This is a genomic window from Streptomyces sp. NPDC048484, from assembly GCF_040651415.1.
GTDB lineage: Bacteria > Actinomycetota > Actinomycetes > Streptomycetales > Streptomycetaceae > Streptomyces.
In genome coordinates, this window is the sequence record NZ_JBEZJY010000047.1 from 1 (window position 1) to 56,221 (window position 56,221).

Genomic DNA, 56,221 nt, shown 5'->3' on the forward strand with positions numbered 1-56,221 from the left:
CCAGCCTCTGTTGGACACGATTGATCTGGAGAGCACCGTGCTGACCGGTGACGCCCTGCACACCCAGCACAGCCACGGCGCCTTCCTCATCGAGCGCGGAGCCCACTACCTGGCCGTCATCAAGAAGAACCACCCCGGCCTGTATGTGCAGGTCAGGAAGCTGCCCTGGGCCGAGATCCCGCTGGACCACCACACCCGCGACCGGGCTCACCACCGCGATGAGATCCGCCGTCCCAAGGTCGCCGCGTTCCGCCACATCGACTACCCCGGCGCCCGCCAGGCGATCCAAGTCGTGCGACGGCGCCGCGACCTCACCACCGGGAAGCTGACGATCGAGCGCGTCTACCTGATCACCAGCCTGGATGTCTTCGACGCCACCCCGGCCGAGCTCGCCGCCTGGATCAGGGGCCACTGGGGCATCGAGGTGCGCCATGAGGCGCTTTGTTTCCGGACGGGGGTGAGAGACCCCCGGCACCTGGCTGTCGCAGCAGCCGGGTGAAGCAGAGGGCAGCCGTCATGCCGTAGGAAGCGTGGGTATGGCGGTGGCAAGCGGCCCTGACACCGTCGGAACGTGCGGGTACTACCAGACCGTGCGGGTCCGGCCAGCGATTCACGAAGGGATACGAAAGGAACCGGTGCTTGACGCCTCGTTAGCCAGAACCGCTCTCAAACCTGGTGGATATGGGGCGGGAGTGCGGTGCGAGCCGGGCTGTTTCGACAAGCAGGCTCCCGTCCGTTGCGGCAACCGGCCGCGGCGGACAGGTCGTCACGTGTGTCTGCGGGCGTGACGAAGACCGCCGGGGTATAGCCGGGTCCCTCCCGTGAGAACCGGAACAAAGTGAACATGGGAACCATGCAGGGTCTGCCCTCCCCGCTCCCCAGCCAGGGGACGGGGGGCAGGCGCGCTGTCCGCTGTCGGGCCCTGTGTGGGGCGGAGCGGTCGTAGTACTCCGAGGGCGGTAACGCCGTCCACATGGGGAAGGACCGCAGCGAGTCACGTAGATGAGGAGAGGAAATGGCAGGAGATACGCCGGGGAACCCCGGCGTTCCCGAGGCCGCCGCGTATGCGGCAGCCTCGCGGGTACTGCGGATTCAGTCCAAGTTGCACGATCGGGCAGTGGCCGACCCTGGCCGTGTGTTCGACGATCTGTTCAACCTTGTGACGGACCCGGCGTTCCTGCTTGAAGCATGGCGCCGGGTCAGGACGAACAAGGGAGCGCGGACAGCCGGGATCGACGGCTGGACCGCTCCGGGGATCGAGGCGTCCGAGCGCGGTGTGCTCGGGTTCCTCGACCAGATCCGCGCGGACTTGAAGGCGCGGGCGTTCGTCCCCCCTGCCCGTGGCCGAACGCATGATCCCGAAATCCAACGGGAAGATGCGCCGCCTGGGTATCCCGACCGCGCGAGACCGCGTGGTGCAGGCCAGCCTGAAACTGGTGCTCGAACCGATCTTCGAGCCCGGATTCAGCTCGTCCAGTTATGGGTTCAGGCCCGGCAGACGAGCGCAGGACGCGATCGAGGACATCATCCACCACGCCCGCTCGGGCTATGTGTGGGTGTTCGAGACCGACATCGCCGCCTGCTTCGACGAGATCGACCACACGGCTCTCATGGACCGGGTGCGTCAGCGTATCGGCGACAGGCGAGTCCTACGGCTGGTCAAGTCCTTCCTGCATGCAGGGATCCTGACCGGGGAGGGCACCATGCGCGAGACCGTGTCGGGCACGCCGCAAGGCGGGATCCTGTCCCCGTTGCTCGCGAACATTGCTCTGAGCGTGATCGACGAGCACTTCGACGCGAAGCGACGAAGCCTTTCCAAGGAATGGCACCGGCGCCGCCACCGCCGCGAAGGGGGAGCGACTTACCGGCTGGTCCGGTACGCCGACGACCTCGCAGTGATGGTGTTCGGCACCCGGGAGCACGCTGAAGCACTCCGCGACGAAGTCGCAGGCGCTGCCGCCGCCATCGGGCTGCGTCTGGCCGAGGACAAGACCCGAACCGTCCATATCGACGAGGGATTCGACTTCCTGGGCTGGCACATCCAGCGCCACACCCAGCGAGGCTCGAACCGTCGCATGGTCTACACCTATCCCAGCGACAAGGCCGTCATGTCGGTCAGGTCCCGGGTCAAGGAACTGACCGGACGACAGACGATGAACATGGACCCCGGCACAGTCTTCACCCTGCTGGGGCAGAGACTCCGGGGCTGGACCACCTACTTCCGCCACGGCGCGTCCAAGATCACTTTCAGTGAGCTGGAACACTACCTGTGGCACCGTGTGTGGAAGTGGCTCCGTCGGCGCCACCGGCGCCGGCAGTGGAGATGGATCACCCGCACCTACGGCAGTCCCCACAACCGGTGGGGCTTCACCGCCGACGGTGTCGAACTGTTCAACCCCGCAAAGGTACCCATCCGGCGATACCGCTACCGGGGCAACACCATCCCCACCCCGTGGTCCGCGCGACCAGTCCACACCATCGCCTGAGGGACTCGTGGAGAGCCCGGTGCCGGGAAACTGGCACGCCGGGTTCGGACGAGCGGCCAGGGGAAACGCCCGCCAGAAACGACGGAAACGCGCCCCTGGCCGACTCGTACAACCTCCTGCACCACGTCCGGGACCGGACCTTCCGCGAGGACGACTCCAAGGTCCGCACCGGCACCCTGCCCCGCACCATGGCCAGCCTGCGCAACCTCGCCATCAGCGTCTTCCGCCAGGACGGCCACACCAACATCGCCGCCGCCCTCCGCCACACCAGCCACGACTACCTCCGACCACTGTCGGCTCTCGGCCTCAAGTGATCAACCCGGACAGATCTCGATCATGCAATGACCCTGGGGCCTGCCGATCAATAACTCTTCGGTTTTCGTGGGCTGTTGGGTCGTAGGATGCGGGGGTGTCGGAGGGGACGAAGGCAGAGCTGGTGGATGCGTTGGGGCTGTTGTTGCCGCATCTCGATGAGCGCCAGCAGCGCCTGACGCTGGGCGCCGCGGCCCGAGTTCTGGGCCACGGCGGGATCCGCATGGCGGCTCAGGCGGCCGGAGTGGCGGAGTCCACGGTGTCGCGCGGGAAGCGGGAGCTGGAGCACACGGAGGAGCCCGCCGGCCGGGTTCGGGCGCCGGGCGCCGGCCGGAAGTCCTTGCGGGAGGTGGATTCGGGGCTGGTGCCCGCATTGCTGGCACTGGTCGAGCCGGACCAGCGGGGTGACCCGGAATCTCCGCTGCTGTGGACGGTGAAGTCCACCCGGAATCTGGCGGCCGAGCTGACGCGCCAGGGGCACCGGGTCGCTTCGGACACGGTGGCCACGCTGTTGAAGGCGGAGGGCTTCTCCCTGCAGGGCACCTCGAGGACCACCGAGGGGGCCCGGCATCCGGACCGGGACGCCCAGTTCCGCTACATCAACGAGCAGGTCACGACATACCTCGCCGACGCGCAGCCGGTCATCAGCGTGGATGCCAAGAAGAAGGAGACGCTGGGCAACTACGCGGTCGTCGGACGCGAGTGGCATCGCGCCGGGCAGCCGGTGCAGGTCCGCGCGCACGACTTCCCCGAGAAGGGCGCGCAGAAGGCGGTGCCGTACGGGATCTACGACGTCGGCGCGGATGCGGGCTGGGTGTCGGTGGGCTGCGACGGGGATACCTCTGCCTTCGCGGTGGCCACTTTGCGCCGCTGGTGGAACGGTGAGGGGCGCCGCCGCTACCCGCACGCCTCCCGCCTGCTGGTCACCGCCGACGCAGGAGGCTCCAACGGCTACCGGGTGCGTGCCTGGAAGAAGGAACTCGCCGATTTCGCCTACGAGTCGGGCCTTGACGTGACGGTATGTCACTTTCCACCGGGAACATCGAAGTGGAACAAGATAGAGCACCGGCTGTTCTCACAGATCAGCATCAACTGGCGCGGCAGGCCCCTGACCAGCCACGAAGTCGTCGTCAGTACCATCGGAGCGACCACGACACGCAGCGGGCTGTCCGTCCACGCCGAGCTCGACCCCGGCGCCTACCCCACCGGTGTCACCGTCCCCGACACCGTCATGGAACGCCTGCCCCTGACGCCGCACGAGTGGCACGGCACGTGGAACTACACGTTGCGCCCCGAACCACTCGCTCCCGAACCACCCCCGCCCAGCGCCGGGTTCGGGCGCTTCCCCACCGGGGACAAGCTCCCCGCCTGGCTGCGGCACCCCAGCCTCACCGGACTCGAGCCCGCCGCCTTTGACGATCTCGCCACCCGTTACCAAGCCTGGTGTGCCGGGCACCCGCCGATCTTCCTGCCCGGCAAACGACCCGACGGCGGCCCCGGCGCCGGCAGCAGACGGCTCTCCGTCTCCGACCAGCTTGTCGTCTTCCTCCTCACGAAGCGCTGGTCCATGGCCCAGACGCCACTCGCCGAGGCAACCGGCCTGGCCAAGAGCCGGATCGGCGCGACCCTCCAGGAGGCCACCCCCGTGCTCACCGCGCTCGGGTACACGGTCCCGGTCGGCGCCCTCACCGTGACCACGGCACAACAACTCGCCGCGATCGCCGGGCACGACCCCACCCTCCCGTAGCCCCCACCAAGATTGAGGAGTTATTGATCGGCAGGCCCCTGGGCACGCAGCGTCCGCAACTTTGCGCCGCACGACCAACACGTTCACCACCCGTACCCTGAAGTTCCCCCCGGGTCAGCGAGCGGTGCTTGCGCCGGGTGACGCCCCGGATGTCGCGCTCGCGCATCACGCGGGCAACGCTTTTTCGGTTCACCCGCCCTCCCAGACGCCGCAGTTCGGCATGGATGCGCGGAACACCATAGGTCTTCCGGGAGGGGCATCCCGGCCTTGGCATACCCCACCACTCGGTTCGGTCCTGTCCTCTCGGTGACCGCATCACTGCCACTGCCCGCCGTCGTGGTCGATGCAGCCCTAGGCAACTGTGCCCCCGTTGGCAAGCGGGGGCACCATCGCCCGCGGGTGCAGTTCCTTTTGAGGGAAGGCGTGCTGAGCAGGGGCTTTGTCCATCGACAAGCGGTCTGGTGTGGTCGAGGATCTGCTTGTGACTGATGACGATCTCATCTTGGCTGTGCGCGAGCAGGTGGCCGGCCGGGAGTTGCCGGAGCCTGCCGCCGAGGACGATGTACGGGCGGTGGAACAGATGGTGGGGCACCCGATGCCCCCACTCCTGCGACGGCTGTATCTCGAAGTGGCCAATGGTGGGTTCGGGGCGTGGGGTGTGGTGTCTTTGACGGATACCGGTGACTGGTTCAGCGATTGCGCGGATATCGCGGAGGCGTACCGGGACTTCGCCGATCCCGAGAGCCCTCTTCCGCCGGGGGTCGCTCCGATCATGGACCGGGGCTGCGCGATGTGGGCTCTGATCGACTTCAGGACGGCCGACGGTCGGATGTGGGACTGGGACCCCAACCTCTGCTGCATGGAGCATGCCCTGGCCCCGCTTGGGCAGTCGCTGGCCGAGTGGCTCAGCGACTGGCTGAACGGTGTCATGCCGGACGGGCCCTACCCGCACCGCGAGTTGGCCGCCAAGGACTGTTCCGCGCGCTGACGCGGCAGGCGCGGGTGGAAGCTCTCAGCTGTCGTCTCTACCGTGACGGTGGAAGAGGTGAACACCGATGGGCTCATTGTTCGAGGAACTGGAGGTCCGGGAGGCCGCGGCCCGGGAGCGGGTGGACGGCCTTGAGGACCAACTGGCCGAAGTGACCGGCCGGTTGGAAGAGGCTCGGGAGACTCTGGAGCGGCTACGGATCGCCCGGGAGACGGTTTCTGAGGTGCAGGATCATCTCGACCTGCGCGCCCGCCGCGAGCGGGACGCGGTCCAAGCCGGCGCACACCCACCGGTGACCGGCCCGCCCGGTGCCCCGCCCGGCGACCCGCACGTTCGGCAGCCCGCGGGCCGCGTGCAACACGATCTGCTCGCGCACCCGCAGCCGGTGCTCGGTCCTTTGTCTCCAGGCTGCCTTCCTCAACCGGTGCCGCTCGGTGGCGGTCGGGGCTATCGGGCGGGCGGCGGCAATGGGCATGGCAGTCAAGCTGACTTCCGGAGCTGACCAGTTAGCCTCGCAGGTCAGACAAGTCCTCATCACTGAGACTGAGATCAATCGCCGCGAGGTTCTCCTCCAGATGATTGAGAGAACCGGTGCCCGGAATCGCCAGCACCGACGGCGACTTCGCCAACAGCGAGGCGATCGCGACCTGCGCGGTGGTCGCGCCCAGGCGTGCCGCGACCTTGCCGAGCCGTTCGACGTCGAGCGGGCCGCTGCCGACGCCGCCGCCGAGCGGAAAGTACGGCACATACGCGATGCCCGCTTCCTCACACTCGGGCAACAACCCCGTGTCGCCTGTATGCCGGTTTTGCACCGCCGCGACCGGCGCGATCCGCCGGGCCTCCGCCAGCTGGGCGGCATCGACGTTACTGATACCCAGGTTTCGGATCACTCCCTCCGCGCGGAGCTCGGCCAGGACCGCGAACCGTTCGGCGATCGACTCGTCACCCGGTCCGGTCATCCCGCCGACCCGCAGATAGACCAGGTCGAGCCGGTCGAGACCCAGAGAGCGCAGATCCGCCTCGACCAGACCACGCAGTTGGTCAGCCGTCGCCTGCCCGCTCGGCACACCGTTCGGTCCGGGCAACGGCCCCACCTTCGTCGCGATCACCAGGTCGTCACGGTAAGGGGTCAATGCCGTACGGACCAGCTCGTTGGCCCACACCGCGTCCCTGCCGTAGAAGCCAGCCGTGTCGATGTGGTTCACGCCCAGCTCCACGGCCCTGCGGAGCACCGCCATGCCCGTCTCGGGATCTCGCGCCGGACCGGCGAAGGTGCCCATCGCCAGGCGCATCGCGCCGAAGCCGAGCCGGTTGATCGTCAGCTCTCCGCCGAGGGAGAAAGTCTTGATCGTCATGACGCTCATGGTGTCCGCCGCCACGACGCCCAGCGAGCTCGTGGCAGCTTGCTGTCAGACTGGCGGGATGCGGAACGAAGAGGTGTTTTCAGTGCGAGGAGACGCAGAGCTGACGGCGCGCGCAGGTCATCTCTTCGAGTCCGTGCGGACCGAGTTCCTGTGCGCCGCCCGGGATCTCAAAACCTGGTCGCGACAGGGGGCCAGGGTTGCGGTCCGCAATCGGATGCGCGCTGCGGATCCCGCTGACTTCACCCCTCGCAAGCTGCTCAGCCCGGCGGCACTCGCCGACGAGGAGGCCCGCGCACACCTGCGGCTGGTGCGGAGCAAGGGCGCTCTCGTTCGGATCAGCCATTCGCCGCTGCCGCACGAGACCATCCTCATCGACCGGCGGGTGATGATCCTTGCCGGCCAGGAGACACCCACCGGCCGCGAGTACACCGTGACGACGTCGCAGATCCTGGTCGACGGAGTTCACTCGCTGTTCCGGGCGATCTGGGACACCGCTGTCGATCTCGAAACCTATCTGCGCAGCGACGTCCCGCACCTCGATGCCGACGGCCGCATGATCCTCAAAGCCCTCAGTTCGGGCCTCACCGACGAATCGGCGGCAAAACGGCTCGGCATCTCACTGCGCACCTACCGGCGGCGTGTGGCCGATCTGATGGCCAAACTCGAGGCCGACTCCCGCTTCCAGGCCGGGCAGCGTGCAGGTGAGCTGGGGCTACCCCACTAAAACCATAGTGATCGCGGCCCCTTCAGCAGTCTGCACGCCTGAGCACCCCGGGCCACATAACCTACAGTCACGTCAACCCCCGAAGAACTTCCAGCGGCGACCACTAAGGGTCCGTAAAGAATCAACACGTTGGTTTGGTCTCTGTCGTGAGGGTCGCGCCGTGTGCGGTGGCGTGGACGAGGAGTCCTGCCAGGGTGTTGAGGTGTGCTGCTGGTGGCTGGGGTGTGTGTGCGTGTTGGTCCATCAGGCGCCGGATCTCGCTGGTGGTGTGGCGGATGGTGTCCTTGCTGATGGCGAAGAGGTGGGCCAGCACGGTGGGCGGCAGGGCGAGGTTCTGTTGCAGCACGGTGACCAGGACCCGGTCGGCCAGGTCGAGCTTGGCTTTGCGGCCGCCGCCCGGGGCCCGGCGTCGTTCACCACCGTCGCGTCGTGTGGTGGCGTCCTGTTTCTGCAGCGTCTGCCAGTCGGCGGTCAGGGTTTCGGTGAGCTCGGTCAGTGCGGTGCGGGTCATGCCGGTCAGTGCGGGGTGCGACAGAGCATGGCGGTCGAAGACCGCCGCCGGCTCGGACGTTGGCCCGGTGGGGCCTGCCGGGCCGACGGGGTGGGGGTGGACGGTGTAGTTCCATTCGCCGTGGAAGGCATGTCCGGTGACCGGCACTGCGTTCAGCTCGGCATCGCTAACCTTCACACCGGTGGGATAGGCGCCAGTGTCGAGTTCCGCGTGGACGGTGAGACCGGTGCGGGTGGTGGTCGCGGCGATGGACTGCACGACGACCTCATGGCTGTTCAGGGGCCTGCCGCGCCAGTTCATCGTGATCGCGGAGAACAGCCGGTGCTCCACCTTGTTCCACTTCGATGTGCCCGGCGGCATGTGGCAGACCGTGACGGTCAGGCCGGTCTCGGCGGCCAGCGCGGCGAGTCCGGTCTTGAAGGCGCGGGTGCGGTAGCCGTTGGAGCCGCCGGCGTCCGCGGTGATCAGTAGCCGTCTGGCCTGTGGGTAGTCGAGGCGTCCTCGCCCGTTCCACCAGCGGCGGATCGATTCGACCGCGAAGGCCGCGGTGTCGTGATCTGTACCGACGTTCACCCAGCCAGTGTCCTCCGCCAGGTCGTAGATGCCGTAGGGCAGCGCCTTGCCCAGTGCGTCACCGGGGAAGTCATGGACGTCGACCCGCACCGGCTCGCCGGCCGGCCGCCATTGACGTCCCGCATTCTTGAACTCCCCGACGACTTCCTTCTTCTTCGTATCCACACTGACCACGGGCTGACCATCCGCCTGATAGTCCTTGACCTGGTCGTTGATGTACCGGAACTGCACGTCCCGGTCGGGGTGTTGAGCGCCCTCAAGGGTCTTGGCGTTGGCCTGCAGACTGAAACCGTTGTCCCGCAACAGCCTGCCCACGGTCGGAGCTGACGCGCCATGGCCCTGCCGCGTCAGCTCCCCGGCCAGAGACCGCAGCGACTTGGTCGTCCAGCGCAGCGGCGACATCGGATCGCCCCGCTCATCCGGCTCGACCAGCGCCAGCAACGCCGGAACGAGCAGCGGGTCAAGCTCCTCGGCACTCTTGCGACCGCCGCCGCACCGGCGGACCCGGCCATCGGGCAGTGGACCCTCACCGCCCTCCAACTCGAAGACGCCCTTGCGTACCGTCGTCTCGCTCACCCCTGCGGCACGCGCGACGGCCCGGACCCCGCCGTGCCCCAGCAGCCGGGCCTCGGCCGCCAGCGCCAGTCGCTGCTGCCGCTCATTGAGATGAGGGAACAACACCCCGAATCTCAGGGCAAGTTGGCCATGCACCTCGCTCGGTATGCGCATACCACACCAACGACAGGGAGACCGTGAAGCAACGTGTTGATTCTTTACGGACCCTAAGGACTGGGATCAGAATGAGGTGATCGCCGCTCGGGAATGACGGGATGTCAGTTGGCGTTGTTAGCCGCCAGAGAGGGGGCGGCCGAGACGCGTGGTGGGAGCAAGCCGTGGCTGGTCGAGGACGGGCTGTGGGAGCGAATCGAACCGCTGCTGCCGGTGGTCGAGCGGCGTTTCCGGTATCCGGGGCGTCGACGGATCGATGAACGCCGGGTGCTGTGCGGGATCTTGTTCGTGTTGTACACCGGCATCCCGTGGCGGCATCTACCGCAAGAGCTCGGCTTCGGCTCGGGGATGACCTGCTGGCGACGGCTGCGGGACTGGAACGAGGCCGGGGTCTGGCAACGCCTGCACGAGCTGCTGCTCGCCGAACTGCGGGCGGCCGGGATGCTGGACTTCTCCCGCACCGCTGTCGACTCTTCGCACGTGCGCGCGATGAAGGGCGGCCCGGGCACCGGACGCTCCCCGGTAGACCGAGGCAAGACTGGCAGCAAGCACCACGTGATTGTCGAGGCGCACGGCCTCCCTCTGGCGGTGACCCTGACCGGTGGAAACCGCAATGACGTCACCGAACTGATCCCGCTGATCCAGGCCGTTCCGCCGATCCGTGGCAGGAGCGGCCAACCGCTGCGCCGCCCGAAACGCGTCTACGCCCACCGCGTCTACGACCACGACGTCTACCGTGACCGGGTCCGCAGGCTCGAGATCACCCCAGTCATTGCCCGACGCGGCACCGAACACGGCTCTGGTCTCGGGGTCTACCGCTGGGTCGTGGAGGGTGCGATCGCGCTGCTGCACTGGTTCCGGCGCCTGCGCATTCGCTGGGAGATCCGCGACGACATCCACCAAGCCTTCGTCACCTTGGGCTGCGCCGTCATCTGCTGGCGCCGACTGAAGACCTCGTTCTGATCCTATTCATGGGGCGGGGCGTCGTTGTCGCCGCCGAAGTCGGGTATATCGGTGGATAGCAGGTGTTCGGCGCCGTGTTCGAGGGCCTTGGCTGTCTCGGTGGAGCGGGGGAGCATGGTCTTTTCGTAGGTGCGGATGGCGTCGTCGATGGTGGCGGAGTCGGCGAGGGCGAGGGCGAGTTCGCTGGCATCGAGCATGGCGAGGTTGACGCCGACGCCGAGCGGGGGCATGAGGTGGGCTGCGTCGCCGAGCAGGGTCACCGTCGCATTGTGTTCCCAGGTGTGCGGGACCGGAAGGGCGAGGATCGGGCGGTCGATGTAGGAGCCGTCGTTTTCGGTGATCATCTGGCGCACGCGGGGCGACCAGTGGGCGTACTCGTCGCGTAGCACGGCGCGGATGCCGTCGGTGTCCTCGGCGGTCAGCCCGTGGGTGCTGATCCAGTCGACCGGGACTCGTTGGATGATGTAGACGCGGATGTGGTTTCCGCTGTTGCGCTGGGCGAACAGGCCGCGCTCGCCGTCGGCCGCGTGGGCGCCGCCCGAACCGACCAACTCGGCAATCTCGGGGTGTCGGCTGTCGACGTCGGAGAACCATGCTTCCAGGAAGCTGACCCCGGTGTACTCAGGGACGGCGGGAGACACGGCCGGGCGTACCCGGGAGAAGGCGCCGTCGGCGCCGATGACCAGATCGGTCTCGATGCTCGTGCCGTCGGCGAAGTGCAATTGTCGCGGCCCGTCGGCGGGTCCGCTGATCGTGTCGAGGGCGCGGCCCCAGCGTACGGTTCCCGACTGCACGGAGTCGAGCAGCAGGTTGCGCAGCTGGCCGCGATCGATTTCCGGCTTGAAGAGTTCGTCGGGCGCCGGGACTTGATGGGACGTGATCGTGCCGGTCGGGTCCATCAGGCGCATTTCCTGCCCTTCGGGACGCGCGAGGGCGAAGAAGTCGTCGAGCAGGCCGGCTTCGCGCAGGGCGACCTGGCCGTTGTCGGCGTGCAGGTCGAGGGTGCCGCCCTGGTTGCGGGCGTCGGGGCCCGGGTCGCGGTCGTAGACGGTGACCGCAATGCCGCGCTGCTGGAGGATGCGGGCGCAGGTCAGTCCGCCGGGTCCGGCGCCGATGATGCTGATGCTGGCATTGGCGGGCTCTGGGGAGTTCATGGTTGTTCCTTCGAGTCGGCGAAGAGGAGTCGTCGGGCGAACAGAGCGGGGCGGGGCACTCCGGCGTCGGTTTCGGTCATGGACGTGCCTCGAGCGTCCCCTTAACGGACAGGACGGCGACGGGCGGCGCGGTGCAGACGATGACCATGCCGGCAAGGATGTGCCGCTCAGGTGCCCACAGCCTCATAAAATCAGAACGAGCAAAAAAGCGCAACGACTCTACTTAGCGATTGATTCGACTATCGGATACGCTCTAGCCATGACCGTGCACCCCGTCAGCCGCCGCGACCGCAAGAAGGCGGCCACCCGGCAGGCAATCGCCGACGCCGCACTGCAGCTCTTTCTGGAGCGTGGCTACGACCAAGTAGGCATCCGTGACATCGCCGACGCCGCCGACGTATCGACCGCTACGGTCTTCAAGCACTTCAGCGGCAAGGAAGCGCTGGTATTCGACCAGGACCAGGACCGGGAGTCAGAACTGATCGCCGCGGTGCGGGAGCGACCCACCGGTCAGAGCATCCTCAACGCTCTCCGACAGCACGTCCTCGACACCTGGCCCTCGATCGAGGCCCATCCCCAGGCGGCCGAGTTCACCCACCTGGTGAACTCCACGCCAGTGCTGCGCGCGTACGCCGAACGCATGTGGACCAGGTACACCGACAGCCTCAGCGAAGCCATCGCCGACGAGATCGGCGTGGACCACAACAACCTCGCATGCGTGGCTCTTGCTCGATTCGTACTCGACATCCCGGCCCTCGCTCGCGGTCGACAGGACCGCCGAGCCGCCGTCGAGGCAATCTTCGACATCCTCACACACGGCTGGGAACCCCCCAGCAAGCTGCCTGCGCCATAGCCCCCCCACCATGCGTTTCGGCCGCAGCCACCCCTCGGACCGGCAACGAGAACTGACATCCCCTCATTCCCGAGCGGGAGCACCTCATTCTGATCCCAGTCCTAAGCCGGGGGAGTAGATCGTGCCGTACCTCCTGCTTGAGCGGAAGGCTGACCCCCACGGCCCGCATCCGTCCGCCGCTTTGGGGCTGTGGAGCGTCAGGTAATTCCCCATCAGCGGCGTCAACTTCCCCGCTCAAACCTTCGAGCATGGCGATGGGTGCCGCTGGTTCCCTCGCCTGAGTAATGAGCGCGCCGGCCCATGGCGATCTCCGTATCTTGGCGCCATGACGGACGAGGCAGAGCCGAGGCACTTTGTGAACCGCTGGGGCGACACGTCGGAGAACTCACGGCCGGAGTGGTGTCGCCGGTGTTATGCGCGGGGGCGTTCGAAGGTGAGGAGGAGGCCTTCGACGGCACCGGGCCCTACGCGGCCCTTGACGTCGGCGGAGGTGATCGTCTTGAGGGCCCAGCCGTCTGCGGCATGCTTGTTGAGGGTCTTCTCCAGCTTGTCGCTGTCGAGCGCGTCACCGATGAGCGACTCCCTGAAGGTGACGACCTTGTACTCGTAGGCGTATGCGTGGCTCATGGCTGCGGTGTCCTTTCGGGCGCCGGCCGCGGTGACCGGCGGTGGTCAGCCAATCATGGTGTGAGGCTGTGTGTGTCGGCGGGGGCGGTGCCATGCCCTCACTCGGCACAGCCCCCGCATGCCTTCCTGAAGTGACGGCCCTGCGGGCAGCCGGTGGTGCTCGGGATCAGGCGCGGCGGGCGGCCCAGACAGTGCGCTCGGTGCGCACCGCCAGGTCGTCGCGGCGCAGGATGCTGTGCGGGCTGCCGGTGTCGAGGAACTGGTCGAGCGCGGTGAGGTCCTCGGGGGAGAGCCCGGTGGCGGCGGCGCCGCGGATGCGCTGCAGGCCGCCGAGGGCGTAGCGGCCGATCGCTTCGCTGCGGGAGCCTTCGATGTTCACGGCGATGGTGCGTTCGCCCTCGACCGTGAAGCCGGCGGCGGTGAGCATCGGGCCCCAGTCGGCGCCGCGGTGGGGCATGTGCTCGGCCTGGAGGCGGTCGGTCACGGCATGGCAGCGCTCTTCCAGGCCGGGCCGGTCCTCGGGGGCGCTCTCGGGCAGGAAGCGAGGGAAGCCGGCCAGCTCGACGACGGCGAACAGGCCGCCGGGCGCGAGCGCTTCGTGGACGGTGCGCAGTGCGCGATCGGGGTGGGCCAAGTGGTGCAGCGAGGCCGACGCCCACACCAGGTCCGGTGAGCCGAGGTCGGGCCAGACGGTGTCGTCGAGGTCGGCCCGTACGGTGCGCACGCGCTCTTCCAGGCCACGGGCGCAGGCCTTCGCGCGCAGGTGCTGGAGGTGTCCGGCGGATGTGTCGACGGCGGTGACGTTCGCGTCGGGGAAGCGGTCGAGGAGGGCGAAGGTGCCCGCGCCCGTGCCACAGCCCAGATCCACGATCTGACGCGGGCCGGTCCGCAGAGGCAGCCATGTGGTGATGGAGGCTGTGTGCTCGGCGACGACCTCGGCGTCCAGGTCGAGGATCTCCGCCTGACCGTCGGCCTCGTGCTCCTGGTGGCGGCCGTGCTGAGCGCCGTGGTGGGGGGCGTGCGGGTGTGCTTGGTTCATGCCTTCACAGTAGGACGGTTATGCGTCTGCGGCACGATGCCTTCCTGTTTACGCAAGGAGTCGGCCGGATGTGCTGCCCGACGCGCAAGATGTCGCCGTCGCGCGGCCCGCGTAGTTATTCACGGGTGCCCTGAGCGTCGCTGTCGCCGCCCTCGCGCTGGTGACCGCGGCGTGCGTCGCGGTCGAAGATGCCCAGGATCTCGCACGGGCCGCCCTCCGCGCCGATCGCGTGCGGCATCATCGTGGGGAACTCGGCGGCCTGGTTGGTTTCGACGCGGAAGCGGCGGTGGCCGAGCATGAGGATCGCGGAGCCGGACAGGACGACGAGCCATTCGCGTCCCGGGTGGGCACGCATGCGCGCCGGGTTCTCGGGTGGTGGTTTGGTCAGGCGCTGGCGCACCACACTCATGCCGGGGTCACCCTTCACGGGCCAGCGCATCGAGCCGTGGGTGCTGTCGATCATCGGGCTGGTGATCACGTCGTCAGCCGCGGTTTCCACGAGCTGATCCAGCGTGGTGTCCAGGGCGCGGGCGAGAGTGACCAGCTGATCCAGCGCGAGGCGGCGCCGGCCGTTCTCGATGCGGCTCAGTGAGGACTGGCTGAGGCGGGCGCGGGTGGCCAGTTCCTCCAGGGACCAGCCCTGGGCCACCCGCAGAGCGCGGATGCGTTTGCGTACGAGGCTGTCCAGTTCTCCATCTTCTTGCGTCATGGGCAACATTGTATGCCCCTTTCGCAAGGCGGGGTTAGCGTCGTGTGCAGCTGGTCCGGAGCTCTTGGGGTCACGTACAGGGCGAAGCCAGGAGGGCATTGCGGTGGCCGTGACGACGGCTTCGTAACGGTTTCACCGTCATGGAAGGCACCCCGCCCCCGAAAGCGAACCGCGCGACGGTCGGCCCCCATCGCTCCGCGACCGGACCCTGATCCGGCGCTTACCCGGCATGCCTTCTTGAGAGGAACCCATGAGTACGAACCAGGCCGAACAGACCGCTGAAGCCGACGGGGGTGGTGTACCTGACGCGGATGGTGTGCTTGACCCGCGTCAACTGCGCACGATCCTGATCGCCGTCTCCATCGCACTGATGGCCGTTGTCGCGTCGGTGTCGGGGCTGAACGTCGCACAGACCCACCTGGCAGTCGAGTTCGACGCCTCGCAGAGCACGATCCTGTGGATCATCAACATCTACACCCTCGTCCTGGCCGCGCTCCTGCTGCCGCTCGGGGCGATCGGTGACCGCCTGGGCCGTAAGCCCATGCTGATCGCCGGACTGGGTGTCTTCGGCGTCGCGAACGTTTTGGCAGGCCTGGCCCCGACTGTGGAGGTCATGCTGGCCGCGCGCGTGGCCGGCGGTGTCGGCGCCGCGATGATCATGCCGATCACCCTGGCCGTCATCACCTCCACCTTCCCCGAGGAACAGCGCGCCAAGGCGATCGGGGTGTGGACCGGTGTCGCGGGAGGCGGCGGCATCCTGGGCATGTTCCTCTCCGCGCTCCTCGTCGACGTCGCGGACTGGCGCTGGCTGTTCGTGCTGCCCGTCGTGCTGACCGTCGTCGCCCTGGGCATGACGTCGAAGTCGGTCCCCAACTCCCGTGAGAAGCCGGCCCATCGCTTCGACACCGTCGGCGCGCTGGTCTCCACGGTCGCCGTGATCGGCCTCATCTTTGTCCTGCAGGAAGGCCCCGAACGCGGCTGGACAGCTCCCGCGACTCTGATCAGCTTCGCCGTCGGCCTGATCGCTGCCGTCGGCTTCGTGGCCTGGGAACTGCGCCGCCGGGATGCCGCACTCCTTGACGTACGGCTCTTCCGCGAGCGGGGTCTCGCGGGCGGTTCCATCACGCTGCTTGTGGTCTTCGGTGTCCAGGCGGGCATCGCTGTGGTCCTCTTCCCGTTCTTCCAGGCCGTGCTCGGCTGGTCGGGCCTGCTGTCCACCCTGGCGCTGATGCCCATGGCCGTCATGATGATGATGGCCTCCGGCCTGGCCCCCAAGCTCGCCGCACGTTTCGGCTCCCGCGCGACCATGGCCGTGGGTATCGCGCTGGCCGGCACCGGGCTGGCTCTCATGGCCCTGTTCGTCTCCGCCGACGGCGGCTACCTGACGATCCTGCCCGGCATGCTCGCCATGGGCATCGGCATGGGCCTGTCGATGACACCCTCCACCGAAGCCATCACCGGCTCCCTGCCCCGCGAGAAGCAAGGCGTCGCCTCCGCCCTGAACGACGTCACCCGTGAGTTCGGCACCGCCCTCGGCGTCGCCCTGCTCGGCGCGCTCCTGTCCGCCGGGTACCGCAGCGCTATCGACGACCGCCTGCACGGCGTCCCTCAGGGGGCCGCGGACACCGCCCGGGAGGGCATCGCCAACGCCGTCGGGGTGGCGGGCGGCACCGGCCCGCACGCGCAGGATCTGGTCCACGCCGCCCGGCAGTCCTTCGTCGACGGCTGGCAGCAGGCCATGTGGGCGGGCGTCGCCGTCATGGGCACCCTGTTCCTCTACATAGCCTTTCGCGGCCCCACGAACGAGGCCCCCGCCACCGTGGACGAGCCGGAAGCCACTGAGGCCGTCGCCGCCCCATGACCACATGAGAGCTGGGCGCACGGCCGGCAGACCGCTCGCTTCACCGTAGAGGGGTCAGGCACCACGACGGTGCGGTGCCTGACACCCGGACGTCTAACGGACGGTGAGGCCCGCCGAGGCCGGGTTCCGGCCGGGTCATGGCGAAGTTGCGCGGCCTCCTGTCCGGCCGGGCCCCATCAAGAGATATCTTGATGTCGAGCAATGTTGCAGACTTTGCAGACGTGGAGCGGAGCACCCAGTGACTGACTCGACCATCATCTATACGCACACTGACGAGGCCCCGGCCCTGGCGACGTATTCGTTCTTGCCGGTTGTCCAGGCGTACGCGTCGCAGGCCGGTGTCACTGTGGAAACCCGTGACATCTCGCTGGCGGGGCGGATCATCGCCCTCTTCCCCGAGTTCCTGGAGGAGGGGCAGCGCATCCCCGACGCCCTCGCTGAGCTGGGCGAGCTGGCCAAGACGCCCGAGGCCAACATCATCAAGCTGCCGAACGTCTCGGCCTCGATCCCGCAGCTGAAGGCCGCGGTCACCGAGCTGCAGTCGCAGGGCTACGCGCTGCCGAACTACCCGGACGACCCGAAGACCGACGAGGAGCGCGACATCCGCTCCCGCTACGACAAGGTCAAGGGCAGCGCCGTGAACCCGGTGCTGCGCGAGGGCAACTCCGACCGCCGCGCTCCCGCGTCGGTCAAGAACTACGCCAAGGCCCACCCGCACCGCATGGGTGCCTGGACCTCCGACTCCAAGACGAACGTCGCGACCATGGGCGTCGACGACTTCCGTTCCACCGAGAAGTCCGCGGTGATCTCCGAGGCCGGCTCCCTGCGCATCGAGCTGACCGGCGACGACGGTTCCACCGCCGTCCTGCGTGAGTCCGTACCCGTCCTGGCGGGCGAGGTCGTCGACGCCTCCGTCCTGCACGTCGCCGCGCTGCGCGAGTTCCTCACGGCGCAGATCGCCAAGGCCAAGGCCGACGGTGTGCTGTTCTCCGTGCACCTCAAGGCCACGATGATGAAGGTCTCCGACCCGATCATCTTCGGCCACGTGGTACGTGCCTTCTTCCCGAAGACGTTCGCGCGGTACGGCAAGGCGCTCGCCACCGCGGGTCTGACTCCGAACGACGGTCTCGGCGGTATCTACAAGGGCCTCGAATCCCTGCCCGAGGGTGCCGAGATCAAGGCGTCCTTCGACGCCGAGCTCGCCGAGGGCCCGGAGCTGGCCATGGTCGACTCCGACAAGGGCATCAGCAACCTGCACGTCCCGTCCGATGTCATCGTCGACGCCTCCATGCCGGCGATGATCCGCACCTCCGGCCACATGTGGGCCCCGGACGGCCAGGAGGCCGACACCCTCGCGGTTCTCCCGGACAGCAGCTACTCCGGTGTCTACCAGGTCGTCCTCGACGACTGCCGCGCCAACGGCGCCTTCGACCCGTCGACGATGGGCACGGTCCCGAACGTCGGCCTGATGGCGCAGAAGGCCGAGGAGTACGGCAGCCACGACAAGACCTTCGAGATCCCGACCACCGGCACGGTCCGCCTCGTCGACCAGGCCGGGAACGTCGTGCTCCAGCAGACGGTCTCCGCCGGCGACATCTTCCGCGCCTGCCAGACCAAGGACGACCCGATCAGGGACTGGGTCAAGCTGGCCGTCACCCGCGCCCGCGCCACCGGCGACCCGACCGTGTTCTGGCTGGACGAGAGCCGCGCCCACGACGCGCAGCTCATCGAGAAGGTCAAGGCGTACCTGCCGGAGCACGACACCGAGGGCCTGGACATCCGCATCCTGTCGCCCGTCGAGGCGACCAAGCTCTCCGTGGAGCGCATCCGCCGGGGCGAGAACACGATCTCGGTCACCGGCAACGTCCTGCGCGACTACCTGACCGACCTGTTCCCGATCCTGGAGCTGGGCACCAGCGCCAAGATGCTCTCGGTCGTCCCGCTGATGAACGGCGGCGGCCTCTTCGAGACGGGCGCCGGCGGCTCCGCGCCGAAGCACGTGCAGCAGCTGGTCAAGGAGAACTACCTGCGCTGGGACAGCCTGGGCGAGTTCCTCGCGCTGGCGTCCAGCTTCGAGCACCTCGCGCAGACCACGAACAACGCGCGCGCCCAGGTCCTCGCCGACACCCTCGACCGGGCGACGGCCACGTTCCTCGAGAACGACAAGTCGCCGAGCCGTCGCCTCGGCGGCATCGACAACCGCGGCAGCCACTTCTACCTCGCGCTCTACTGGGCGCAGGAACTGGCCAGGCAGACCGACGACGCCGAGCTCGCCAAGGTGATCGCCCCGTTCGCCGAGACGCTGACCTCGCAGGAGGAGGCGATTGTCGCCGAGCTGAACGCGGTGCAGGGTTCGCCTGCCGAGATCGGTGGGTACTACCGGCCCGATCCGGCCAAGGCGGCGGCCGTCATGCGGCCGTCCGCGACGCTCAACGCGGCGCTGGCCACGATCGCCTGAGCCTCAGCCTCTCAGGCTTAGCCCCTCAGGCTCAGCGCTCCGCTACGCGCCCGCGGTTCATCCGCGGGCGCGTTGTGGCTGGTCGCGCCCACGCGGCGGAGCCGCCCACGGACACGGCCCCGGACGGACGGGTCGACGATGACGGACTCTCCCAGCGGTCGCCAGTTCCAGGTGGAGACGCACGGCCTCGACGTGATCGGTGACGCCGAGCGCAAGGGCACACCCCGCACGCTGTTCCGGCCCTGGTTCGGCGCGAACGGCTCCATCCTCGGGATGAGCTACGGGTCGTTCGCACTCGGCTTCGGTATCTCGTTCTGGCAGGCGCTGGCCGCTGGAGTGATCGGCATCGTCAGTGTCAGTGTCAGAGGCGACCGGCCCCCGTGTAGAGGTCCAGCTCTCCTTCCAGCTCCACGGCCAGGACGGTCGCCTGCTCGTCCAGGTCGGCCGTCGAGGGGGCGTCGATCCAGGTCACCCCGGGCACCGCGTCGAGGCCGCCGGTGACGTGGTGCCCGAGTTCGGTCCCCGTGCCGAGCACCGTGACGCGCCGGACGCGGTTGCGCAGCCCCCGTACCGAGACGGCGTCGCGCGGGGCGTCGAAGCACACCAGGAAGAGCGTGCGCCGGTCGGCGGACAGGGTGCTTGGGCCGTAGTGGTGCCCGGCGGGCAGCCCGGCGACCGTGTCGTACACCGCGTCGGAGTGCCGGGCGATCCACGCGCCCAGGCCTTCCATGCGTTCGATCTGCTCCTCGGGGATCGTCCCGTCCTCCCGTGGGCCGGCGGCCAGCAGCAGGTTGCCGCCCATACCGATCGTCTCGGTGAAGTACCGCACCAGCTGTCGCACCGACTTGAAGTCGCGGTCCTGCGGCCGGTGGCTCCACGAGTCGTTGATCGTGAGACACAGCTCCCACGGTCCGTCCGGGGCCTGGAGCGGGGCACCCTGTTCCGGTGTGGCGTAGTCGCCGTGACCGAGCATCCGGCCGTTGAGGATGGTGTCCGGGTTGCCCGAGAGGATCAGGTCGGCCAGGTCACTCATCCGCCACTGCTCGTCCGTGCGTTCCCACTCGCCGTCGAACCAGAGGATGTCGGGCCGGAAACGCTCGACGAGCTCGCCGACCTGCCCGTCGCGATACGCGAGATAGCGAGCCCAGGCCTCCGGGTCCTCCTTGCCGGAATCGGCCTGCGAGTACGCGTTGAGGGGCACGGTGTACGGTCCGGGGTGCCGCTCGGTCGCGTAGTCCGGGTGGTTCCAGTCGGAGTGCGAGTAGTAGAGGCCGACCTTGAGATCCCGGGCGCGCAGCGCCTCCACGAACCCGGTGACGAGGTCACGGCCCGCCGGAGTGTCCCGGAGCACGTCGAGATTGCGGTGGTCGGTGTCCCACAGGGCGACGCCGTCGTGGTGCCGGGTGGTGAGGACCGCGTACCGCGCGCCGACGCGGGCGAACAGCTCGACCCAGGCGTCGGGGTCGTAGCGCGACGCGGTGAAGCCGTCGAGCTGCTTCATGTACTGCTCGTGCGTCATCTCGCCCGTGTAGAAGGACCAGGACTCGGCGGCGCCGCCCACCGCGTAGACGCCGTAGTGGATGAAGATGCCCAGCTTGGCACCAGGAAACCAGGGTTGCATCGGCATGCCTCCACGCTAGGCGTGAGCCCCGGGCGGCGCGTGGGCGCCGGTCACCACTACTGGTCTGTTTTCACCCTGCGGCACGTCCGGCGGTCGGTTCGCACGGCAGGAGCAGCCTCCGCGCGTACGTGCTGAGCCTGCGGCGAACCGCGCCGGTCCACTTGGCGGTATCCGGTGGGTACAGGACGCAGCGGTCGCGTGTTCAATCACGGGTATCGCGTCACGTACGGACCGCCCCACCCGTCAGGAGGCACCGTGATCGCCGCTCCCGAGCCCGGACTGACCGAACGCGAACTCATCGACCGGGCCGTCGCCCTGCGGCCCGCGCTGCTCGAACGCCAGGCGGAGACCGAGAGGCTGACGCGCTACCCGAAGGACACGCACGACGACTTCCTGCGGGCCGGCTTCTACCGGACCCTGCAGCCGCGCCGCTACGGCGGATACGAGTTCGGGCTGCCGGCCTTCTTCCGCGTGGTCACCGAGATAGCCCGCGGCTGCCCCTCCACCGGCTGGGCCCTGTCCCTGACCGGCGCCCATGTGCTCCAGTTCGCCGCGCAGTTCGAGGAGCGGGCGCAGGACGAGATCTTCGGCGACGACGGCGAGTTCCGCGCGGCGTCCACGGTCGCACCCGTCGGCGTGGCCAGGCCGGACGGCGACGGCCGGATCGTCCTGGACGGCACCTGGCCGTATTCCTCCGGCGCCCCGTACTCCACGCACTACCTCGGTCAGACCCTGCGCGCCCCCGAGAAGCCGGGCGACCCGCCCGGACCGATGGTGCTGTTCATCGTCCCGCGCTCCGCGTGGACCCTCGTCGACGACTGGCACGGCATCCTCGGCCTGCGCGGCAGCGGCTCCAACAGCGTCCGCATGGAGCAGGCCCGTATCCCCGAGTACCTCACGAGGGAGGTGAGCCTGCTCGACCTGCCGGTGGAGGGCGGCACCCCCGGCTCGAAGCTGCACGGCAACGCCCTGTACGCGGGACGTGCGCCCAGCGTCTACCACGGGGAGCTGGCGGCCATCATGACCGGCATCGCGTACGCCGCCGCGGACGAATACGCCCGGATCCTCGCCGGCCGGCCGCTGACCCTGGAACCGGATCGTACCCGGGCGGAACTCCACGACTACCAACGCCACCTCGGCGAGGCACTCGGCATGATCCACACCGCACAGGCCGCTCTGCAGCGCAACGCCGAGGACTACATGGAGGCCTGCCGCCGCAACGTCTCGGGCGAGGCGCCTTTCACCCTCGCCGACGACAACCGCCTGGCCATCGTCTTCCTAAACGCCGGCCGCATGGCCTGGGACGCCACACAGAACATCCTCTTCCGCACGGCCGGCTCCCGCTACGCCCGGGACGGCGAGCGGATGCAGCGCTATTTCCGGGACGCCGCCACGTACTGGACACACCTCGGGGCGAGCATGGCCGAGCCGCTGGCCCGGCGCGTCGGCTGCGACCGGCTGGGGCTGCCCTCGCACGACATTCCACTCGTTCCATGACCGTTCGGTGCCGGGTGTGTGGAGTGTGTGGAGTGGGCATGGCGCACCGCATGACGGGTACGCAATCAGCCGCGCCCGAGTCGGAGACCGACACGGGCGGCCTGTTTTCGCCACTACGTCTGGATGTGCCATGGAGATTTCCTCGAACGACAGCGCCACGGTGGAGGCCCAGCGCGCGCTGAGCGCCCTGGCCGAGAACGCCGAGGACGGCGCCGCGCTGGACACGCTGGCCGGTAGTGACGTGCTGGTCCCGGTGCCCGACGACGCCGACGACGACGCCGCGGCCGACCCCTCGGTCGTGGCGCTGCCCGTCCTCGAACAGCCGGGGGCGGACCCCCTGGTCCCGGTGTTCACCTCGGAAGTGACCATGGCCGAGCTGCTGCCGTCCGTGTCGCGCTACCGCCTCGTACCCCTGGGGACGCTCGCCGCGCAGTGGCCTGCCAGTGATCTCTCGCTGACCATCGACGCCAGTACGCCGCACGGGCTGACGCTCGACTCCCAGGGCGTACGCAGTCTGCTGGCGTCCCGCGCCTGAGACCGGCGGGCGCGGACGGGACCGGGCCCGGCCGCATGACGGAGGGGAGCGGCCGGGCCCTGGGGCGCGGGCTGCCTTCCTCTCCCGCGCCCCGGCCCGCTCCCGCTCCCTCGCCCGGACCGGACCGGACCGGACGAAGGTCAGAGGCTCTTGCCAGGGTTGAGGATCCCCCGCGGATCGAACGCCTCCTTCAGCCGCCGCTGCAACGCGTGGGACGCGGGGCCCAGCTCGTCCGCGACCCACTGCCGCTTGAGCACCCCCACGCCGTGTTCCCCCGTGAGCGTGCCGCCCAGCCGCAGCGCCAGCGCGAAGATCTCACCGGCCGCCTCCCAGGCGGCCTCCGGAAGCCGGTCCAGGGCGGGGTCCACGACGATGATCGGGTGAAGGTTCCCGTCGGCCGCGTGCGCGATGGTGAAGACCGGCACGTCATGGCGCGCGGAGATGGCCCGGATCTCGCGGGCCGCCTCCGCGAGCCGCGAGCGCGGCACCACGATGTCCTCGATCAGCGGCCGCCCGAGCCGTTCGAGGGCGGGCAGGGCCTGCCGACGGGCCGCCAGCAGCGACTCGGCCTCGGCGGGATCGTCGGTCACCTCGACCGTCGCCGCCTTCGGGGCGATCACCCGGGCGACCGCCTGCGCCTCGACGGCAGCGCCCGCGCCGTCGCACTGCACGACCAGCAACGCCGCGCCCCGCTCGCGCAGTCCGGGGTCGATGGCGCCCAGCACCGGACCGTCGACCAGCTCCGCGAGCGCGGGTTCGACCCCGGCCCGGCCGATCGCGTACGACGCCTCGGCGGCCGCCTCGAAGGACGGGAAGTACGCGGCGAGCGTGGCCGTCGCCAAGGGGACGGGCCGCAGCCGCAGCGTCGCCGAGGTGATCACCGCCAGGGTGCCCTCCGATCCGGTGAGCAGCGCGGTCAGGTCGTAACCGGTGACGCCCTTCACCGTGCGGCGACCGGTCCTGATCACCGTGCCGTCCGCGAGGACCGCCTCCAGACCGAGGACGCTGTCCCGCGTCACGCCGTACTTGGCACAGCGCAGGCCTCCCGCGTTGGTCGCGATGTTCCCGCCGATCGTCGACAGGGCCGCGCTCGCCGGGTCGGGCGCGTACCGCAGACCGTGCGCGCCGGCCGCCCGGTCCAACTCGGCCGTGACGACGCCCGGTTCGACGACCGCGAGCTGATCGTCCGCCGACAGTTCGAGGACGCGGTTCATCCCGGACAGGTCGAGGACGAGCACGCCCTCGCCCGCGGTCGCCCCGCCCGACAGACCGGTGCCCGCGCCACGCGGCACGACCGGCACACCCAGGGCGTGCGCGTGCCGCAGGGTGACGGTCACGTCCTCGGTGCGCCGGGCGTGGACGACCGCCAGGGGGCTGCCGTCGGACCGTGCGCCGGAACGGTCGGTGGCGTGCGCGGCCAGCGTGCGCGGATCGGTGGCCAGCCGGTCGGGGGCGAGATCGCGGGCCAGCAGTCCGAGCAGCTCGGCGGCCTTCGTGGACGCAGGGGCGGATGTGGTGGTCACAGGTCGAGTGCCTTCGTTCCGATGGCGAGCAGGGAGATGTCCTCCTGGGGGGCGTGCACGGGCGCGCACTGGATGTCGCGGAAGTGCCGCTCCAGTGGGTTGCCGCGGGCCAGCCCCGGATTGCCGAGCAGCCGCACGGCCAGCTCCACGGCCCGTACGGCGTGCCGGTCGGCCAGCACGCGCGCGCCGAGGGCCTGCTCCGGGGTGTACGAGGAGTCGTCGCCGTCCACCCGGGTGGCACCGCCGAGGACGAGCTGCTCGGCGGTGGTGAGGAGCACCTCGATCTCGCCGGCCGTCCGCCGGAAGCGTTCCGTACGGGCCACCGGGTGACCGAGATTGGCGGGCACACGCTCATGCGCGAAGGTGTGGAAGAAGGCCTGCGCCGCCCGCGCGACCCCCAGGTAGAGGGCGGCGAGCGGCAGATGGAGGGAGGCTCCGGCCCGGTTGTCCTGTTCGCTCGCGGGCCCGTACGGACCGAGCCCGACGACGTGCTCGTACGGGACCTCCACGTCCCGGAACGCCACGTCGTGGCTGCCGCTGGCCCGCAGCCCCAGCTGGTCCCACCGGGCGGTGATCTCGATGCCGGGCGAGCCGCCGGGCACCAGGAACGTGCCCACGCGCGCGTGCGGCTCGTCGGTGCTCGCCCACACCAGGAACCAGTCGAGCCCGTCCGCGCCCGTCACGAACCGCTTGTGCCCGCTGATCGCCCAGCCGTCCGCGGTGCGCCGGGCGACCGTGGCGGGCAGTCCGCCCCGCGCAGGGGATCCCAGATCGGGCTCCACGCGCGCGTGGTTGACGAGAACGGGCCGTCCCTGGGACTCCTTGAGCACCCGCGCGTACAGCTCCTCGGGCCACAGCGGCTGTACGGCCTCGCGGGCGTGGGTGTTGAGCGTCATCGCCGTGATCAGGGCGACGGACGGGTCGCCCCGGCCGAGCGTGTGGAGGATGCGGGCGGTGTCCCGGACCCGCGCCCCCGGGCCGCCGTACCGCTCGCCGACGGTCGCGGTGAGCAGCCCGGCCTCGTGCACCGCCCGGATCGACTCGGCGGGAAAGGCACCCGACCGGTCGTATCCCCCGGCGAGTTCGGCGAGGCGTGCGGTCACGTCCGCGTGCGTGCGCGGGGTCACGTCCGCCTCCGGGGGCGGGGTCACGTCCGAGGTCACAGGGCCTTCTCCAGATCGGTGTCGAGTGCGTGGCTCCAGAAGGACTTCACGTCCAGCTTCCCCTTCAGGGCGCCCAGATCGGTGAAGGCGTCGGCGACCTTCTGCTGCGAGGCGATGCTGTCGTCGCCGACCGTCCTGGCCTTGGTCGGGCGCTGTGCCTGGGCGTCGCGGAAGTCCTTCTCGGCCTGGGCCAGGGGCTGGTGCGTGGCCTGGGCGACGACCTCGGCGAACTCGCGCTGCCGGCCGTCGCGGATGTACGCGTACCCCTTGGTGATCCGGGCGATCAGATCGGCCGCGGCGGCCCGCTGGGCGGGGCTCTTCAGCACGCTGTCGCGGGCTGACCAGAGGAAGTTGCCGGAGAGGACGTCCTTGGCGGAGCCGACCGTGACGGCGCCCCGCTGATGGGCGGTGATGACCGAGGTGCCGTAGGAGGCGAAGGCGTCGATGCCGCCGCCGTTCAGCGCCGCGAGCCCGTCGTTGGGAAGGAGCGGCTTGGCGTCGACGTCCGACCAGTTCAGGCCGGCCCGCTTCAGCAGCTCGTACAGGAAGTAGTGGGCGGTGGTGTTCTGGACGTAACCGACCTTCTTGCCCTTCAGACCCGCGATGCCCGTCACCTCGGAGCCCTTGGGGGCGATGATCTCCTGGTTGAGGGTCGTGCCGCGCTGGACGGCGACGACCTTGAAGTTGGGCCTGCCGTCGGCGGCGGCGAAGACCGGCGGGATCTCGCTGGAGGAGGCCAGGTCGAGGGCTCCGGCCCGGACGGCCTGGAGCTGCTGGTCGCCGCCCTGGAACAGGCTCCACTTCACGTTGTACGGGGTGTCGTCGAGGCCGGCGAACTTGAGCACGGCCTCCTCGTTCTTCCAGCCGGTGGCGCCGACGGCCAGCGTCACCGAGGAGAGGTCGGAGGAGGACGAGGACTCGGCGCCCGCCTCACCTCCGCAGGCTGTGGCGAACGGCAGCAGCAGGGCGAGCGCGGTGGTGGACGTGAGCAGGGTGCGACGGAACACGGAGTCTCCATGAGAGGAATCAATCAGACGAGGGACGGGGGACGGGGAACGGGCGAGGTAGGGGAGAGGGGGAGGAGGCGCGGGAGATTCAGGCGGCCCGGTCGGTCGCGGCCCGGTGGGCGAGTTCCTGCCGGACCAGTGGCAGGACGTGACGGCCGTAGTCGATGGCGTCGTTGAGCGGGTCGTAGCCGCGGATCGACAGCAGGTCGCAGCCGATGTCCACGTAGTCGAGCAGTGCCTTCGCGACCGTCTCCGGGGAACCGACCAGCGCGGTCGAGGCGCCCGCCGCGTTGGTGGCGACCGCCGGGGCCGTCCACAGGCAGCGGTCGTGCACCTCGCCCCGCTCGGCGATGTCGAGCAGACGCTGCGAACCGACGTTGGCGGGGCGTCCGCTCGTCTTGTAGTGGCGCAGCAGCTCCGTGTTCCTCGCCTGGTCCTGCAGCACGCCCAGGGTGCGGTGCGCCTTCTCCCAGGCGAGTTCGTCGGTGGGCGCGATGATCGGGCGGAACGACACCCAGATACGGGGGCGGGGGCGGCCGGCGGCGTCCGCGACCGCGTTCACGGCGGCGATCTGCTCGGCCGTCTCCTTGAGCGGCTCGCCCCACAGACCGAAGATGTCGCCCTGCTGCCCGCCCACCCGGTACGCGTCCTGCGACGACCCGCCCACCGAGATCGGGACCAGGCCGTTCACCGGCTTCACGTCCGAGTAGTAGCCCTCGAACCGGAAGTACTTGCCCTCGTGCGACACGGGCCCGTCGGCCTGCCACACGTTCCGCAGGATCTGGATGTATTCGTCCGACCGCTCGTAGCGTTCCCTCTTGTCGAGGTAGTCGCCCTCGCGGTGCTGCTCCTCGTCGCTGCCTCCGGAGATGACGTGCAGCGTGAGCCGCCCGTCGCTGATCCGGTCGAGGGTCGCGAGGGCGCGGGCCGCGTGCGTCGGGAAGATGACGCCGGGCCGGTGCGCCAGGATCGGGCTGACCCGCTCGGTGTGCGTGGCCACGAACTGGGCGACCTGGAAGGCGTCCGGCGAGGCCGAGTGGTAGGCGACCAGGGTGTGGTCGAAGCCTCCGTCGTCCAACGCGCGGGCGTACCTGCGCAGGTGGTCGACATCGAGGCCGGTACGGCTCGCGGCGGCCGGACCGGATGCCCCGGCGTCGGTGTGCACGGCGCTGATGAACTCGACAGGCATGGTGAACTCCTATGGTGGGAAAGCCGGGTGAGGGCGCGTCAGCGGTTACTTGAGAACGGAGGCGTCGGCGGACTTCGCCACGTCGACGTTCGGGTCGAGGACGCCGATGCCGTGCATCAGGTCGGCCACGCCCTGGACGGTCCCGTTCACCTCGGACGAGACCGGCAGCACCTTGCTGTACGCGGCCGAGGCGAGGGTCTTCGCGATCGCGGGGTCGGCGCCGTTGCGCCGCACGATGCTGTCGGCGTACTCGTCCTGATGGGTGGTGGTCCACTTCAGGGCCGTACCGAGCCGCTTGAGGAAGTCGCCGAGCGCGGCCTTCTTCGACTTGTCGGCCAGGGCCTTCTCGGAGGCCCCGATGAACCCGTAGCCGCTGATCCGCCCGTCGGCGCCGTTCACGAGCAGCCGGCCGCCCTGCTGGAGGCCGACCGCCTGGTAGACCCCGAACGTCGCCCAGGCTTCGATCTTCCCGGAGGAGAAGGCGGCCTGTGCGTCGGTCGGCAGCAGGTACTGCACCTTCACGTCGGAGTACTTGAGGCCGTTCTGCCGGAGCACGTTGGCGAGCAGGTACTCGGAGATGCTGCCCTTCGCGGAGGACACCACGACCTTCTTGCCCTTGAGGTCCTTGACGCTCTTCACGCTCGAGCCCTTGCGGACGACGATCCCGGTGTGGCGCCCGTCGTTCTTCAGGGCCGCCACGTTCTTGAACCGCACCCCGCCGCTGAGCGCCTGGAGCGCGGGCAGGTCCGCGGAGTACGTCGTGTCCGCGGCGCCCGCCTGCACGGCCTGGAAGAGCGGGGCCGCGCCCTCGAACTCGGCCCACTTCACCTTGTAGTCGGCGCCCTTGAGGGCCCCGGAGGCGGCGAGGATCGTCTGGAGGGTCTTGGCCTGGTCGCCGATGGTCAGTGTGACGTCCGAGGAGCCGCCGGCCGTGTCCGCGGTGGAGTCCCCTCCGCAGCCCGTCACCGTCAGCAGCGCGCCCAGTCCGAGGGCGGCGGAGAGGGTACGGAACATGGTGCGCTTCACGTGGAAGTCCCTTCGGGGGTACGGGAGTCGGGGTCGTCAAAAGCGCCGGTGTGCGTGACGCCGAGCCAGCCGAGCAGGCGGGCGCGCAGGGTCACGAACTCGGGCGCGGTCAGGTCACGGGGGCGGGGCAGCTCGACGGTGACCTCGTGGGCGATGCGCCCCTCGTCCATCACCAGGACCCGGTCGGCGAGCAGCAGCGCCTCCTCCACGTCGTGCGTGACCAGGAGGATTGCGCAGCCGTGCCGCTTCCACAGCTCGGCGACGAGCTGCTGCACCCTGCCCCGCGTCAGCGCGTCCAGCGCCCCGAACGGCTCGTCCAGGAGCAGCAGTTCGGGCTCGCGGACGAGAGCACGGGCCAGCGAGACCCGCTGGGCCTGCCCGCCGGAGAGCGTCTTGGGCCAGACGGTGGCCCGCTCGGCGATGCCGACCTCGTCCAGTGCCTTCTCGGCGCGTGCGCGGTCGGGTCGTCCCGGCAGTCCGAGGACGACGTTGCGCCACACCTTCAGCCAGGGCAGCAGCCGCGGGGACTGGAACGCGGCGCTGCGCCGGGCTGGCACGGTCACCTCGCCGCCGATCTCCTCGTCGAGTCCCGCCAGGATGCGCAGCAGCGTCGACTTGCCGCAGCCGCTGTGGCCGAGCAGGGCCACGAACTCGCCCTCGCGGATGTCGAGATCGAGGTCGTGCAGCACGGTGTTGCCGTCGAAGGCGCGGGACAGCCCGCGGATCTCGACACTGTTGGCTGTCGTCGTCGCGGCCGTGGTCGCGGTGTTCGCCGTCATGGTCACGCCTCACCGTCGAAGGAGGCCCGCCAGCTCAGCAGGCGGCGGGAGAGAACCCGTACGGCGAAGTCGCAGGCGAGGCCGAGCAGCGCGTACACGGCGAGGCACAGCACGATGATGTCCGTACGGAAGTACTGCTGGGCGTTGCTCATCAGGTAGCCGAGTCCGGCGTCGGCGTTGATCTGCTCGGCGAAGACGAGGGCCAGCCAGGCGGTGGACAGGGCGTACCGGAGTCCCACGAGGGCACCGGGCAGCGCGCTCGGCAGGATGACGTACCGGATCAGGCCGATCCTGCCGAGGCCCATCATCCGTGCGGCCTCGACGAGTTGGGCGTCGGTGGAGCGGATACCGCCGTAGATGTTGAAGTACAGCGGGTAGGTCACGCCGAGGGCCACCAGCGCGATCTTCGGGGTCTCCTCGATGCCGAACCAGACGATGAACAGCGGGATCAGACCGACCCACGGGATGGCCCGGAACATGCCCATCGAGGAGTCGATGACGTCCTCGCCCAGCCGGAACAGCCCGGCCAGCAGGGACAGCGACAGCGCGACCGTCCCACCGATGAGGAAGCCGGTCGCGGCCCGACGCCCCGACGCGGCGATGGCGTCGAGCAGTTCGCCGGTCCTCGTCAGCTCGACGGCCTGGCGTACGACGTCCACGGGCGAGGCGAGCACGGATTCGGGGAGCACACCGGTGGCGGAGCCGAGGAACCACAGCAGGACCAGCCCGACCGGTCCGGCGGCCCGGCGCAGGGAACGCGGGACGGACAGCCGGCGCCGGGGGAGCCGGTCCGTACCGCGGATGGTGACGCGGGCGGGCGCGGGCGTGGCGGGCGGGTCGGGCTTCTCCAGAACCGGGGCTGTCACCCCGATCTGTTTCGTCGGCATGGCGGAATTCCTCTCAGCGGCAGGGGAGGGTGGGGGCGGCTCAGGCCGGCAGAGGGCCGGTCGCGGCGGGGCGGGCGGGATCGGCGGACCAGGCGGACCAGGAGCCGGGGAAGAGCGTCGCGTCGAAACCGGCGATCGCCAGGGCGGCGATCTGGTGGGCCGCGGTGACACCGGACCCGCAGTACACGCCGATCCCGGTCGCGTCACCCGCGCCCCGGTCCTCGAACCGTGCGCGCAGCGCTTCGGGTGGCAGGAACGTTCCGTCGGCCGCAAGGTTCTCGCCGGTCGGCGCGGAGACCGCGCCCGGGATGTGGCCCGCGCGGGGGTCGACCGGCTCGTGCTCGCCGCGATAGCGCTCCCCGGCGCGGGCGTCCAGCAGCAGCCCCGTGACGGCCAGTCGGGCCGCCCCGTCCGCGTCCGTGACCGGTAGTCCGTTCGGCCGGAGGACGACGTCACCCGGCTCGGCCGCGCCCGGCCCCGACTCCAGCGGCAGCCCTGCCGACCGCCACGCGCCCAACGCCCCGTCGAGCAGGGTCACGTCGGGCACCGCCGCCCAGCGCAGCAGCCACCAGGCGCGGGCCGCGGCCGTATTGCCCAGGTCGTCGTACACGACGACCGGCCGTCCCTCTTCGAGGCCCCAGTTCCGCGCCGCAGTCTGCAGGTCCGCGAGGTCGGGCAGTGGATGGCGGCCGCCCTCGGGGCTCGGCGGACCGGCCAGCTCACGGTCCAGGTCGACGTACACCGCGCCCGGGATGTGGGCGGCCGTGTAGTGGTCCCGGCCGTGCGGGTCACCCAGCGCCCAGCGGACGTCGAGCACGACGGGCGGCCGCGCGGAGCCGAGCCGCTCGCGCAGCTCGGCGACGGTCGTCGTCACCCGCGCGCTCATACGGCGCCCTCCGCGATCGCGGGCAGCTCGGGGGAGAGGCGCAGCCGTTCGAGGAAGAGCACGACGGTGGCGGCGGCGGTGCGGTGCAGCGCGTCGTTGAGCACGTCGTGCCGCCCGCCCCTGAAGGTCACGGTCCGTACACCGTCATGCCCCTCGTACGCGCTCAGCGCACGGTCGAGCGGACTCACCGCGTCGTCGGCGCCGTGCAGGGCCAGCACCGGGACCCGCACGAGATCGAGCCGCACCTCCGGCAGCTCGGGGGTCTCGTCCAGTGCGCCGCGCCGGAAGCCCGGATCGTTCGTGAGGCGCCCCTGGTGGGTGGGGCAGCCGGTGCGTGCCTCGGCCTCGTCCTCCCAACTCCCCGATGCCCAGGGCCCGGTGGGCAGGCCGGCCAGGATCAGCGCGTCGATTCCCGGGGGCTGTTCGGCGGCCAGATCGGCGGCGTACCGGGCACCCGTGTCCGAGCCGACCAGGACCTTCGGGCCGGGCAGTGACTCGTCGGCGAGGAGCCCCGCCGCCTCGTCGAGCACGGACGGATCGGCGGTGGCATCACCGAGGGCGCGCACGCGGTAGGCGTCGAAGGCGAGACGGCGGCCGAACCGTTCGTACACGCCACCGTGTTCGCCCCGGCCGGCCAGCACGATCAGCGTGCCGCGAGCGGCGAGACCTTCGGGTTCGTCCCAGGAGGGGGACGGGGTGGAGGGCATGAGGAAGCAACTCCCGTTTCAGGGCAGGGAAAGGTCAAGGAAAGACAGGGGGAGACAGAGGGAGACAGGGGAAAGGGAAGCGAGGAGACCGTGGACGGCCGCCGACACGTGTCAGGACAGGGGAGACGTGATCAGCACAGGCCGGGCGGGAACGCCGGGAACGCCGGGGACCGGCGGGGAATCAACGACAGCGCGCGCTGCACGCCACGCCGAAGTCAATGACTCGGCGCTGCGTCAGAAGGGCAGCGGAAGCGGTCGTGGGAACCATGCGCTCATCATGACCGGCCGCGACGCGTCACGTCCAACGACGATTCCGCATCGAAATCGATCAGCGATCGCGATCGGTCCGGGAGACGGGCTACGGTCGGTGTATGCCCCAACCTGTCCTGGACATCGTGGCCCTGCGCAGCCTGACCGCGATAGCCGACTGCGGAGGATTCCACCGCGCGGCCCATTCCCTCGCCCTGAGCCAGTCCGCGGTCAGCCAGCATGTGCGCAGGCTGGAGAAGACACTGGGGCATTCCGTCGTCGAGCGCGAGGGCCGCGGCACCCGGTTCACCCCGGCGGGCCGGCTCCTCGTGGAGCAGGCCCGCCGCATCCTCGCCGTCCACGACGAGGCCGTACGGGTCCTGCTCGACACCGAGGGCGACACCGTCACCATCGGGTCCACCGAGCACGCCGCCGACCAGTTCCTGCCCCGCCTGACCGCGGCCGTCCAGGGGGTGCGGCCCGGCTGCCGGGTGCGCTTCCGCATCGACCGCTCGGCCCGGCTGGTGGAGGCCGTGGAACGCGGCAGCGTGGATGTCGCGGTGTACGTGACCGAGGCGGCCGCCACCGAGGGGACTCCGGTCGGCGGCCTCCCGCTGACCTGGCACGCCACTCCCGGCTGGGCGCCGCCGGCCGCACCCGACCCGGTGCCGCTGGTCGCCATCGAGGACCCGTGCGCGATCCGCCGCCGGGCCATCTCGACCCTCGCCGCACACGGTGTCGCGGCCACGGTGGTCGGCGACGCCGGTTATCTCGCGGGGGTCCTCGACGTGGCGCGCACGGGCGTCGGCGTGGCCCTCCTCGCCGCCGTCGGGCCCGCTCCGGACGGGCTGAGCCCGTACGGCGGACTGCCGTCGGTCACCCCGATCCCGATGAGCGCGCTGGCCCGGCAGGGCGCCGACCCGGCGACGGTCGCGGCGGCCTTCGAGGCCGTACGGGACCTGCTGCGCCCGGCTGGGTGACTCAGAGCCTGTCGGCGTCGGTCAGCATGCGGGCCAGGACGGTTCGCTGCAGGGGGCGTACCTCGGTGTGCAGGTCGCGGCCCTTCTCGGTGAGGACGACCCACACCCCGCGGCGGTCCTCCTGGCACATGCTCCGCTCCACCAGGCCCTCCTTCTCCAGACGGCCGATGAGGCGGGACAGGGCGCTCTGGCTCAGATGGACCCGGTCGGCGATGTTCTGCACCCGGCACGGCCCGGCCGAGGCCGGACCCGCCTTCGTGCCTGTGCCCGCGCCCGTGCCCGTGTGCGCATCCGCATCCGCATCCGCATCCGCATCCGCATCCGTGTTCGGGTTCGGGTTCGGGTTCGACGCGAGGATGTCGAGCACCTCGAAATCACTGGCGCACAGGCCGTGCGGATGCAGTGAGCGGTCGATCTCGCACATGGTGCGCGCGTACACCGACAGAATGTCCCGCCACCGGTCCTCAAGACGAGGAGCGGCCTTCTCTGCTGCCATGTCGGCACGGTAACAGAGAGAAGGCCGCTCGTTGAGCTGGCAACTATTGCAGTTGCATGCAGTCGGGCACCTCGCTCAGGGGGCTTCCTGGACGAGTCCGACGGCGTTGCCGTCCGCGTCCTTCACGGACGCGATCAGCGTGCCGCCGCCGACGTCCTGGACGTCCTGGACCACCTCGGCGCCCGCGCCGACGAGATCGGCCAGGATCGCCCTGATGTCGCCGACATACCAGTAGGGGACCGGCCCGGTCAGACCCTTGGCGTGACCGTTCGGGTCGAGCCCGACCTCCGGCTGTCCCGGCGCCCGGAAGCCCACGTAGTACGTCTCGTCCGCGTACGGCTCAACTCCCAGGAGCGCGCCGAACAGCGCCTTGGCACGGGCCAGGTCCTTGACGGGATAGGTGATGGTCTTGAGGCCTTCGGACATGACGGGCTCCTCCATTGACGCGGTTCCACCGGCGACCGTTCGCCGGTTCCCACCGGTTTCTCGCCGGTGCAATCACGCTACGACCGCGTGCCGTGAACCCGCTTCTCCGATCCTGACCAGTCGTACGGACCGGTGGAACCACGTCAACGGTCGTACGGACCAGTCGTACGGACCAGTCGTACGGACCAGCCGTACGGGCCGGTCGTCGTCCGGAGAGGGCCGTCAGCCCACGAAGATCTCCACCACCGACCAGACGGCGAGGCCGAGCATGCAGATCCCGCCGATCCGTTGCACGGTCTTCAGCGGCACGCGTTTGGCGATGAAACGTCCGGCCAGCAGCGCGAGCGCGGAGACCGACATGAGAGCCGCGGCGGAACCGACGGCCACGGAGGCGATCCCGTTCGTGGCCGCGAGGTTGGCGGTCGTGATCTGCGTCAGATCGCCCCACTCGCTGATGAAGACGGCCATGAACGCGGTCGTGTAGACGGGCCAGAATCCGGTGACGGTCCGGCCGCCGGCATCCTCCTCGTCGTCGTCCCCGCTCCCGCGCAGCAGCATGAACGCGCCGAACGCGAAGAGTGCGGCCGAGACCGACTTGACGGTCCAGTCGGGCAGCAGGCCGATGAGGCTTCCGGCGCCGACGGCGATCGCGACATGGACGACGAACGCGGTGGACGTACCGAACCACACGTAGAGGGGTCGCATTCGGGTGCCCATGGCCAGCGACGCGAACATCGTCTTGTCCGGCAGCTCGGCGAGGAAGATCAGCCCGAAGGCGGTGAGGATCGCCAGAGGGTCGAGATGCATTCCGGTGGCTTTCTGTAGGACCGGGCCCCCGGAACTTCGCGAAGCGCCCTCGACAGGGGCGACGGGAGAACCGATCGGCCCGGCATGACGGGTGCGCCGCGGGATCGCGGGCACGGCAATGCCTGGCCGAAGGTCTCGCCCACCCGTGTGATCACAGGGGCCCGGCCACCGGGAACCCGAGGGCTCCAGCGTGTCGACGACCGGTTCGCAGGGCTACTCCCCTTCGCAGTCATTCAGTGTACAGGCGTCTGTGTACAGGGCATCCGTGCAGGCCACACATGTGCGCGGGGCCAGGACGCCGGCGACGGCGAGCGGTCCCGATCCCAGGCGCAGGACGAGGGCGGCGGCTTCTCCGATGCCGGTGACGATGCCGACGACGGCTGCGGCGGCGCCGAGGTGGGCCAGAAGGGGGCCGGTGATGGAGCGGGCGCCTTCGTAGACGAAGTCCGCGAGCAGGCTGACGGTGCCGAACGCGATGACGAACCGCCATGCGCCCATGCCCGGACCGCGCCGCCCGCCGGTTGTCTCCAGGGTGCCGGTTGGGGTCATGCGAACAGCGCCTCGGCGAGGGCGGAGCCGACGAAGACCGCGCCGAGGCCGGCGACAATGGAGGCGGCGACGTTGGCGGCGGCGAAGAACTTCGCGCCGCTCTCGGCCAGGCGCAGCGTCTCGTAGGAGAACGTCGAGTACGTGGTCAGTGCCCCGCACAGTCCAGTGCCGAGCAGCAGTCGCACGGTGTGTCCGGCGGTGCCGGACAGGGCGGCGCCGGTGAGGACGCCCAGGATGAGGGAGCCGACGACGTTGACGGTGAAGGTGCCCCAGGGGAAGACGGTGTCGTGGCGGGCTTGGACGGCCCGGTCGGTGAGGTAGCGCAAGGGGGCGCCGACCGCGCCGCCGATGGCTACCAGCAGGAAATCGCTCACCGGTCCGCCCGGTCCGCCCGGTCCGCCCGGTGCGCGCCGTCGAAGTGGACGACCTGGACGGGTTCCAGGGTGATCAGGCCCTCGACGTTCATCTCCTCCAGCTGTGGGACGAACGCCTGGATGCGTTCCTCGGTATCGACGATGATCACGGCGACGGGCAGGTCGTCGGCCATGGACAGCAGGCGGGCGGTGTGGACGATCTGACGGCCGCCGAAGCCTTCCATGCCGTGGAAGACGGAGGCGCCGGAGAGTCCGGCGGCATGGGCCCGGTGGACGATCTCGCTGCACACGGGCTTGTGGTGCCAGAGGTCGGTGTCATCGACCAGGACGGTCAGCCGCAGCGCCGCCTGTGTATTCCAGCTCATGATTGGCTCCACTTCGCCAGGATGCGGCGCGTGCTCCACGCGCCCAGGGTCACCGCGGCCACCGCGGCTACGGCTGTTGCCGCCAGATAGATGAGCGCGATCCCGGCCCGGCCGCCGGTGACGAGGCGCTCGATGTCCACGCAGTAGGTGGAAAACGTGGTGAAGCCGCCCAGCACCCCGGTCCCGAAGAACGGGCGCAGCAGGGGATGGGCGGAGAAGATCTCGGTGACGGCGACGAGGAAGACACCGATCACCAGGCACCCGGCGGCGTTCACCGCCAGAGTGGTGAAGGGGAAGCTGTTGGCCGGGGTCGGCCATGCCTGGGCGGCGCCGAAGCGGGCGAGGGCTCCCAGCGCCCCGCCGCACGCGATCACCAGCAGGACGCCGTAGTGCGTACGCCGCAGTTCTTGGCGCTGTCCGGCGTCCGTCAGGTCGATATCGGGGTCGGTGGGCTCTGCCGCTGTCGACAGCCCGGTCTCGTCCGAACGCATGCCTCTCCCTACACGTGGTGCCCTGTGCGCGTGCGCGGACAGGGTTCTTCACGGGTAGGGACTGTTGGCGGCAGCATTGCCGCGGTTCGGGTACGGCGAGCCCCACCGCCGCGCGGCGCACAAGAACACCGCTACACCTCAGGTTACCGTGCGCCGCCCCGCACACGTGGAACAACGCCCGGCAGTGCCCGGTCGGCGATCGCTGGCCCCTCTGGCACGGGCTGGTCGGGTCGATGCCGGACAACGCGCGCTGCGTGACCAGCTCGCCGGCGCCTGCCGCCTTCGCGTCAGGTCGACTGACGCTTGACCAGCTCCGTCGGCAGGATCACCGCCGCCGGATCCTCTCCGCCGATCTGAGCGAGCAGCACCCGCACCATCTCGGAACTGATGCGGTCGTACGGCTGGCGGATCGTGGTGAGTTCGGGGCTCGACGCGACCGCCGCGGAGGAGTCGTCGAAGCCGCCCACCGCGACGTCCTCGGGAACGCTCCGGCCCGCCCGGTGCAGCGCGCTCAGCACGCCCTGCGCCATCAGGTCGGAGGCCACGAAGACCGCGTCCATGTCCGGTGCCCGCTCCAGCAGAAGCTCGGCGCCCGCCTCGCCGCTGGCGCGGCTGTAGTCGCCGGACGCGACGAGGCGTTCGTCCAGCTCGATGCCCGCCTCGGTGAGCACCTCCCGGTAGCCGGCCAGCCGCTCGACGCCGCCAGGGGTGTCCAGCGGGCCGGTCACCATACCCACGCGACGCCGGCCGAGCGACACCAGATGGCGCACCATGTCGCGGGCGCCGTCCCGGTCGTCCGCGGCCACGTAACTCACTTTGGAGCCGACGCCGATGGGCTTGCCGCACATGACGAGCGGCACACCGGCGTCGCGCAGCTGCTCGGCGACCGGGTCGCCGGAGTGGCTGGAGACCAGCAGCACCCCGTCGACGTGGCCCGCCGTGATGTACCGAGTGATACGACGCCGCTCGTCGTCGGTGCCCGCCAGCATCAGCAGCAGCGGGATGTCGTGCGCCGCGAGTGCCTGCGTACAACCGCGCAGCAGGACATTGAAGTTGGGGTCCTCGAAAAACCGCTCCTGAGGCTCCGTCAGCAGGAAGCCGATCGAGTCCGAACGTCCGGTGATCAGCGAGCGGGCGTGCCGGTTCACGACGTAACCCGTCCTGCGGATGGCGGCGTTGACCGCCTCCTGCGCGCCGGGGCTCACATAGTGGCCGCCGTTGAGGACACGTGACACGGTCCCTCGTGAGACTCCCGCCTCGCGCGCGACATCGTGAATCGTCGGCGGTCGGCGCCGGCCCCCCGATTGGCTCATGGTCACGACTTTACGGCTCCCGACAGCAGATCAAGGCTCCAGAACCGCTGGATGACCAGGAAGAGCGCGACGAGCGGGATGACCGCGAGCAGCGCGCCGGTGATCACCAGGGTGTAGAGGGCCGGGGTGTTGGAGCCCTGTTCGAGGAGCGTGAACAGACCCAGGGTGATCGGGAACTTCTCGTCGTCGCTGAGCATGATGTAGGGCAGCAGGAAGTTGTTCCACACCGCCACGAACTGGAACAGGAAGACCGTCACCAGACCGGGCACCATCATCGGCAGCGCGATCCGGGTGAAGATCCGCAGCTCGCTCGCGCCGTCCATCCGCCCCGCCTCGACGACGTCGGTGGGCACGGCGGCGGCCGAGTAGATCCGCGCGAGGTACACGCCGTACGGGGACAGGACCAGCGGCAGCAGCACGGACGCGTACGAATCCGTGAGGTCGGCCTTGGCCATGAGGAGGTACTGCGGGATCGCGAGGATCACCGGCGGCATCAGCACGCCCGCCATCAGGATGTTGAAGACGGTCTCACGGCCGCGGAAGCGGTAGATCGCGAGGGCGTAGCCGCTGAACGCCGAGACGGCCGTCGACAGAAGGGCGCCGAGGCCGGCGTAGAGGGCGGAGTTGCCCATCCACTTCCAGTACACGCCGTCCCGGTAGGCGTTGAGGTCCGAGACGTTCTGGGTGAAGCCCGTGCCCGGCAGGAACGTGAACGTCGAGAACAGCTCGCTGCCCGACTTGGTCGCCGCGATCACCACCCACGCCACCGGCAGCAGACAGTAGACCGCGCCGAGCAGCAGGGTCACCGTCGGGACGAAGGCGACGCGGCGGCGCAGCGGCGGCCCCTGGGCGGTGCCGGGCGTCGTGCCGGCGGCGGGGGCCGCCTTGCGGACGGCAAGAGAACTCATCGTGCTGCCTCCTGCTTGTTACTGGAGTTCGCGGCTCGCAGGAAGCCGAAGGACAGGAGCAGCGTGACGAGGGCGATGATCACCGCGGTCGCCGCGGCGGAGTAGATGTCACCCCTGCCGAAGGCGTCCTCGTACACCTTCATCAGCGGGCTCCAGGTCGTGGGAACGGAGTTGGTGAGGGGCTTGAGCGTGGTCGGCTCGCTGAACACCTGGAGCGTCGCGATGATCGAGAAGAAGAAGGTGAGCACCAGCGAGGGCGCCACCATCGGGATCTTGATCCGGAGCGCGATCTGCAGCGGGGTGGCGCCGTCCAGCTTCGCCGCCTCGTACACCTCGGCAGGGATGGACTGCAGCGAGGTGTAGATGACGATCATGTTGAAGCCGGTGCCGCCCCACACCGCGATGTTGGACAGCGCGGCATACAGTGGCCCGCCGTCCAGCAGATCCGGTTGCGGCATGCCCAGTTTGTCGAGGACGAAGTAGAAGGGGCTGACGTCCGGCAGGTAGAGGAAGCCCCAGAGCATCGCCGCGACGACACCGGGAATGGCGTACGGCAGGAAGATCGCGAGCCGGGTGAACGGCGCGAGGCGGACCCGGTCGGTGTCGAGCATCAGCGCGAAGAGCAGGGCGAGCCCGAGCATCACGGGGATCACGATGGCGCCGTATCCGAGTACGCGCAGCCCTCCGTCGAGCAGCTCGGAGTCGGTGAGGGAGTCGGTGTAGTTCTCCAGCCCCGCCCAGACTTCTGTCCGCGCCCCCGAACCGAGACCCAGGCCCTTGACCTGGACCTTGTGCAGGCTGAGCCACACGGCGTAGCCGATGGGCAGCGCGAAGAAGAGGGCGAACAGGATCGTCGCGGGGAGAAGGAAGGCGTACGGGGCCCCTTTGACCCCGTACGCCTTCCGGTTCCGGCGTGCGCTGGTCACTCCGCGACCTCGAAGCCCTGCTTCTCGAGGTCGGCGACGGTGTCGTCCTGCATCTTCTTCAGGGCTCCGCCGAAGTCCGCCTTGTTCTTGGCGGCCGAGCCGAAGGCGTTCCGGAACGTGGTGTACGCGACGTTCACGTTCGGACCCCACGCGGAGGGTGCGGTGTTCTTCGCGATGGAGGCGGCCTGGGTGTAGAAGTCCGGCTGGTTCGAGAAGTACGCCGGCGGCTCGGCGAAGGCGTCACTGGTCTGCGCGGTCGTGGCGGCCGGGTAGATGCCGCCCTCCTTCGCGAGCGCGGTCAGCGCCTTCGGGTCCGTGTTCAGCCAGGCGGCGAACTTCGCGGCGGCCGGCTTGTGCTGGGAGTCCGTGGTGACGGCCGTGGACGAACCGCCCCAGCTGCCCGTGACGTTCTCGGTGGGGGACCACTGCGGCAGCGGGGCCATCGCCCACTTGCCCTTGGTGTCGGGCGCGGCGGTGGTGAGGGTGCCCGGCGCCCAGACCGCGCTGACCCAGGCGATCTGCTTGCCGGTGTTCAGCGCCTTGTTCCAGGCGGGCGTGTACATCGGCTGATTGTCGATCGCGCCCTCCTTGACGAGAGAGCCCCAGAAGTCGGCGACCTTCCGCGACGCCGCGTCGTCGATGCCGACCTTCCACTTCTCGCCCTCGGTGGTCCACCACTTGGCACCGGCCTGCTGCGCGAGACCGGCGAAGAGCCCGGAGTCGTTGGCGGAGAAGGTGGTCAGGTCCTTCTCCGGCGCCTTCTTCTTCAGTGCGCGGGCGGTGTCGGCGAACTGCTCCCACGTCTCGGGAACGTCGAGGCCGTACTTCTTGAACAGGTCCTCGCGGTAGTAGAACATCATCGGCCCGGAGTCCTGCGGGATGGCGTACACCGCGTCCGAGCCCAGCGTGGTCTGCTGCCAGACACCCTCGGCGAAGTTGTCCTTCACGCCGTCCACGTCGCCGGCTATGTCGGCGAGCACGTCATTGCTGACCAGCGTCGGCAGGGCCTGGTATTCGGCCTGGACCAGGTCCGGGGCCTTCTTGGCCTTGTGCGCCGTGAGGATCTTGGTGACCAGTGTGTCGCCGGACGCCTGCTTCTTGACCGTGACCTTGATCTGGTCCTTCTTGCCCTGGCCCTCGTTCCACAGGGCGGCGACCTTGTCCATGCCCGGTGTCCAGGACCAGTACGTCAGCGAGACCGGCCCCGAGTCGGCCTTGCTGTCGTCGTCGTCCGAGGACCCGCAGGCGGCGAGGGCGGTGGCGCCGAGCGTGACGGCGACCGAGATGGTCACGAGGCGGCGCAGCTTCGTGTGTGGCATGGATGTATCTCCCTGACCGCGGTCTCCGCCTGCTGCGGAGGCCTGCCATGCTTCTGTGAGCGTTCACAGTAGAGAAACATCCCGGACACTTGTCAATGGTTGTTGCTGTGCGGTTATGTTGGCCTCACGCCCCTGGCGTTGTGTGTGCACGTTCCCAAATGATCGATTTACCGGGAGACAATCCATGCCGGAGACCACCCCCAAGGGCCTCACCGGGCTCGCCTTCGGTGGGGACTACAACCCCGAGCAGTGGCCGGAGGCCGTCTGGCACGAGGACGTCCGGCTGATGCGCGAGGCCGGCGTCACCATGGTCAGCGTCGGCATCTTCTCCTGGGCGCTCCTTGAGCCCTCGCCGGGCACCTACGACTTCGGCTGGCTCGACCGGTTGCTGGACCTGCTGCACGAGAACGGGATACGCGCCGACCTCGGCACACCGACCGTCGCGCCGCCTGCCTGGTTCTACCGCGAGCATCCCGAGGCGCTGCCCGTGGCCGCCGACGGGACCCGCTACGAGTTCGGCTCGCGCGGCGCCATCTGCCACAGCAACCCGCACTACCGGTCGGCCGCCGCGAACATCACCACACAGCTCGCCACCCGGTATGCCGAGCACCCCGCACTCGCCCTGTGGCACGTCCACAACGAGTACGGCGTCCCGGTCTCGGCCTGCTACTGCGACAACTGCGCGGCACACTTCCGCCGCTGGCTCGTCGAGACGTACGGCACGGCGGAGGAGGCAGGCAAGGCAGGCAGGGCGGACGAGGCAGGCAAGGCCGACGCGCTCGACGCGGTCAACGAGGCCTGGGGCACGGCGTTCTGGGGCCAGCGGTACGCGGACCTCGACCAGATCAACCCGCCCAGGACGGCCCCGACGGTCGGCAACCCCGCCCAGGCGCTCGACTACAAGCGGTTCGCCGACGCCACCATGCGCGAGAACTTCGTGGCCGAGCGGGACATCCTGCACCGCCTGGCGCCCGGTGTCCCGGTCACCACGAACTTCATGACAGCCCTCAGCCAGTGCGACTCCGTCGACTACTGGGCCTGGGGCCGCGAGGTCGACCTGGTCAGCAACGACCACTACCTGATCACCGACGGCCGCCGTACGCAGGTGAACCTCGCGATGGCCGCCGACCTCACCCGTTCCGTGGCCGGCGGCGCCCCCTGGCTGCTGCTCGAACACTCCACGTCGGGCGTCAACTGGCAGACCCGCAACCCCGCGAAGGCGCCGGGCCAGATGGCCCGCAACTCCCTCGGACATGTGGCCAGGGGCTCCGACGGCGCGATGTTCTTCCAGTGGCGGCAGTCACGGCGCGGCGCGGAGAAGTTCCACTCGGCGATGCTGCCGCACGCCGGCACCGACTCGCGCGTCTGGCGCGAGGTGGTCGAACTCGGCGCGGCCGTCGACTCGTTGAGCGCGGTCCGGGGCACCCGCACCCGGGCCGACGCCGCCGTCCTGTGGGACTGGCACTCCTGGTGGGCCCAGAACCTCGAGTGGCGTCCCAGCGAGGACCACGATCCGCGCGAGCGCGCCGACGCCTTCTACGAGGCCCTCTACGACCGCCACCTCACCGTCGACTTCGCCCACCCGGAAGCCGACCTGTCGGCCTACCCCCTGGTCGTCGTACCGGCCCTCTACCTGATGACCGAGGCCGCCGGACTGAACCTCAAGGAGTACGTCAAAAACGGCGGCACGCTCGTCGTCTCGTACTTCTCCGGCATCGTCGACGAGCACGACGCCGTGCACGAAGGCCCGTACCCCGGCCCGCTGCGCGACGTGCTCGGTCTGACCGTCGAGGAGTTCTCGCCGCTGCTCGCGGGCGACCAGGTGCGCATCACAGGACCCGATGGCTCCGAACTCGCCGGTGACGTGTGGAGCGAATTCGTGGTGCCGCGCGGCGCCGAGACCGTGTGGACGTACGCCGACGGGCTCGCCGCCGGCCGTCCGGCGGTCACCCGGAATCGTCTCGGCGAGGGCTCCGCCTGGTACGTGTCCACGCGCCTCGGGGCCCAGGGACTGGACGCCCTGATCGGCTGGGCGGCCGACGACGCGCGGATCGCGCCGCGTGCCGACCTGCCCCGTGATGTCGAAGTGGTGCGGCGGGCGGGGGAGTCGGGGACGTTCCTCTTCGCGATCAACCACTCCGGTGTCGAGGTGAAGGTGCCGCTCGACGCGCATGGCACGGAGTTGCTCACCGGTGAACGGGCCGCGGGGCGCCTCGCGGTGCCCGCGGGGGCCGTGCGGGTCGTACGCCTCGACGACTGAGCCGGTTCGCCGGCCCGCTGTTTTCGCCCCCTCCGCCCCCGAACCCCCGCTCCTCAAACGCCGGAGGGGCTGGCATTCCAGCCCGTCCGGCGTTTGAGGACGAGCGCGTTCAGCGCGATGCGGGGGTCTGGGGGCGGCAGCCCCCAGGAACGGGACGGGAAGGGGCGGAGGGGGCGAAGAACCCCCCAGCCCCACCCCGGGGCACACAACCACCTCACGTCGAAGGGACAACGGACGACGATGTTCCATCCCAGACGCACACTCAAGGGACGCACACTCAAGGCCCTGCTGCTACCGCTGGCAGCCGGCCTCGCCCTCACCGTGCTGCCCGCGCAGAGCGCAAGCGCGGCAAGCACCCTCACCAACGCCGGCTTCGAGTCGGACGGCACCGGCACGGCCACCCCGGCCGGCTGGTCGACCTACTCGGCGGGCGGCCAGAACGCGGCCTCCTTCACCGAGTCCGGTGGCCACGGCGGGAGTTACCGGCTCACGCACTACTCGGCCTCCGCGTACAAGGTGGAGACGTACCAGTACCTCTCCGGTCTCGCCAACGGCACCTACAAGCTCACCGCCTGGGTGCGTTCGGGCGGCGGTCAGAACTCCGCGTACATCGCGCTCAAGAACTGCGGAAGTTCGGAACAACGCACCGACATCCCGGTCGAGTCCAGCGGGTGGATCCGGATCGTCACCTCCGTCGCGGTGACGAACAACCAGTGCACGATCAGCGTCAACTCCGACGCCAAGGCGGGCAACTGGACGAACGTCGACGACCTGACCTTCACCGCCGGTGCGACAGGCCTGGCCATCAAGGGGTCCGACCTGTCGTCACTCGCCAAGAGCGAGGCCAAGGGCGGGGTCTACAAGAACAGTGCCGGCACGACCGGTGACGCCCTCGCCATCCTCAAGTCCGCCGGGCAGAACTACGCCCGCCTCAAGGTGTGGGTGAACCCGGCGGACGGCTACAACAACAAGGCGCGCGTCCTCGCGACCGCCAAGCGCGTCAAGGCGCAGGGCATGAAGCTCCTCGTCGACTTCCACTACTCGGACACCTGGGCCGACCCGGGAGCCCAGTCCAAGCCCGCCGCCTGGGCCGGACACTCCTACAGTCAGCTGAAGACCGACGTCTACAACCACACGTACGACGTCCTGAACGCGCTGAAGGCCCAGGGCACCACGGCGGACATGGTGCAGGTCGGCAACGAGATCAACGGCGGCATGCTCTGGAACGCGGGTTCCACCTCGAACTGGTCGCAGCTCGCCGGGCTGCTCAACTCGGGCCATGACGCGGTCAAGGCGGTCAACTCGGGTACGACCGTGGCGCTGCACCTCGCCAAGGGCGGCGACCTGGCCGGCACCCGCTGGTGGTTCGACAGCGCTGTGTCCAACGGTGTGAAGTTCGACGTCATCGGGCTGTCGTACTGCGGCTATCGAACACTTGCCCAGTGATCCGCCCTTCGGGGTGGAGGTGAGGGGCATCCTGCCCATAGCGGCCCGGAGGGTCGCCACGGCATGGCCAGGATCGCCTGGTCGGGCAACGGAGTTGTCCGGCCTACCGCCGGACGGGCGGGAAGCCAGGCTTGTGGAGGCCATGTAAGACCGACCCTTACCGGTCGGCAGAGGCCTGTGAAACAGGAACCCGTGGTGGTGCTGCGGAGCGGTACGGACCGGAATCGCCTGCCCTCGGGCAGGCGAGGGCGTCAAGACGACAGGGCGCTGCCGGCGATGGCGTGGTTCAGCCACCGGTGACGGTCTGAAGGTCGGTTGGGGGTGTGCCGGAACCGGGACCCGGTTCCGGCACACCCCCAACCGGCGTCGCCCCTTCCGTCACTCCCGCCAGAACGGCTCGCGCAGCTTGAACTTCTGCAGCTTCCCGGTCGCCGTGCGCGGGAGCGACTCCACGAAGTCGACCCGCTTGGGCGTCTTGAAACCGGCGAGCCGCGTACGACAGTGGGCGATCAACTCCTCGGCGGTGACACCGGATCCGTCCGTCACCACGAGCGCGGTCACCAGCTCTCCCCACTTGGCGTCCGGAATGCCGATCACCGCCACCTCGCGAACCGCCGGATGCGAGGTGATCACGTCCTCCACCTCGATCGACGAGACGTTCTCGCCACCGGAGATGATGACGTCCTTCTTGCGGTCGGAGATGACCAGGTACCCCTCGTCGTCGAGGTATCCGCCGTCCCCGGTGTGGAACCAGCCGCCCGCCTGGGCCTTCGCCGTCTCCTCGGGCTGCTCCCAGTAACCGTCGAGGTTGTGGTTCGACGCGGTCAGCACCTCCCCGTCCACGTCGACATCCACGCGTACGCCGAGAGCGGGCACCCCTGCCCGCCCGAGCCTGCGGGCGCGCTCGGCGGGTTCCAGGTCGTCCCACTCCTCGCGGCCGCGGTTGACCGTGACCAGCGGCGAGGTCTCGGTGAGCCCGTAGATCTGGATGAACTCCCAGCCCAGCTCGCCCATCACACGCTCGATCGTGCGGGTCGGGGGCGGTGCGCCCGCGCAGACGATACGGACCCGGTCGCGGCCGGGAACCTCGCCCTCCCAGTCGGCGGCGGCGTCCAGTACGGCGTTCAGGACGGCGGGCGCCGCGCACATCAGGGTGACGCCGTGCCGCTCGACGCGGCGCAGGATCTCGGCCCCGTCGATCTGGCGGAGCACGATGTGCCGGCCACCGACACCTGTGACGCCGTACGGCATGCCCCAGCCGTTGGCGTGGAACATCGGGAGTGTGTGCAGATAGACGTCACGGTCGCTGATGGTGGTGTGCAGTCCGAACACGGCCGAGTTCAGCCACAGGTTGCGGTGGGTGAGCTGCACTCCCTTGGGGCGGGCGGTCGTTCCGGACGTGTAGTTGACGCTGGCCGTCGCGCCCTCGTCCGGCTGCGCCCACTCCCGCGGCTCGACTCCGCGCAGGAAGAGGTCCTCGTCGTCGCCGAGGACGAACTTGTGCTTGACGTCGAGTGTGTCGAGCACGTCCGCGCAGGAGGCGTCCGCGTAGACGACGCAGGCGCCGGAGTGCCGCACGATGTAGTCGATCTCCGACGGAGTGAGCCGGAAGTTCACCGGTACGAGGACACGCCCCCAACCGGAGACGCCGAAGAACGAGGTCAGCAGTCGCGCCGAGTTCTGCGAGATCACCGCGACCCGCCCGCCCACCGGGATGTCCAGCTCGTCGAGCCTGGCCGCCTGTGCGCGGGCGAGCGTCGCCAGCTCCCGGTAGGTGAGCTCGCCGAGGCTCGGCCCGGGCTGCTCCGGTTCGTCGACGACGGCGACGCGGTCCGGATAGACGTGGGCCGCACGGTCGAGGAAGTCACGGACGGTCAGGGGGTAGTACATGACAGCACCTCCGGGTCGGTGGTTCCTTCCTACCTCGCCGGGCTGCCTCCGTACCCCTCGGACCCGTTGCGGATTGACACACTCCCGGAGTACCGTCCGGCACACCTAATCAATATATTGATTAGTAAAAATGAGAGGTAGATGCTGATGCACCCCTTCCGCAAGGCGGTCGAGGCCGGCGACCACGCAGCCGTCGTCGGCCTGCTCGCCGAGGACGTCGTGTTCACCAGCCCGGTGGTCTTCAAGCCGTACGCCGGCAAGCCGATCACCTCCGCGATTCTGGGCGCCGTCCTGCAGGTGTTCGAGGACTTCCGCTACATCCGGGAGATCGCGAACCCCGACGGCCGCGACCTCGCCCTCGTCTTCGAGGCGCGGGTGGGGGACCGGGCCATCCAGGGCTGCGACTTCCTGCACTTCGACGAGAGCGGGCAGATCGACGACTTCACCGTCATGGTCCGCCCCCTGTCGGCGGCCCAGGCGCTCCAGGCGGCGATGGCGGCCCGCTTCGACGCCATCGCCAAGGAGGCGACGGACACCAAGGAGGCGACGGACGCCGAGGGGGCGTCGGACGCCGAGGAGGCCTCGGGCGCGTCCTGACCGCCGGGAGCTAGGCTGATCTCCCGCCTCGACCAGGAGACAGACCCGTATGCCCGACCCCTGCTCCGAGGCCTGGGCACGCTGACCGGCGCGGCCGCGGCGGGTGCGGCGTCCTCGCACCTCCAGTTGCTGCTCGGCGCGGGCCTGTGCGGGGCGCTCAGTACGTACTCGCCCTTCTCCTGCGAGACGCTGCGGCCGGCCGAGCGCGGTGCTCGTCTCTATGCCGCCGTCAACGCGACCGCGAGTGTGTTCGCGGGACTCGGGACTCGGGGCGGCTTTCGCGGGGGTCGCGGTGGCCGAGGCTGTCTGGGGGTAGGCGCCCAGGTCACGTCCGGTGCAGCGGGACCGGCCGTACGTCACTGGCTGCAGGGGACCGGCTGCGCGTGACCGGGTGCTGGTGGCCGCCCGGCTCCCGCGCCGCGAGGATCTGTATGCTGCCCTTTGCTTCAGCAACCTTGACAGTCGCCTCCCGTGCCCCGCAGGATCGCTCTCGTGAACCTGTCAGACAGCCAGACAGCTGGCTCCAGTGGCTCCGTGCCGAGGCGTATCAGCGCCATGGAAGCCGTGCTCGGGCACCTACGGGGTGCCATCGAGCGCGGGGAGTACGCCGTGGGGGACAAGCTGCCCTCCGAAGCGGAGCTGTGCCGACGGCTGGAGGTCAGCCGGCCCGTGCTGCGGGAGGCCCTGCGCGCCCTGCAGACCATGGGGCTGACCGTGTCACGGACCGGCAAGGGCACGTTCGTCGTGTCGGCCGGACCCGTCGAGGACCCCACCTTCGGCGACTACACGGCCAGTGACCTGATGGAGGTCCGGCGGCATGTCGAGATCCCGGTGGCCGGATACGCCGCCGTGCGCCGGACGCCGGAGGACCTCGACCACCTGGCTCACCTCCTCGACCGGATGGAGCGCGAGCGGGACACCACCGCGTGGGTGGCCATGGACACGCTCTTCCACCTCTCCGTGGCCCAGGCCGCCCAGAACCCGGTCTTCCGTCGCGTCATCGAGGAGATCCGGGACGCGCTGGCCCGGCAGTCGGCGTTCCTCAACGAACTCGGCGGCCGCCGCGAGCAGTCCAACCGCGAACACCGCGCCATCGTCGAGGCTCTCGTCGACGGCAGCGCGGTCGACGCGACCGACGCCATGGCACACCACCTCGACCGCGTCGAGACGACCCTCACCGCGATCGTGCGCCCCGAGCGCGCCGACCTCGCGGACACCCCCACAGAAGGCGGACCCCAGGCGTGAGCGAGCAGTCCCTCGAAGAACAGACAGGACAGTCAGGGCAGGCAGGACAGTCAGGGCAGGCGGAGCCTGTACGGAAGGCGGGCGGTCATGTCGACGCCGGTGACGCGGGGTACAGCAAGTCCCTGAAGTCCCGGCACGTCAACATGATCGCCATCGGCGGAGCCATCGGCACGGGCCTCTTCCTCGGTGCCGGTGGCCGGCTCGCCGAGGCGGGCCCGTCCCTCTTCATCGCGTACGCCGTCTGCGGAGTCTTCGCCTTCCTCGTCGTCCGGGCCCTGGGCGAACTCGTCCTCCACCGGCCGTCCTCCGGCGCCTTCGTGTCGTACGCCCGGGAGTTCCTCGGCGAGAAGGGCGCCTACACCGCGGGCTGGATGTACTTCCTGAACTGGGCGACCACCGGCGTCGCCGACATCACCGCGGTCGCCACCTACACCCACTACTGGGGCATGTTCTCCGACATCCCCCAGTGGGTGATCGCCCTGATCGCGCTCTCGGTCGTGCTCACCGTGAACCTCATCTCCGTGAAGATCTTCGGGGAGCTGGAGTTCTGGTTCGCCATCGTCAAGGTCGGCGCGCTCGTCGCCTTCATGCTGATCGGGATCTTCGTGCTGGTCACCCAGCAGCCCGTCGACGGGGCCACCCCCGGCCCCTCCCTGATCACCGACAACGGCGGCCTCTTCCCGAGCGGCCTGCTGCCGATGCTGCTGATCATCCAGGGTGTCGTCTTCGCGTACGCCTCCGTCGAACTGGTCGGCGTCGCGGCGGGCGAGACGGAGAACCCCGAGAAGATCCTGCCGAAGGCCATCAACTCGATCATGTGGCGGGTCGGTCTCTTCTACGTCGGCTCGGTGCTGCTGCTGTCCATGCTGCTGCCCTGGAACAAGTACACCGCCGGGGAGAGCCCGTTCGTGACCGTGCTCTCCAACATCGGCATCCCGGCCGCGGGCGGCGTGATGAACCTCGTCGTGATGACCGCCGCCATGTCCAGCCTCAACTCCGGGCTCTACTCGACCGGCCGCATCCTGCGCTCCATGTCGATGTCGGGTTCGGCGCCCAGGTTCACCTCCGTGATGAGCCGCAGCCAGGTCCCGTACGGCGGAATCCTGCTCACCAGCGGTATCTGCGTGCTCGGTGTCGGGCTCAACTTCGTCGTCCCCGCCGACGCCTTCGAGATCGTGCTCAACTTCGCGGCACTCGGCATTCTCTCCACCTGGGGCATGATCATGATCTGTCATCTGCAGTTCTGGCGGAAGACGGAGGAGGGCGAGCTGGAGCGGCCGGGCTACCGCCTGCCGGGCTCGCCCTGGACCGAACTGGTGACCCTCCTCTTCCTCGCCTCCGTGCTCGTCCTCATGTACGCGGACGGGGGAGCGGGCCGTACGACGGTCCTGTGTCTCCCGCTGATCGTGGCGGCGCTGGTGGCGGGCTGGTACGGCGTACGTGGCCGGGTCGCGGCCCTGCGGAAGGGCGAGGTGGACGCATGAGCCCCAACGCCCTTGCCTGCTGCGGGAGCTCCTTCGCCGCGGCGCCTTCGGTCCGTGAACCGCTGCACGCGCCGGTCGCCCGTCTCATCCGCGGCGGTGTCATCGAAGGCGTCCACTACGGCTCGGTGGTCGTGCTGGCCGCCGACGGGAGCGTGGACCTGCAGATAGGTGACATCGAATCGGCCTTCTACCCGCGCTCGGCGCTCAAGCCGGTGCAGGCGGTGGCGATGCTGCGGGCCGGGCTGCCGCTCGACGGCGACCTGCTCTCCCTGACCGCCGCCAGCCACTCCGGCGAGGAACGCCATCTCGCGGGCACCCGGCGGATCCTGGAACTCGCCGGACTCACCGAGGACGACCTGCGCAACGTCCCGGACCTGCCCTTCGACCCGGTCGTCCGGGAGGACTGGATCCGAGCCGGGCGGCTGCCGTCGAGGCTCGCCCAGAACTGCTCGGGCAAGCATGCCGCGATGCTCTACACGGCGCGGCTGAACGGCTGGTCGCTCGACGAGTACCTCGACCCCGCGCATCCGCTCCAGCAGGTGATCGCGGAGATCGTCGAGGACCTGACAGGGCAGGCGATCGCGCAGGTCACGGTCGACGGTTGCGGCGCTCCGCTGTTCGCCGTCTCGTTGCACGGGCTCGCGCGTGCCGCCGCCCGGATCACGACGGCTCCCTCCGGTACGCCGGAAGCGCGGGTGGCCGACGCGATGCGCACGCACGCCGAGATGGCGTCCGGGTCCGGGCGGGACGTCGCCGCGCTGATGCGTGCCGTGCCGGGGCTGCTCGCGAAGGACGGATTCGAAGGTGTGCAGGTCGCGGCGCTGCCGGACGGGCGGGCCGTCGCCGTGAAGATCGCTGACGGGGCGGATCGCGCGCGCATACCCGTCACCGCGGCGGCCCTCGCCCGCTGCGGCGTGGATCCGGCCGCGCTCGCCGAGTTCGCCGGGGCGCCGCTGCTCGGGGGCGGCGCGGTGGTAGGCCACATCCGCCCGACCCGGGCCCTGGACCCGCTTCCCAGCGTGTAGGCCCTCGGCGCGCGGGCCCGCCGGTCCCGGTCCCGGTCCCGGCCCGCCGAGGGGATGTGTCGGCGGGCCGGCGGGTGGGTGGGGGCTGGGTGCGCAGTTCCCCGCGCCTCTGAGGAGGCTGGGGTGAGGTGAGCCACGCGGGCGCGCCCTGGGGATGTGGCGGCGGGTGTGGGCGAGTAGGAACTGCGCACCCACACGAGCCCCGCCGTGCTTCGGCCTTGTGGGCGGCAGAATGGCGATCATGAGTTCGCCCCTGACCTTCCAGCCCATCCTGGACCGCATCATCGCCGAGATCGAGAAGACGCCGGGCCGCGGCCGCCCCGCCGACTACATTCCGGCGCTCGCGGCCTGCGACCCGCACCGGTTCGGTATGGCCGTCGCGGAGCTGGACGGCACGGTGTACGGCGTCGGCGACTGGCGGCAGCCGTTCTCGACGCAGTCCATCACCAAGGTGTTCACCCTCGCGCTGGACCTGGCCCGCGAGGCGGACGAACTCTGGGAACACGTCGCCCGTGAGCCGTCCGGCAACCCCTTCAACTCCCTCGTCCAGCTGGAGTACGAGAGCGGAATCCCCCGCAACCCCTTCATCAACGCGGGCGCACTCGTCGTCACCGACCGGCTCCACTCCCAGACCGGCGACGCGGCGGGCACCCTCCTCGACTTCCTGCGCGCGGAGAGCGGCAACGAGGACCTCGCCATCAACGAGGACGTCGTCGCCTCCGAGTCCGCCCACGGCGACCGCAACGCCGCGCTGGGCCACTTCATGGCGGCGTACGGGAACATCGACAACCCGGTCCCTGTGCTCCTCGACGAGTACTTCCGCCAGTGCTCCGTCGAGGCGTCCTGCGCCGACCTCGCCCTGGCCACCGGGTTCCTCGCCCGCCACGGCATCCGGGCGGACGGCACCCGCCTGCTGACGCAGAGTCAGGCGAAGCAGGTCAACGCGGTCATGCTCACCTGCGGCACGTACGACGCGGCCGGCGAGTTCGCCTACCGCGTGGGCCTGCCCGGCAAGAGCGGAGTGGGCGGCGGTGTCATCGCCGTCGTCCCCGGCCGCTGCACGCTGTGCGTATGGAGCCCCGGCCTGGACGGGCACGGCAACTCGATGGCCGGAGTCGCGGCGCTGGACCGCTTCACGACCCTCACAGGCCTGTCGGTGTTCTAGAGGCTCTGGACGTTCCAGAGGTTCCAGAGGTTCTGGAAGTTCTGGAAATCCGCGTGTGGACCAATCAGTGAGACAGCTGGTTCGATGACGCGTCGGGGTCCGCCCGCCGGTCAGCGCCGGGCGGACCGTCTGCCCTGGAAACGCAGGGCCAGCACCACGGCTCCCGCGCCGAAACCGGCGGCGCCCGCGATCGCGCCCGTCGTGACCAGCCAGTCAAGGGCCCCGTCGGAGCCGTCGTCAGCGTCACCCGGAGGCAGCACCGCCAGGCCGGCCTGCGGAGCGGTTGCCGAAGCGGGTCCCGGCCGCGGCGCGGTGGCCGGACTCGGGGTCGCCCGGGACACCGGACGCGGCAGGAGCGATCCGACCGGCTCGACACGCCCTACGCCCTTGAAACCCCAGTCGAGCAACGACCGCGCCTCCTCGTACACGGCGAACCCGCCGCCCTCCTGAGGGTCCATCACCGTGACGACGAGGGTGTGCCCGCCCCGGCGTGCGGCGGCGACGAGCGTGCTGCCGGCCTGGGAGGTGTAACCGTTCTTGATGCCGATGAGCCCCGGATAGGGCGCGACCCCGTCGGCGCCGGTCAGCAGCCGGTTGGTGTTCTGGATCTTGTACGCCCAGCCGTCGGCGGGGAACGTCGCGTGCGCGGTGGCGCAGTAGCGGACGAAGTCCGTGCTGCGGAGCCCCGCACGCCCGAAGACGGCCAGGTCGTACGCGGACGACACCTGGCCGGGCGAGTCGTAGCCGTCGGGTGACACGACCCGCGTGTCACGGGCGCCCAGGGCCTGCGCCTTGGCCTGCATCTGGGCGGCGGTACTGCGCCAGCCGCCGTTCATCCCGGCAAGTACGTGGACGGCGTCGTTGCCGGAGTTCAGGAAGACGCCCCGCCACAGGTCGGACGCCTGGTAGGTACGCCCCGCGCGGACCCCGACCACGCTGCTGCCGGGGCTGACGTCCGCCAGGTCCGCCTCGGTGACGGTGTGCCGGACCCCCGGGGGCAGCACCGGGAGCACGGTCACCGCGAAGAGGGTCTTCAACGTGCTGGCGGGCGGCAGTCTGCGGTGGGCGTCGTGTGCCGCGAGCACCTCGCCGGTGTCGGCGTCGGCCACCAGCCACGACCGCGCGGAGATGTCACGCGGCACTCCGGGCACCCCTGCCCGGGGCCGGGCCTGTGTCCCGGGCCGGTCCAGCGTCGAACGGGGCGGTTTGGCGATGCTCGGCGGCGTGGGCTCGGTGTGTGCGTTGCCCGTCCCGGCGCCGAAGCCGTCGGCGGTCGTGTCCGCCGGGCCGTGGGCCGCGGCGGGTCCCGGCGTGAGAGCGAGCGCCCCGACGAGGCAGAGGGCGGAGCAGGAAACGGCCGTTCGGGCAGAGAATCCGATGGTCATACCGCAAACGTAGGAACGCCCAGGTCGCGAGGCGGGCTGCCCCGGCCGGACGGAGCTGTCGAACACCCGGATGCCGCAGCGGCCGTTCGCCGGCCGGCTCGGCTGACCGGCCGACCCGACTCCGGAGAGCTCGGCTCCGGTCGGTTCTACCGTCCGCCCGGCACCGTCTGCTGGACGTGCCTCAGGAACGTCGCGTTGTCCGGGGTCTGCCGCAACCGGTCCAGCAGGGTTTCGAGGTCCGCCTGGCCGTCACCACGGGAGTGCAGAGCGCGCCGCAGGCCTCGTACGGCCGTCAACTCCGCTGCCGGAATGAGGAGTTCCTCCCGGCGGGTGCCCGACGGGGTGATGTCCACGGCGGGAAAGACGCGGCGGGACGCGAGGGTGCGGTCGAGGCGGAGCTCCATGTTGCCGGTGCTCTTGAGCTCCTCGAAGTAGAAGTCGTCGGCGCGTGAGCCGGTCTCCACGAGGGCCGTAGCGAGGATGGTGAGTGAACCGCCCTCCTCGGCGAGGCGGGCCGCGCCGAAGAGCCGCTTGGGTTCGTGGAGCGACGCGGCGTCCACACCGCCGCTCAGCGTGCGGCCACCCGCGGCGGCGGCGTTGTTGTGGGCCCGGCACAGCCGGGTGAGCGAGTCGAGGAGGATCACGACGTCCTGGCCCGCCTCGACGAGCCGCTTGGCGCGCTCGATGGCCAGCTCGGCCAGCGCGATGTGCTGCTTCGGGCTCTGGTCGAACGTGGAGGCGAGCACCTCACCGCGGACGGAGCGGCGCATGTCGGTCACTTCCTCGGGACGCTCGTCGAGGAGTACCACCATCAGATGGCACTCGGGATGGTTGCCGGCGACGGCGGCGGCCAGCTGCTGAAGCAGCACGGTCTTGCCGGTCCTGGGCGGGGCGACGATCAGGCCGCGCTGGCCCTTGCCGATCGGCGCGACCAGGTCGACGAGGCGGGTGGTCAGACCGCCCGCGGGGTGTTCGAGCCGCAGCCGCTCGCGCGGATGCAGCGGGGTCAGGTCACGGAAGTGCGGGCGGCCGCGTGCCTCCTCGGCAGGGCGGCCGTTGATCCGCTCGACCTCGGTGAGGGCGCGCTGCCGGCCGCGTACGCCTTCGACGAGATCGCCCTTGCGCAGGCCGTACCGGCGGATCAGTGCGGAGGAGACCTGAAGGTCGGCCGCTCCGGGGAGCAGCTTCTCGGAGCGCAGGTGGCCCTGCCCGTTCGAGGTGATGTCGAGTACGCCGACGGCCTGCTCCTGTGTGACGGGAGTGGGCGGGCGTTCGAGTGTGGTGGTCATGATGGTTGTCCTTTCGGGGACGGGTTCAAGTTCGGGGATTCATGGGGCATGGGGGATGAGGAGAGGCCGGGGCAGGGGCGGTGTCTTCACGCCCTGCACGGCGGAACGCGTCACTTCTCGAACCGTGTACGGAGAGAGGTGGTGCGGAGAATTCGCTGCGCCGGTCGGGAATCGACGGGCGGACCAGCTGATGGAGAGTGGATCGGCACCGGCGCCTGAAGGAGGCGTACACGAGTGCTGATGGCACTGTAGCACTATCCCGTCAGGCGATGGCCGAACGGCCGGATCCCGGGGCGTTGACAGCGGTGATGCCTCGCGCCACGGTGGTCGGCATGGCCGATGCGGAGATCGTCGAGCGTATACGCGAACTACGACCCCTGATCCGGCGGAACGCGGTGCGCGCCGAGCACGAACGGCGGGTGCCGGACGAGGTCGTCGTCGCGCTGACCGGCACCGGTGTGCACCGGATGAACGTCCCCGCACGATACGGCGGTTACCAGACTCCGCTGCGCACGCAGATCGACGTCTTCGCCGAGATCGCCGTCGAGTGCGCCTCCACGGCGTGGGTGACACTGGGTCAGGCGGGAGTCTCGTACATCGCGGCGCTCTTCCCCGACGAGGCGCAGGACGACTTCTTCACCGGACCGAGCGGTCCGGACGTCAGGATCGGCGGCACGCTCGTCCCCGGCGCCACGGCGGTGCCGTACGACGGGGGCTACCGGGTGGACGGCGCCTCGGCGTTCGCGACCGGGTGTCACCACGCGCAGTGGCATCTGCTGACGGCCGCGGTGGTCCCGGCCGAGGGGCAGCCCCAGGAAGGCCCCCCGGAGATGGTGTGGGTCGCGGTGCCGATGTCCGAGCTGGAGATCCTGGACGACTGGGATGCCACAGGTCTCGCCGGTACTGGCAGCAACACCGTCGTGGCCCGGGACATTCCCGTCCCCGCGCACCGGGTGCTGCCGGTCGGACCGATGCTCGCCGGGCAGACCCCGTCCAAGACCAACGCGGACGACCCCTTCTACCGCATGCCGGTGCTGCTGCTGTTCTGCGCCTGGGCGGCGTCGGCGGCGCTGGGCCTGGGGCGCGCGGCGATGACCGAGTTCGGCGAGCGCATCCACCGGCGCGGCATCACGTACACCTTCTACGAGCGGCAGAACGAGGCCACCGTCACGCATCTGCAGGCCGCCGAGGCCCAGATGAGGATCTCCGCCGCCGAACTGGTGGCCGCCCGGCTGATCGACGAGATCGAGACGAAGGCCCGCGACGACGGCTCGTACACCCCGCAGGAACGGGCCAGGATCCGCGCCGAGAGCG

Annotated in this window: 51 protein-coding genes and 4 pseudogenes (1 of these 55 cut by a window edge); 23 read left to right on the forward strand and 32 right to left on the reverse strand. The window is 69.8% G+C overall.

Annotation, left to right across the window (positions count from 1 at the left end; all coding sequences use genetic code 11):
* The 4 genes from AB0D14_RS35605 to AB0D14_RS35620 form a co-directional block, all read left to right on the forward strand.
* A partial coding sequence (locus AB0D14_RS35605; RefSeq protein ID WP_362787249.1) for a transposase occupies positions 1-499 on the forward strand: 499 nt, incomplete at its 5' end.
* A gap of 841 nt (positions 500-1,340) precedes the next feature.
* Positions 1,341-2,486 carry a group II intron reverse transcriptase/maturase gene (gene ltrA, locus AB0D14_RS35610; RefSeq protein WP_362787250.1) on the forward strand — a complete coding sequence of 382 codons (1,146 nt, stop codon included), beginning with the start codon at positions 1,341-1,343 and terminating at the stop codon, positions 2,484-2,486.
* Complete coding sequence (locus AB0D14_RS35615) at positions 2,453-2,800, forward strand: hypothetical protein (RefSeq protein WP_362787251.1); 348 nt, start codon at positions 2,453-2,455, stop codon at positions 2,798-2,800. The genes ltrA and AB0D14_RS35615 overlap by 34 nt, the downstream gene beginning before the upstream one ends.
* Before the next feature lie 122 nt (positions 2,801-2,922).
* Positions 2,923-4,545 (forward strand): ISAzo13 family transposase, encoded by a 1,623-nt coding sequence (locus AB0D14_RS35620; protein WP_362787302.1) that lies wholly within the window; start codon positions 2,923-2,925, stop codon positions 4,543-4,545.
* Here the strand turns inward: AB0D14_RS35620 and AB0D14_RS35625 are convergent.
* A pseudogene (locus tag AB0D14_RS35625) lies at positions 4,484-4,798 on the reverse strand (IS3 family transposase); the annotation flags it as partial. The gene AB0D14_RS35620 and the pseudogene AB0D14_RS35625 sit on opposite strands and share 62 nt — an antisense overlap.
* Positions 4,799-5,026: 228 nt before the next feature.
* Here AB0D14_RS35625 and AB0D14_RS35630 point away from each other — a divergent pair.
* Positions 5,027-5,533 carry an SMI1/KNR4 family protein gene (locus AB0D14_RS35630; protein WP_362787252.1) on the forward strand — a complete coding sequence of 169 codons (507 nt, stop codon included), beginning with the start codon at positions 5,027-5,029 and terminating at the stop codon, positions 5,531-5,533.
* 193 nt (positions 5,534-5,726) lie between these two features.
* On the opposite strand, the gene AB0D14_RS35635 is transcribed toward AB0D14_RS35630, so the two are convergent.
* Complete coding sequence (locus tag AB0D14_RS35635) at positions 5,727-6,008, reverse strand: hypothetical protein (RefSeq protein WP_362787253.1); 282 nt, start codon at positions 6,006-6,008, stop codon at positions 5,727-5,729.
* A 31-nt stretch (positions 6,009-6,039) separates the two neighbouring features.
* Positions 6,040-6,888 (reverse strand): oxidoreductase, encoded by an 849-nt coding sequence (locus AB0D14_RS35640; protein ID WP_362787303.1) that lies wholly within the window; start codon positions 6,886-6,888, stop codon positions 6,040-6,042.
* A gap of 67 nt (positions 6,889-6,955) precedes the next feature.
* Here AB0D14_RS35640 and AB0D14_RS35645 point away from each other — a divergent pair, with 67 nt between their 5' ends.
* Positions 6,956-7,621, forward strand: a complete 666-nt coding sequence (locus tag AB0D14_RS35645) for a DNA-binding response regulator (RefSeq protein WP_362787304.1) — start codon at positions 6,956-6,958, stop codon at positions 7,619-7,621.
* A gap of 121 nt (positions 7,622-7,742) precedes the next feature.
* Here AB0D14_RS35645 and AB0D14_RS35650 read toward each other — a convergent pair whose 3' ends face one another.
* Positions 7,743-9,434 carry an ISAzo13 family transposase gene (locus tag AB0D14_RS35650; protein ID WP_362787254.1) on the reverse strand — a complete coding sequence of 564 codons (1,692 nt, stop codon included), beginning with the start codon at positions 9,432-9,434 and terminating at the stop codon, positions 7,743-7,745.
* Between the two features lie 93 nt (positions 9,435-9,527).
* Here AB0D14_RS35650 and AB0D14_RS35655 point away from each other — a divergent pair, with 93 nt between their 5' ends.
* The gene (locus AB0D14_RS35655; protein ID WP_362787255.1) at positions 9,528-10,397 is read left to right on the forward strand and encodes an IS5 family transposase; all 870 of its coding nucleotides are present in this window, start codon (positions 9,528-9,530) and stop codon (positions 10,395-10,397) included.
* 2 nt (positions 10,398-10,399) lie between these two features.
* On the opposite strand, the gene AB0D14_RS35660 is transcribed toward AB0D14_RS35655, so the two are convergent.
* The gene (locus AB0D14_RS35660) at positions 10,400-11,551 is read right to left on the reverse strand and encodes an NAD(P)/FAD-dependent oxidoreductase (protein WP_362787256.1); all 1,152 of its coding nucleotides are present in this window, start codon (positions 11,549-11,551) and stop codon (positions 10,400-10,402) included.
* 259 nt (positions 11,552-11,810) lie between these two features.
* Here AB0D14_RS35660 and AB0D14_RS35665 point away from each other — a divergent pair, with 259 nt between their 5' ends.
* On the forward strand, positions 11,811-12,404 hold the full coding sequence (locus AB0D14_RS35665; protein WP_362787257.1) for a TetR/AcrR family transcriptional regulator: 594 nt from the start codon (positions 11,811-11,813) through the stop codon (positions 12,402-12,404).
* A gap of 411 nt (positions 12,405-12,815) precedes the next feature.
* On the opposite strand, the gene AB0D14_RS35670 is transcribed toward AB0D14_RS35665, so the two are convergent.
* The 3 genes from AB0D14_RS35670 to AB0D14_RS35680 all read right to left on the reverse strand — a co-directional run bounded on the left by AB0D14_RS35670 (position 12,816) and on the right by AB0D14_RS35680 (position 14,779).
* Entirely contained in the window at positions 12,816-13,031 is a 216-nt protein-coding gene (locus tag AB0D14_RS35670) for a DUF4177 domain-containing protein (protein WP_362787258.1), read from the reverse strand.
* Positions 13,032-13,197: 166 nt separating this feature from the next.
* Positions 13,198-14,070: a class I SAM-dependent methyltransferase gene (locus AB0D14_RS35675; RefSeq protein WP_362787259.1), complete on the reverse strand. Its 873-nt coding sequence runs from the start codon at positions 14,068-14,070 to the stop codon at positions 13,198-13,200.
* Between the two features lie 115 nt (positions 14,071-14,185).
* Positions 14,186-14,779, reverse strand: a complete 594-nt coding sequence (locus AB0D14_RS35680) for an XRE family transcriptional regulator (RefSeq protein ID WP_362787260.1) — start codon at positions 14,777-14,779, stop codon at positions 14,186-14,188.
* A gap of 250 nt (positions 14,780-15,029) precedes the next feature.
* Between AB0D14_RS35680 and AB0D14_RS35685 the strand changes: the two genes are divergently transcribed.
* From AB0D14_RS35685 to AB0D14_RS35695, 3 genes and pseudogenes are all read left to right on the forward strand, one after another.
* Entirely contained in the window at positions 15,030-16,640 is a 1,611-nt protein-coding gene (locus AB0D14_RS35685) for an MFS transporter (protein ID WP_362787261.1), read from the forward strand.
* A gap of 238 nt (positions 16,641-16,878) precedes the next feature.
* Entirely contained in the window at positions 16,879-19,098 is a 2,220-nt protein-coding gene (locus AB0D14_RS35690; protein WP_362787262.1) for an NADP-dependent isocitrate dehydrogenase, read from the forward strand.
* Between the two features lie 138 nt (positions 19,099-19,236).
* Positions 19,237-19,449, forward strand: a pseudogene (locus AB0D14_RS35695) (allantoin permease); the annotation flags it as partial.
* 10 nt (positions 19,450-19,459) lie between these two features.
* Here the strand turns inward: AB0D14_RS35695 and AB0D14_RS35700 are convergent.
* A complete protein-coding gene (locus tag AB0D14_RS35700; protein ID WP_362787263.1) occupies positions 19,460-20,725 on the reverse strand; it encodes an alpha-L-fucosidase in 1,266 nt (421 codons plus the stop codon).
* 249 nt (positions 20,726-20,974) lie between these two features.
* Here AB0D14_RS35700 and AB0D14_RS35705 point away from each other — a divergent pair, with 249 nt between their 5' ends.
* A complete protein-coding gene (locus AB0D14_RS35705; protein WP_362787264.1) occupies positions 20,975-22,216 on the forward strand; it encodes an acyl-CoA dehydrogenase family protein in 1,242 nt (413 codons plus the stop codon).
* 130 nt (positions 22,217-22,346) lie between these two features.
* Positions 22,347-22,751, forward strand: coding sequence for an SseB family protein (locus tag AB0D14_RS35710; protein ID WP_362787265.1), 405 nt, complete (start codon positions 22,347-22,349; stop codon positions 22,749-22,751).
* A 140-nt stretch (positions 22,752-22,891) separates the two neighbouring features.
* Here AB0D14_RS35710 and AB0D14_RS35715 read toward each other — a convergent pair whose 3' ends face one another.
* The 9 genes from AB0D14_RS35715 to AB0D14_RS35755 form a co-directional block, all read right to left on the reverse strand.
* The gene (locus AB0D14_RS35715; RefSeq protein ID WP_362787266.1) at positions 22,892-24,274 is read right to left on the reverse strand and encodes an FAD-linked oxidase C-terminal domain-containing protein; all 1,383 of its coding nucleotides are present in this window, start codon (positions 24,272-24,274) and stop codon (positions 22,892-22,894) included.
* Positions 24,271-25,437: an acyl-CoA dehydrogenase family protein gene (locus AB0D14_RS35720; protein WP_362787267.1), complete on the reverse strand. Its 1,167-nt coding sequence runs from the start codon at positions 25,435-25,437 to the stop codon at positions 24,271-24,273. The genes AB0D14_RS35715 and AB0D14_RS35720 overlap by 4 nt, the downstream gene beginning before the upstream one ends.
* The gene (locus tag AB0D14_RS35725; protein WP_362787268.1) at positions 25,434-26,444 is read right to left on the reverse strand and encodes an ABC transporter substrate-binding protein; all 1,011 of its coding nucleotides are present in this window, start codon (positions 26,442-26,444) and stop codon (positions 25,434-25,436) included. Before AB0D14_RS35725 ends, AB0D14_RS35720 begins: the two co-directional genes overlap by 4 nt.
* 88 nt (positions 26,445-26,532) lie before the next feature.
* Entirely contained in the window at positions 26,533-27,633 is a 1,101-nt protein-coding gene (locus tag AB0D14_RS35730; protein WP_362787269.1) for an LLM class flavin-dependent oxidoreductase, read from the reverse strand.
* Positions 27,634-27,678: 45 nt separating this feature from the next.
* Positions 27,679-28,647, reverse strand: a complete 969-nt coding sequence (locus AB0D14_RS35735; RefSeq protein WP_362787305.1) for an ABC transporter substrate-binding protein — start codon at positions 28,645-28,647, stop codon at positions 27,679-27,681.
* A gap of 8 nt (positions 28,648-28,655) precedes the next feature.
* A complete protein-coding gene (locus tag AB0D14_RS35740) occupies positions 28,656-29,438 on the reverse strand; it encodes an ABC transporter ATP-binding protein (protein WP_362787270.1) in 783 nt (260 codons plus the stop codon).
* Positions 29,439-29,440: 2 nt separating this feature from the next.
* Complete coding sequence (locus AB0D14_RS35745; protein ID WP_362787271.1) at positions 29,441-30,325, reverse strand: ABC transporter permease; 885 nt, start codon at positions 30,323-30,325, stop codon at positions 29,441-29,443.
* A 40-nt stretch (positions 30,326-30,365) separates the two neighbouring features.
* Positions 30,366-31,211 carry a sulfurtransferase gene (locus tag AB0D14_RS35750; RefSeq protein WP_362787272.1) on the reverse strand — a complete coding sequence of 282 codons (846 nt, stop codon included), beginning with the start codon at positions 31,209-31,211 and terminating at the stop codon, positions 30,366-30,368.
* Positions 31,208-31,918 carry a lysophospholipase gene (locus AB0D14_RS35755; RefSeq protein ID WP_362787273.1) on the reverse strand — a complete coding sequence of 237 codons (711 nt, stop codon included), beginning with the start codon at positions 31,916-31,918 and terminating at the stop codon, positions 31,208-31,210. The genes AB0D14_RS35750 and AB0D14_RS35755 overlap by 4 nt, the downstream gene beginning before the upstream one ends.
* Positions 31,919-32,289: 371 nt before the next feature.
* Here AB0D14_RS35755 and AB0D14_RS35760 point away from each other — a divergent pair, with 371 nt between their 5' ends.
* Positions 32,290-33,147 carry a LysR family transcriptional regulator gene (locus AB0D14_RS35760; protein ID WP_362787274.1) on the forward strand — a complete coding sequence of 286 codons (858 nt, stop codon included), beginning with the start codon at positions 32,290-32,292 and terminating at the stop codon, positions 33,145-33,147.
* 1 nt (position 33,148) lies between these two features.
* Here AB0D14_RS35760 and AB0D14_RS35765 read toward each other — a convergent pair whose 3' ends face one another.
* The 11 genes from AB0D14_RS35765 to AB0D14_RS35815 form a co-directional block, all read right to left on the reverse strand.
* Positions 33,149-33,643 (reverse strand): MarR family transcriptional regulator, encoded by a 495-nt coding sequence (locus AB0D14_RS35765; RefSeq protein ID WP_362787275.1) that lies wholly within the window; start codon positions 33,641-33,643, stop codon positions 33,149-33,151.
* A 75-nt stretch (positions 33,644-33,718) separates the two neighbouring features.
* Positions 33,719-34,069: a VOC family protein gene (locus tag AB0D14_RS35770; RefSeq protein ID WP_362787276.1), complete on the reverse strand. Its 351-nt coding sequence runs from the start codon at positions 34,067-34,069 to the stop codon at positions 33,719-33,721.
* A 222-nt stretch (positions 34,070-34,291) separates the two neighbouring features.
* On the reverse strand, positions 34,292-34,876 hold the full coding sequence (locus AB0D14_RS35775; protein WP_362787277.1) for a TMEM165/GDT1 family protein: 585 nt from the start codon (positions 34,874-34,876) through the stop codon (positions 34,292-34,294).
* A gap of 213 nt (positions 34,877-35,089) precedes the next feature.
* A complete protein-coding gene (locus tag AB0D14_RS35780) occupies positions 35,090-35,425 on the reverse strand; it encodes a hypothetical protein (protein WP_362787278.1) in 336 nt (111 codons plus the stop codon).
* Complete coding sequence (gene crcB, locus AB0D14_RS35785) at positions 35,422-35,799, reverse strand: fluoride efflux transporter CrcB (protein ID WP_362787279.1); 378 nt, start codon at positions 35,797-35,799, stop codon at positions 35,422-35,424. The genes AB0D14_RS35780 and crcB (AB0D14_RS35785) overlap by 4 nt, the downstream gene beginning before the upstream one ends.
* A complete protein-coding gene (locus AB0D14_RS35790) occupies positions 35,796-36,164 on the reverse strand; it encodes a DUF190 domain-containing protein (RefSeq protein WP_362787280.1) in 369 nt (122 codons plus the stop codon). Before AB0D14_RS35790 ends, crcB (AB0D14_RS35785) begins: the two co-directional genes overlap by 4 nt.
* Positions 36,161-36,655 (reverse strand): fluoride efflux transporter CrcB, encoded by a 495-nt coding sequence (crcB, locus tag AB0D14_RS35795; protein ID WP_362787281.1) that lies wholly within the window; start codon positions 36,653-36,655, stop codon positions 36,161-36,163. The genes AB0D14_RS35790 and crcB (AB0D14_RS35795) overlap by 4 nt, the downstream gene beginning before the upstream one ends.
* Positions 36,656-36,942: 287 nt before the next feature.
* Entirely contained in the window at positions 36,943-37,974 is a 1,032-nt protein-coding gene (locus tag AB0D14_RS35800; protein ID WP_362787282.1) for a LacI family DNA-binding transcriptional regulator, read from the reverse strand.
* A complete protein-coding gene (locus AB0D14_RS35805; RefSeq protein ID WP_362787283.1) occupies positions 37,971-38,876 on the reverse strand; it encodes a carbohydrate ABC transporter permease in 906 nt (301 codons plus the stop codon). Before AB0D14_RS35805 ends, AB0D14_RS35800 begins: the two co-directional genes overlap by 4 nt.
* Positions 38,873-39,802 carry a sugar ABC transporter permease gene (locus AB0D14_RS35810; RefSeq protein ID WP_362787284.1) on the reverse strand — a complete coding sequence of 310 codons (930 nt, stop codon included), beginning with the start codon at positions 39,800-39,802 and terminating at the stop codon, positions 38,873-38,875. Before AB0D14_RS35810 ends, AB0D14_RS35805 begins: the two co-directional genes overlap by 4 nt.
* Positions 39,799-41,121 (reverse strand): extracellular solute-binding protein, encoded by a 1,323-nt coding sequence (locus tag AB0D14_RS35815; protein WP_362787285.1) that lies wholly within the window; start codon positions 41,119-41,121, stop codon positions 39,799-39,801. The genes AB0D14_RS35810 and AB0D14_RS35815 overlap by 4 nt, the downstream gene beginning before the upstream one ends.
* Positions 41,122-41,305: 184 nt before the next feature.
* On the opposite strand from AB0D14_RS35815, the gene AB0D14_RS35820 reads away from it, so the two are divergent.
* Together AB0D14_RS35820 and AB0D14_RS35825 are read left to right on the forward strand one after the other, a co-directional pair.
* Entirely contained in the window at positions 41,306-43,381 is a 2,076-nt protein-coding gene (locus tag AB0D14_RS35820) for a beta-galactosidase (protein ID WP_362787286.1), read from the forward strand.
* Positions 43,382-43,621: 240 nt separating this feature from the next.
* A pseudogene (locus AB0D14_RS35825) lies at positions 43,622-44,809 on the forward strand (glycosyl hydrolase 53 family protein); the annotation flags it as partial.
* A 396-nt stretch (positions 44,810-45,205) separates the two neighbouring features.
* Here AB0D14_RS35825 and AB0D14_RS35830 read toward each other — a convergent pair.
* Positions 45,206-46,717, reverse strand: coding sequence for an AMP-binding protein (locus AB0D14_RS35830; RefSeq protein WP_362787287.1), 1,512 nt, complete (start codon positions 46,715-46,717; stop codon positions 45,206-45,208).
* 147 nt (positions 46,718-46,864) lie between these two features.
* On the opposite strand from AB0D14_RS35830, the gene AB0D14_RS35835 reads away from it, so the two are divergent.
* The 6 genes and pseudogenes from AB0D14_RS35835 (at position 46,865) to AB0D14_RS35860 (ending at position 52,233) form a co-directional block, all read left to right on the forward strand.
* The gene (locus AB0D14_RS35835; RefSeq protein ID WP_362787306.1) at positions 46,865-47,314 is read left to right on the forward strand and encodes a nuclear transport factor 2 family protein; all 450 of its coding nucleotides are present in this window, start codon (positions 46,865-46,867) and stop codon (positions 47,312-47,314) included.
* Between the two features lie 72 nt (positions 47,315-47,386).
* Positions 47,387-47,630, forward strand: a pseudogene (locus AB0D14_RS35840) (CrcB family protein); the annotation flags it as partial.
* Between the two features lie 239 nt (positions 47,631-47,869).
* A complete protein-coding gene (locus AB0D14_RS35845) occupies positions 47,870-48,559 on the forward strand; it encodes a FadR/GntR family transcriptional regulator (RefSeq protein WP_362787307.1) in 690 nt (229 codons plus the stop codon).
* Entirely contained in the window at positions 48,556-50,043 is a 1,488-nt protein-coding gene (locus AB0D14_RS35850; protein WP_362787288.1) for an amino acid permease, read from the forward strand. Before AB0D14_RS35845 ends, AB0D14_RS35850 begins: the two co-directional genes overlap by 4 nt.
* The gene (locus AB0D14_RS35855) at positions 50,040-51,068 is read left to right on the forward strand and encodes an asparaginase (RefSeq protein ID WP_362787289.1); all 1,029 of its coding nucleotides are present in this window, start codon (positions 50,040-50,042) and stop codon (positions 51,066-51,068) included. The genes AB0D14_RS35850 and AB0D14_RS35855 overlap by 4 nt, the downstream gene beginning before the upstream one ends.
* A gap of 232 nt (positions 51,069-51,300) precedes the next feature.
* Positions 51,301-52,233, forward strand: coding sequence for a glutaminase (locus tag AB0D14_RS35860; RefSeq protein ID WP_362787290.1), 933 nt, complete (start codon positions 51,301-51,303; stop codon positions 52,231-52,233).
* 110 nt (positions 52,234-52,343) lie between these two features.
* Here the strand turns inward: AB0D14_RS35860 and AB0D14_RS35865 are convergent, their stop codons facing one another.
* The gene (locus AB0D14_RS35865) at positions 52,344-53,618 is read right to left on the reverse strand and encodes a serine hydrolase (protein WP_362787291.1); all 1,275 of its coding nucleotides are present in this window, start codon (positions 53,616-53,618) and stop codon (positions 52,344-52,346) included.
* Between the two features lie 146 nt (positions 53,619-53,764).
* Positions 53,765-54,907, reverse strand: a complete 1,143-nt coding sequence (rho, locus tag AB0D14_RS35870) for a transcription termination factor Rho (protein ID WP_362787292.1) — start codon at positions 54,905-54,907, stop codon at positions 53,765-53,767.
* A gap of 269 nt (positions 54,908-55,176) precedes the next feature.
* On the opposite strand from rho, the gene AB0D14_RS35875 reads away from it, so the two are divergent.
* Positions 55,177-56,221 carry the 5' portion of a flavin-dependent monooxygenase gene (locus tag AB0D14_RS35875; RefSeq protein WP_362787293.1) on the forward strand. The gene runs 206 nt beyond the window's last position, so only the first 1,045 of its 1,251 coding nucleotides appear in the window; it begins with the start codon at positions 55,177-55,179; the stop codon falls past the right edge of the window.

Coding starts and splice junctions, on each gene's coding strand:
- AB0D14_RS35845 (WP_362787307.1), top strand. CDS start 47,870: ATGGAAGCCGTGCTCGGGCACCTACGGGGTGCCATCGAGCGCGGGGAG.
- crcB (WP_362787281.1), bottom strand. CDS start 36,655: ATGCGTTCGGACGAGACCGGGCTGTCGACAGCGGCAGAGCCCACCGAC.
- AB0D14_RS35730 (WP_362787269.1), bottom strand. CDS start 27,633: ATGCCTGTCGAGTTCATCAGCGCCGTGCACACCGACGCCGGGGCATCC.
- AB0D14_RS35770 (WP_362787276.1), bottom strand. CDS start 34,069: ATGTCCGAAGGCCTCAAGACCATCACCTATCCCGTCAAGGACCTGGCC.
- AB0D14_RS35680 (WP_362787260.1), bottom strand. CDS start 14,779: ATGACGCAAGAAGATGGAGAACTGGACAGCCTCGTACGCAAACGCATC.
- AB0D14_RS35815 (WP_362787285.1), bottom strand. CDS start 41,121: ATGCCACACACGAAGCTGCGCCGCCTCGTGACCATCTCGGTCGCCGTC.
- AB0D14_RS35865 (WP_362787291.1), bottom strand. CDS start 53,618: ATGACCATCGGATTCTCTGCCCGAACGGCCGTTTCCTGCTCCGCCCTC.
- AB0D14_RS35670 (WP_362787258.1), bottom strand. CDS start 13,031: ATGAGCCACGCATACGCCTACGAGTACAAGGTCGTCACCTTCAGGGAG.
- AB0D14_RS35755 (WP_362787273.1), bottom strand. CDS start 31,918: ATGCCCTCCACCCCGTCCCCCTCCTGGGACGAACCCGAAGGTCTCGCC.
- AB0D14_RS35760 (WP_362787274.1), top strand. CDS start 32,290: ATGCCCCAACCTGTCCTGGACATCGTGGCCCTGCGCAGCCTGACCGCG.
- AB0D14_RS35710 (WP_362787265.1), top strand. CDS start 22,347: ATGGAGATTTCCTCGAACGACAGCGCCACGGTGGAGGCCCAGCGCGCG.
- rho (WP_362787292.1), bottom strand. CDS start 54,907: ATGACCACCACACTCGAACGCCCGCCCACTCCCGTCACACAGGAGCAG.
- AB0D14_RS35780 (WP_362787278.1), bottom strand. CDS start 35,425: ATGACCCCAACCGGCACCCTGGAGACAACCGGCGGGCGGCGCGGTCCG.
- AB0D14_RS35820 (WP_362787286.1), top strand. CDS start 41,306: ATGCCGGAGACCACCCCCAAGGGCCTCACCGGGCTCGCCTTCGGTGGG.
- AB0D14_RS35860 (WP_362787290.1), top strand. CDS start 51,301: ATGGCGATCATGAGTTCGCCCCTGACCTTCCAGCCCATCCTGGACCGC.
- AB0D14_RS35700 (WP_362787263.1), bottom strand. CDS start 20,725: ATGCCGATGCAACCCTGGTTTCCTGGTGCCAAGCTGGGCATCTTCATC.
- AB0D14_RS35765 (WP_362787275.1), bottom strand. CDS start 33,643: ATGGCAGCAGAGAAGGCCGCTCCTCGTCTTGAGGACCGGTGGCGGGAC.
- AB0D14_RS35750 (WP_362787272.1), bottom strand. CDS start 31,211: ATGAGCGCGCGGGTGACGACGACCGTCGCCGAGCTGCGCGAGCGGCTC.
- AB0D14_RS35685 (WP_362787261.1), top strand. CDS start 15,030: ATGAGTACGAACCAGGCCGAACAGACCGCTGAAGCCGACGGGGGTGGT.
- AB0D14_RS35735 (WP_362787305.1), bottom strand. CDS start 28,647: ATGTTCCGTACCCTCTCCGCCGCCCTCGGACTGGGCGCGCTGCTGACG.
- AB0D14_RS35745 (WP_362787271.1), bottom strand. CDS start 30,325: ATGCCGACGAAACAGATCGGGGTGACAGCCCCGGTTCTGGAGAAGCCC.
- AB0D14_RS35655 (WP_362787255.1), top strand. CDS start 9,528: ATGACGGGATGTCAGTTGGCGTTGTTAGCCGCCAGAGAGGGGGCGGCC.
- AB0D14_RS35645 (WP_362787304.1), top strand. CDS start 6,956: ATGCGGAACGAAGAGGTGTTTTCAGTGCGAGGAGACGCAGAGCTGACG.
- AB0D14_RS35675 (WP_362787259.1), bottom strand. CDS start 14,070: ATGAACCAAGCACACCCGCACGCCCCCCACCACGGCGCTCAGCACGGC.
- AB0D14_RS35830 (WP_362787287.1), bottom strand. CDS start 46,717: ATGTACTACCCCCTGACCGTCCGTGACTTCCTCGACCGTGCGGCCCAC.
- AB0D14_RS35775 (WP_362787277.1), bottom strand. CDS start 34,876: ATGCATCTCGACCCTCTGGCGATCCTCACCGCCTTCGGGCTGATCTTC.
- AB0D14_RS35740 (WP_362787270.1), bottom strand. CDS start 29,438: ATGACGGCGAACACCGCGACCACGGCCGCGACGACGACAGCCAACAGT.
- AB0D14_RS35660 (WP_362787256.1), bottom strand. CDS start 11,551: ATGAACTCCCCAGAGCCCGCCAATGCCAGCATCAGCATCATCGGCGCC.
- AB0D14_RS35650 (WP_362787254.1), bottom strand. CDS start 9,434: ATGCGCATACCGAGCGAGGTGCATGGCCAACTTGCCCTGAGATTCGGG.
- AB0D14_RS35855 (WP_362787289.1), top strand. CDS start 50,040: ATGAGCCCCAACGCCCTTGCCTGCTGCGGGAGCTCCTTCGCCGCGGCG.
- AB0D14_RS35665 (WP_362787257.1), top strand. CDS start 11,811: ATGACCGTGCACCCCGTCAGCCGCCGCGACCGCAAGAAGGCGGCCACC.
- AB0D14_RS35835 (WP_362787306.1), top strand. CDS start 46,865: ATGCACCCCTTCCGCAAGGCGGTCGAGGCCGGCGACCACGCAGCCGTC.
- AB0D14_RS35805 (WP_362787283.1), bottom strand. CDS start 38,876: ATGAGTTCTCTTGCCGTCCGCAAGGCGGCCCCCGCCGCCGGCACGACG.
- AB0D14_RS35790 (WP_362787280.1), bottom strand. CDS start 36,164: ATGAGCTGGAATACACAGGCGGCGCTGCGGCTGACCGTCCTGGTCGAT.
- AB0D14_RS35640 (WP_362787303.1), bottom strand. CDS start 6,888: ATGACGATCAAGACTTTCTCCCTCGGCGGAGAGCTGACGATCAACCGG.
- AB0D14_RS35635 (WP_362787253.1), bottom strand. CDS start 6,008: ATGCCCATTGCCGCCGCCCGCCCGATAGCCCCGACCGCCACCGAGCGG.